Here is a 57,005-nt window from a genome sequence, read left to right as displayed (position 1 = left end):
GCGAGAGCGCCACGACGGTCTCGCCGTCGCTGACGCAGAACACCGAGACCTCCGGACCGTCGAGGAACTCCTCGACGACGAGGCGTCCGTCGGGCTTCGCCAGGCACGCACGGGCGTGCTCGAGCGCGACGTCCCGCGACTCGGTGACGACGACACCCTTGCCGGCGGCGAGTCCGTCGTCCTTGACGACGTGCGGCGCTCCAAGAGCGTCGAGAGCGGCCTCGACCTCGTCGACCGTCGTGCAGACATGGGCGAGAGCGGTCGGGACGTCGGCGGCGGCCATGACCTCCTTGGCGAAGGACTTGCTGCCCTCGAGCCTCGCGGCCTCGGCCGAGGGGCCGAAGACGGCGAACCCGGCCTCACGGCATACGTCGGCGACCCCGGCGACCAGAGGGGCCTCGGGGCCCACGACGACGAGGTCGACCTCGTGCTCGCGGGCCAGGGCCGCGACCGCGGCGCCGTCGAGGATGTCGACGGGCACGCAGAGCGCCGTCGCGTCGATGCCCGGGTTGCCGGGCGCGGCGATCACCGCGTCGACCTCGGGGTCGGCCGCGACGGCCTTGACGAGTGCGTGTTCACGGGCGCCGGAGCCGAGGACGAGGACCTTCACGGCGCCCAGCCTAGGGGCGGGCGAGCCGGGCGAGCAGTCCTGCCCGGACGTCGGACCACTCGTCGACGACGATCGAGTGGACGGCCGAGTCGCGCCACGACCCGTCGGCCCGGCGCACGTCGCGACGGGTGATCCCCTCGAACGTCGCGCCGAGCTTGAGGATGGCGGCGCGCGACCGTGCGTTGACGACGTCGGTCTGGATCTTGACCCGGCCGAATCCGCATGTGTCGAACGCGTGCTCAAGGAGCAGCAGCTTGCTCTCGGGGTTGACCCGCGTGCCCCACCACCGCGAGCCGTACATCGTCCAGCCGAGGTGCACGTGCTCGCGGGTCGTGTCGACGTCGCCGAGCGAGCTCGTGCCCACGATCGTGTCCGCCGGACCGAGCTCGCCGTCGGCGACGAGCCTGATCGTGTATGCCGTCCGGCCCGCCTCGCGTGCCGCGACGTAGCTGTCCACGAGCGCCTCCGTGTCGGCGACGCTCTCGTGCACCCGCGACATCATGTATCCCTGTTCGTAGCAACGGGGGTCGCCGAAGACCGCGAAGAGTCCGTGGGCGTCGGAGGGCTGCATCACGTCGAGGCGGACGGAGCGGCCGACGAGCGGCGCGCCGGTGGGCGGGACACAGGCCGGTGCGGGCATGGGATGACAGTAGACTTGATGGTTCCCGCGCCGCCCAGGCGCCCCTCAGAGCCCTTGGATGTCAGTGAGCACTTCGAACGCATCGTCCCAGCGGAGCAGCGCGCCCGGATCCCGCGGCGTCTCGCAGGTGTCGACCAAGAGCATCCCCGACGAGCTCGCCCGCGAGATCGCCGTCGAGCAGGCGCACGTCGACCGTGTGCACGAGGAGCTCGAGAAGGCCGGCGTGCGTGCTGACGTCGTGCAGGCCGAGGGCCTGGCCCGCAGCCAGTTCGGCCGGCAGGTCGAGATCGGCGACGCCGAGGGTGCCGGGCTGTTCGAGCGCGATGCCCTGATGTTCCACGCCGCCAAGCGGCGCTCGGCCCTCGACACCCAGTACGAAGGCCTCGTCTTCGGCCGCCTCGACATCGACCACGCGATGCTGCGCGCAGCGACGCCGGTCGACGCGTCCGGCAACGGGCACGCTCGGGAGGCTTCGGCCACGGGCTCCGCGAGCGGTTCCGGCGAGGACCGCGAGATCCGTTACATCGGACGCCTCGGAGTGCGTGACGACGACTACGAGCCTCTCGTCATCGACTGGCGCGCACCCGCCGCCTCGGCGTTCTACCGGGCCACCCCGGCCCAGCCGATGGGCGTGCTTCGCCGTCGCGTCCTGCGCAGCCGCGGCACGACGGTCATCGGCGTCGAGGACGACCTGATGGTACCCGAGGCCCCCGACGACCTCGTGATCGTCGGCGACGGCGCGCTGATGGCCGCCCTGACCCGGAGCCGTGGCGAGCGCATGCGCGACATCGTCGCGACCATCCAGGCCCACCAGGACGAGGCGATCCGCGCGAGCGCACGCGGCGTCACCGAGATCACCGGCGGCCCCGGCACCGGCAAGACCGTCGTGGCCCTGCACCGCGCGGCCTACCTGCTCTACTCCGACCGCCGGCGGTTCGAGTCCGGCGGCATCCTCGTCGTCGGCCCCTCCGGCGCCTACACGGCCTACATCGAGCGGGTGCTCCCGTCGCTCGGTGAGGAGAGCGTCGTGCTGCGCGCCCTCGGCGACGTGCTCGACGTCGTCGACACCGAGCGCCTCGACCCACCCGACGTCGCACGCATCAAGGGGTCGACACGCATCCGCAGCCTGCTCAGCGCTGCTGCCCGCGGCCGCGTGCCCGAGTCGCCGACCGAGCTGCGCGCCATGGTGGCGGGAAGGCCCGTGCGCCTCGAGGCGCGTGACCTCGACCGCGTGCGCGCGCAGGTGCTGCGCCAGCACCAGCGCAACACCGCCACGGTGGCGGCCCAGGCCGCGCTCGGCGAGGCGGCCTGGTCATCGCTCGGGATCACGGGCGACCGTGACGCCAAGGCCGAGTTCCTCGACAAGTGGGAGGACCACCTCGACGTCGAATCGTTCATGGAGGCGTGGTGGCCGCAGGTCGACCCGCGCGAGGTGCTCCTGTGGCTCGGCGACCCCGCGCTCGTGCGCCGGCACGCCCGGGGCAGCCTGCGCGACAACGAGATCGAGGCTCTGGCCGCGTCGTTCCGCCTGGCCCTCGAGGTCGGCTCGTGGTCGGTCGCCGACGTCGCCCTCATCGACGACGTCGCTGCGCGCCTCGGCGCGGTCCAGGAGGCCCCCAAGGAGGAGCGCGGCTTCTACGAGATCGAGGAGCTCGACGACCTCAGCCAGTACGGCGTCACGGAGGTGCAGCCGGTCCGGAGCGCCGCCCGCGACGAGGGGGCACCCGTCGTCCGCACCGAGCCCCGTGAGCGGCTGCTCGCCGGCCGGGTCGGTCGGCCCGAGGAGTACGCCCACGTGCTCGTCGACGAGGCGCAGGACCTCTCGCCGATGCAGTGGCGGATGATCGGCCGTCGTGGCCGCTACGCGTCGTGGACCGTCGTGGGCGACGCCGCCCAGGCTTCCTGGCCCGACGCCGCAGAGGCCGGCGCGGCCCGCGAGGAGGCCTTCGGCACCCAGGGCCGCCAGCTCTTCCACATGGACACGAACTACCGCAACGCCCGGGAGATCTTCGACTACGCAGCCGAGGTCGTGCGCCGGGAGGTGCCCGACGCCGACATCCCGCAGGCTGTGCGCGAGACCGGGGTGGAGCCCGTCGAGGCCCCCCTAGGGGCAGACCCACGTGCGGCCACCCGGGCCGCCGTCGACGAGCTGCTCGGCCAGGTCGAGGGCGCGATCGCGGTCATCGCCCCGGCCCGGCACGCCGCGGCGCTGGCCTCGATCGCCGAGCCGGAGGGGCGGGTGCAGGTGGTCGACCCGATGTCGACGAAGGGCCTCGAGTACGACGCCACGGTCGTCGTCGACCCCGCCGAGATCACCCGTGAGTCACCCGGCGGCGTACGCGTGCTCTACGTCGCGCTGACCCGCGCGGCACACCGGATGACCGTGCTCTCCTGAGCGGCGGGGCGGCCGGTCCTCCATGCGAGGGATGCGTCGTTTTGGGCTGGTCTTCGGTAGGTAAAGAGTTGTTCAAGGATTCCACGAACCGTCGACTGCGCCCGCGCCGAGAGGGATGATTGGTCTACCGCCAAGGCGAGCGAACCTACCCTCCCCGCCGTCTCCTCCCCCCTGAGACCCTTGGCGCACGGCGAAGTCCCGCCCCCCAATGTGGACGACGCACCGGGCGAGGGACGAGATGCAACCCCCCTGCATCTCGCCCCTCGCCCGCACCATGTTCGCGCTCCTTCGCGCTCCTTCGCGCTGCGCGCCCGCCGCTCCTACGGCCCATCCTCAGCTGTCATCGGTGCGACTCCGGCCCGAACAGCCGATCCACTCGTACACTCGCGGCTTCGCTGAGAATTGTCTGGGAGATGCCCTCTCGTTCGACAAAATCTCCTTCAAGCACTGGCAAACATTGCTCCTCCCGGCTGGTGCGAGCACCGGCCACCGACCACTGTTGCGGCAGGTCATCCGACCACCCTCGGGGGTACATCGGTAGCCAGGAGAACGCCTTGAAGAAGAGCTTCATCACGACGACGGTCGCCACCGCCGCGATCGTCGCCACCGCCCTCGCCGGCGTCGCGACGAGCGGCGCGCAAGCAGCAGGTCAGCCCGCCGGGGCCGGCAGCGTGGGTCTCCAGCGGGCCGTGGCGGCCGCCCGGGCCCACGGGAACGCCTTCGGTCTCGACGACGACCAGGTGCTCCAGAGCAAGAGCGTCACGACCGACGCAGACGGCACCACCCACGCCCGCTTCGACCGCACGTTCAAGGGCCTGCCCGTCGTCGGAGGCGACCTCGTCGTCCACACCGACAAGGCCGGCGGCTGGAAGGGCGTCAACGCGGCATCTACCGCAGTGCGTGTCGCGTCGACCACGCCGACCGTGGCAGCGGCATCCGCGGCGCAGACGGCTGCCCGCACCGCCGACTTCACCGTGAACACGTCCACGCCGACCCTCGCCGTCTACGCGATCAACGGCCCCGCGCGCCTCGTCTGGAAGACCCAGGTCGACGGCCTCGGTGCGCACCACGAGGGCGCCGGCAAGGTCGTCTTCGTGGACGCCCGCTCGGGCAACGTCGTCGACGGCTGGGCGACGGAGCAGACCGACACGGGCAGCGGGCAGAGCCTCTATCTCGGCACCGTCCCGGTCGAAGCGACCCCCTCGGGCGGCTCGTTCCAGCTCATCGACGGCACCCGCGGCGGAGCCCGCACCGAAGACGCCAACAACGCGGCGACCACGACGACGACCGGCACGCTCTACACCGACGCCGACAACGCCTGGGGCACCGGCTCCAACTCGAACCGGCAGACCGCGGCCGTCGACGCCGCCTTCGGTGTGGCGAAGACGTGGGACTTCTACAAGAACGTCTTCGGCCGCAACGGCATCAAGAACAACGGCGTCGCGGCCAGGAGCCTGGTGCACGTCGGCTCCGGCTGGGTCAACGCCTCGTGGTCCGACACGTGCTTCTGTATGCGCTACGGCGACGGCAGCGGCAGCTACACCCCGCTCGTGTCGCTCGACGTCGCCGGTCACGAGATGACCCACGGCGTCACCTCCGCGACGGCCGGACTCACCTACTCGCGTGAGTCGGGTGGTCTCAACGAGTCGACCTCGGACGTCTTCGGCACGATGGTCGAGTTCTACGCGGCGAACGCCGCAGACCAGGGCGACTACCTGATCGGCGAGAAGATCAACACCTCAGGCACGCCGCTGCGGTGGATGGACAAGCCGAGCAAGGACGGCGCGTCCGCGGACTGCTGGAGCAAGCGCGTCGGATCACTCGACGTCCACTACTCCTCCGGTGTCGGCAACCACCTGTTCTACCTCCTGTCGGAGGGCACGGGGTCGAAGGTCATCGGTGGGGTCACGCACTCGAGCACCGCCTGCAACGGCGCCACCCTCACCGGCATCGGCCATGACGCCGCTGCCGCGATCTGGTACCGCGCTCTGACGACGTACTGGACCTCGTCGACGAACTACGCCGGCGCCCGCACCGGCATGCTCTCGGCAGCGAAGGACCTCTACGGCGCCGGTAGCACGCAGTACAACGCCACCGCGGCCGCCTGGTCGGGAGTCGGCGTCAACTGACCCACGCACCCCACGATCGAGTGCCCACTTCCCCACGTCGGGAAGTGGGCACTCGACGTCGGGACGGGCGTCGGGAAGTGGGCACTCGACGTCGGGACGGGCGTCGGGAAGTGGGCACTCGACGTCGGGACGGGCGTCGGGAAGTGGGCACTCGACGAGACGTCTCCGTCGAGTGCTCAGTTCCCGACGGGGATCAGTGGCCGATGAGGGTGCGTACCCGGTCGGCGCCGACGGCGAGCAGGAGCGTGGGCAGGCGCGGGCCCGTGTCCTTGCCGACGAGCAGCCGGTAGACGAGCACGAAGAAAGCGCGCTGGGCCGCCGACAGCTCGGGGTCCTTGACCTTGGCCTCGGGGTCGATGCCTCGCTGGATCTTCGGCACGCCGTACGCGAGGTGGGTCAGCCCGTCGAGCGACCAGTGGTCGTCGAGGCCGGCGGCAAGCAGGCGCAGCGACTCCCGCTGCTGCTCGTCGAGGCTGCCGAGCAGCTCGGCGTCGGGGCTCTCGCGCACGATGGTGCGGTCCTCGGCCGGGACGTAGCCGAGCATCCACCGCTCCGCGCAGTCGAGCCGCGGGCGCAGGTCGTCGGTCGAGGCGACGGGGTTGTCGGGGTCGAGGTCCGACAGGATGCGGACTGCCTGCTCCTCGTCGCCCTGCGTGACGTCGATGACCGACGCGATGGTGCGGAACGGCATCGGGCGGGGCGTGGCAGGCAGGGGAGCTGACGCCGTGGACGTCGCCCGGAGGTGCGCGGCGAGGTCGCCGGCCTGGGCCGAACCGTCGGCGACTTTGCGGTTCAAGGCATCCCACTCGTCGTAGAGACGCTGCAGCTCGGGCCCGAAAGCGACGTCGAAGCTCTGGTTGGGCCGGCGACGCGCATAGATCCAGCGCAGCACCGGCGCCTCCATGACCTCCAGCGCGTCGGTGGGAATGGGGACACCGCCCTTGCTCGAGCTCATCTTCGCCATGCCCGCGATGCCGACGAACGCGTACATCGGGCCGACGGGGCGCTCCCAGCCGAAGATCGGCGCGAGGTCCTTGCCGACGACGAAGCTGCTGCCCGGGCTCTGGTGGTCGACGCCGGACGGCTCGAACATCACGTGCTCGTGGCCCCAGCGCATCGGCCAGTCGACCTTCCACACGAGCTTGCCGTTGGTGAACGTGTTCAGGTCGACGGTCTCGGTGTGGCCGCACTTGGTGCACTCGTAGGTCAGCGCGTGGGTGTCGTCGTCGTAGGCGGTGACGGTCGTGAAGTCGGTGCCGCACGATGAGCAGAACGGCTTGTAGGGGTAGTAGCCGGCCTTGCCCTCGCTGCCGTCGTCCTCGCTCGCGGCGCCGGAGCCGCGCTCGGCCTCGGTCGCGGCTGCCGCCTGCTCCTCGGTGAGCTTCGGCTCCTTGCCACCGCCCTTGCCGGGCTTCCCGGGCGTGCCCTTGCCGGAAGCCTTCTGGCGCGCGGCCTCGACTGCCTCGAGCGTGCGGTACTGGTCGAGAACCTTGTCGATGGCGAAGCGCTCACGCATCGCGAGCAGCACCTGGTCGCGGTAGACGCCGGCGCGGTACTGCTCGGTCTGGCTGATCTGGCGCACCTCGATGCCCGTCGCGGCCATGGCCTCGAGCAGGGGCGCCTTGAAGTGGTCGGCCCAGCTCGCGTGCGGTGAGCCAGCGGGCGCGGGCACCGCGGTCAGCGGCATACCGATGTACTGCTCCCACGAGTCGTCCACTCCTGCAAGGTTCTTCGGCACCCGACGGAAGCGGTCGAAGTCGTCCCAGCTGAGGATGTGCTCGCACGCGATGCCCCGGCGCTTGATCTCGTCGGCGACGAGGTGCGGCGTGATGAGCTCACGGAAGTTGCCGAGGTGGATGGGTCCCGACGGGCTGATGCCCGACGCGCAGACGATGGTCTCGCCGGGGTTGCGCTCCTGCGCCTCGGCGATGACGTCGTCAGCCAGGCGCGTGACCCAGTCGAGTGGGGCGACCGTTTCAGTCATGGGTTTCCTTCAGTTACAAGCGATTACGTATGCCGTCCGCCCCGTCGGGCGGCCGCGCTCAGGACGCGACGGCGGGCTTGAGCGGGAAGCGCTCGATGATCTCGTCGCGGCCCGGACCGACGCCGATGGCCGACACGCGCGCACCGATGAGCTGCTCGACGCGCAGCACGTAGGCCTGGGCGTTGGCGGGCAGCTCGTCGAAGGAGCGGCACTCGGTGATGTCCTCCCACCAGCCGTCGAGCTCCTCGTAGATCGGCGTCGCGTGGTGGAAGTCGGTCTGGTTGACGGGCATCTCGTCGTGGCGCACGCCGCCCACGTCGTAGGCGACGCAGACCGGGACCTTGTCGAGGCCGGTCAGCACGTCGAGCTTGGTGATGACGAAGTCGGTGACGCCGTTGATGCGCGTCGCGTAGCGGCCGACGACGGTGTCCATCCAGCCGCAACGGCGCGGGCGACCGGTGGTCGTGCCGTACTCGGCGCCGGTCTTGCGCAGGAACTCGCCGTTGTCGTCGTGCAGCTCGGTCGGGAACGGGCCCTCGCCGACGCGGGTCGTGTAGGCCTTGAGGATCGCGATGACCGAGTCGATGCGGGTCGGGGGCACACCCGAGCCGGTGCAGGCGCCGGCGGCGACGGCGTTGCTCGAGGTCACGTAGGGGTAGGTGCCGTGGTCGACGTCGAGCAGGGTCGCCTGCCCCGCCTCGAAGAGCACCGTGTCGCCCCGGTCGAGGGCCTGGCTCAGCACGAGGCTGGTGTCGGCGACCATGGGAGCGAGCCGGGCGGCATACGAGAGCAGCTCCTCGACGACCTCGTCGACCGCGGAGGCGCGGGTGTTGTAGATCTTCGCGAGCACCTGGTTCTTGAACTCGAGGGACGCCTCGACCTTCTGGCGCAGGATCTTCTCGTCGTAGAGGTCCTGGATGCGGATGCCGATGCGGTTCATCTTGTCGGCGTAGGTCGGGCCGATGCCGCGGCCGGTCGTGCCGATGCGCCGCTTGCCGAGGAAGCGCTCGGTCACCTTGTCGATGGTGCGGTTGTAGCTGGGGATGACGTGCGCGTTGGCGCTGACGAGCAGCTTGCTCGTGTCGACGCCGCGCGCGTCGAGCCCGTCGAGCTCCTCGAAGAGCACCGACAGGTCGATGACGACGCCGTTGCCGATGACCGGCACGCAGTTCGGGCTGAGGATGCCGGAGGGCAGCAGGTGCAGCGCGTACTTCTCGCGCTTGCCGTCCTTCTCGATGACGACGGTGTGGCCGGCGTTGTTGCCGCCGTTGAACTTGACGACGTAGTCGACGCTGCTGCCGAGCAGGTCGGTCGCCTTGCCCTTGCCTTCGTCACCCCACTGGGCTCCGACGAGCACGATCGCGGGCATCAGTCCGCCTTCCGGTTGTGGTCCTGGCCAACCGCAAGGTTATCGGTTCGTGACGCGTGCCCCGGACGCCGTCCGCCTGGCCGTAGGCCCTGTCCGTCACCTTGTGCCACTCGGTGGGCGGTGCATCACGTCCCGACTGCCTGGATCGCGTCCGGTCAGACCTTCCGGCCACGCAGCCGCGAGGGCGAGGGCGGCCCCGAACTGGGCCGGCTGGCCTTTCGCTCACGCGGCGACGAGCGCCAGCGCGGCGTCGATGCGGGCCCGGATGGCGGCCGGGTCGCGCAGGTCTGCCATGGTGACGCGCACGACGACCCATCCCAGCGAGCGGATCCGGTCCTCGCGCAGCTTCTCCTCCCAGAGAGCCTGCCGGTCGTCGTACTTCACCCGCCCGTCGAACTCGACGAGCACACGGGTCCCGCGCAGGCGCAGGTCGGCGCGGTACCCCTGGCCTCCTCGCGTCCACCCGCCGGTGCCGGGCACGACGAACTGCGGCTCGAGGTCGTGCCCGGCCAGCCGCAGCACGTGCGCGAGCAGCGTCTCGCCCGGGGACTCGTGTCGGGTGTTGCACCAGTCGCGCACCGCTCGCACCCCGGCTGCGCCGTGTCGACGCCCGAGCGCGTCCACGGCGGCGTCGAGCTCGGCCCGGGTGACCAGACCTCGCCTCAGCGCATCGTCGGCGGGGACGAGGAAGGACCGCGGGTCCCGGAGCCCGGCGGAGGCGATGGCGACCGCCGGGTGCACGGTCCCTGCCGCGGCTCGTGGCGCGAGCAACGGTGCCGCCGGTCGGTGCGGGTGGACGACGAGGTCGGGCTTGCGGTGCCGGGTGAGGTCGGGGTCGGTCAGCGCGAGGTGGACGCGCTGCAGGTCCGGTCGCCACGTCGCGATCCCGAGGCGCAGCAGGGCCGACGCGTCGGTCGCGACCGCACGCCCGTCGTACTCGGCGAGCAGCGCCTCGACGCGCAGGCGGTGCAGGTCAGCGGCGTCGCGCGGCTGGCGGGTCGCGTACCAGCCGCGGTGCAGCCGGACGATCCGCCGCTCGCGCAGGAGCCGGCGTAGGTCGGCGCGGGTCAGGCCCAGCGCCACCGCGCGGGCGGCCGGGAACACGTCGTGGTGGGCGATGAGAGCGGGGTCCATGGGCCGACTCTGCTGCGGCGCTCGCCGACGGACCATCCCCGGGCGAATGGCTGTGGACGGGGCGTGGTCCCTGGACGGGGGATGTGGACGCGGCGCGTCTCCTCGTGTGCGCGCGGTCCCTGCGTGAGTGGTGCACCACGTGCAGACGCACCGAGCGCTCACGAACGGACCGAACGCGTACCGGACCTGACCGGGGGCGGCCACCGGCCTGGGTCAGTGGGTGGTGAGCCAGTCCTCGAGGTACTCGGCGACGCCGTCCTCGCGGTGGTGCCCCGTGACCACCGAAGCGGCGTCGAGCGCGGGCTCGACCGCGTTGGACACGGCCACCGCGGTGCCGGCCACGGCGAAGGCCGAGACGTCGTTGTGGTTGTCGCCGAAGAACACCGTGTCTGAGAGGTCGACCCCGAGCTCGGCAGCGAGGGCACGCAGTCCGTCGCCCTTGGAGCACGAGGAGCTCGCGATCTCGAGGTAGGTCGGCTTCGACCGGTAGGCCACGAGCCCTGGCCGCCCCGCGACAGCAGCCTCGAGCTCGTCGACGAGCGCGGGGTCGCCCATGGCCATCACCTTGTGCGGGGGCTGCTCGTCGACGCGACCGGAACCGACGTACGCGTGCGCCGAGGTCTCGCTCGGGTCGACCGCCGTGATCGTGGCCTCGCGCTCGGTCCATTCGTCGGGTCCCCAGGCGTACCAGTCGTCACCGGCGAAGAAGCTCGCGTGAAGTCCGAGACGCGAGCAGACGGCATACGCAACCTTGGCGTCGTCGGGCGTGATGGCCACGTCGGTGACGACGGAGCGGTCGGCCCGCAGCACGAGCCCCCCGTTGTACGCGATGAGCGGGGTCGGCTCGACGCCGCAGAGCCGCTCGAGCCCCTCGAGGGACCCCGGCATGCGCGAGCTGCACAGCACGAACGCGTGCCCCTCCGACCGCACCGCCCGGATGGCGGCGACGGTGCGGTCGGAGAGGGTGCGACGGTGGTCGAGCAGCGTGCCGTCGACGTCGGAGCAGAAGAGCGTCATGCGGTGGCGGAGCCGGGCCTCAGAGACCGAGCTCGCGCGCGGCCTCGGCCGAGCTGTCGCGCAGGAACTGCGTGCAGCGGGCCTCCTCGTCGCTCTCGCCGATGGCGCGAGCAGCCCGGGCGAGCGCCGCGAGCGCCCGGAGGAAGCCGCGGTTGGGCTCGTGCGACCAGGGCACGGGCCCCTGCCCCCGCCAGCCGGACTTGCGCAGGCTGTCGAGGGCGCGGTGGTAGCCGGTGCGGGCGTACGCGTACGCCTCGACGTCGCGGTCACCGTCGGCGAGCGCGTCCTCGGCGAGGACCGCCCACGCGAGCGAGCTCGCGGGGTAGGCCGCGGCCACCTGCACGGGGTCGACGCCGGCCACGAGGTTCTCGGCGGCCGGGTCGACGGCGAGCCGCGTCTCGGGGATGCCCAGGAGGTTGTCGCTCACTGGTGCGTGCCCGCCGAGCGCAGCGCGGTGCAGGCCTCGACGATGCGCACCGCCATGGCCTCCTCGGCCGCCTTGCCCCAGGCGCGCGGGTCGTACTGCTTCTTGTTGCCGACCTCGCCGTCGACCTTGAGCACGCCGGCGTAGCCGGAGATCATCCAGTCGGCGATGCGGCGGGTGAAGGCGTACTGGGTGTCGGTGTCGACGTTCATCTTGATGACGCCGTTGTCGACGGCGGCCGAGATCTCCTCGGGAAGCGAGCCGGAGCCGCCGTGGAAGACGAGGTCGAAGGGGCGTGCGTCGTCGGACAGGCCGAGCTCCTTGGCGGCAGCCTGCTGCGCCTGCAGGAGGATCTCGGGACGCAGCTTGACGTTGCCCGGCTTGTAGACGCCGTGCACGTTGCCGAAGGTGAGGGCCGTCAGGTAGCGGCCGTTCTCACCGGCGCCGAGGGCCTTGACGGTGGCGATGGCGTCCTCGGGGGTGGAGTAGAGCTTCTCGTCGATGGCGCCCTCGACGCCGTCCTCCTCGCCGCCCACGACGCCGACCTCGATCTCGAGGATGACGTTCGCGGCCTTGGCCAGGGCGAGCAGCTCCTGCGCGATCGACAGGTTCTCGTCGAGCGGCACGGCCGAGCCGTCCCACATGTGCGACTGGAACCACGGCGTGCCGCCGGCCTTGACGCGCTCGGTCGACGCCGCGAGGAGGGGGCGCACGAAGCCGTCGAGCTTGTCCTTGGGGCAGTGGTCGGTGTGTAGCGCGATGTTGACGGGGTAGTTCTTGGCCACCTCGTGCGCGTAGGCCGCGAAGGCGAGCGAGCCGCTCACCATGTTCTTGATGCTCGGGCCGGACAGGTAGTCGGCGCCGCCGGTCGAGACCTGGATGATGCCGTCAGAGCCGGCGTCGGCGAAGCCCTTGAGCGCGGCGTTGAGCGTCTGCGAGCTCGAGACGTTGATGGCGGGGTACGCGAAGGAGCCGGCCTTCGCGCGGTCGAGCATGTCGGCATACACCTCGGGGGTGGCGATGGGCATTGCGTCTCCTGCTGGGTTGGCGTCGGGAGCTGTGCGGGTTTTCGATCCTCCGAAATCCTGCCACGTATGCCGTCGCGTGCCCACGGGTGCCCACCCACCGGTGAGCGTCCGCTCAGAGGAGGCGTCCGGCCAGCACCGCGAGGGCGCGCCGCTGCTCCCGGGCCTGCCATCCGCTGCCGTCGAGGCTGGCCCACACGACGTGGGTGCCGGCGTGCAGCAGGACGACCTCGGCCGTGCCGGCGCCGTACTCCGAACGGACGGTCCCCACGAGGGCGTTGACACCGGCCACCGTGCTCGGCGTCGCCTTCGCACAGGCCGCGAACCCGGCGTCGAGGTAGCCGAGGAGCCCTGCCGGGTCGCCCGCCGCGAGGTCGACGAGGCCGTAGGTCACGGCCTTGGTGCCGGCCGAGCTCTCGGGCGGGGCCTGGTTGCCTGCCTGCTTCGGCATCGTGAGCAGGTAGCCCTGGACGAGCCGGCGCGCCCCGCTCGCCGCGACGAACTCCTCGGGGAGCAGGCCCGTCCACGGCACGAGGCCGTCGCAGAGCGGCTCGGGCGGCAGCTCGCCGGGGCACCTGGCCCGGTCGCCCGCATCGACGCCCGGCACGACCTCCTTCGGGTCGGAGAAGGCGCTCGTCTCGGCCCCCGGGAAGACGGCGTCGAGTGGCACCCGGCCCTTCCCGGTGAGGGCTCGCGTCGTGGCGCACTGCGGCGCCGCCTCGATGAAGGTCATGCTCGGCTCGGGTTGGGCGGCAGGCGGGGCGGCAAGCGGGGCCGCCGAAGCGGGCGGGCCGTAGCCACCGACGACCGATACGGACGCCGTGGCGCCTCCCGCATCCCCGTCTGCGCCCTCGGGGGTACAGGCGCCGAGCACCGTGGCCGCCAGGCCCACGGCGGCCATGGCGGCCGCGGCGGCGCACCGCCGGGATGCCCGGGACGCCTGGGCTACCCGCGTCACGACCCTCACCTGCGTCGCCGCCTCACCTCAGAAGTCTGACAGGGAGTCAGGCTCCGGGGTCGAAGACGTAGGGCGTCGTCGTCGCGACCCGGTGGAGGCCGAGCCGGCGCAGGATGGGCTCACTGTCGGGCGACGCGTCGACGCGCACGTACTCCTTGCCGCGGTCGAGCCCCAGCTTGGCCCGGTGCAGCAGGGTCGCTCTGTAGAGCCCACGGCCGCGCCACTCGGGCAGCGTCGAGCCACCCCACAGTCCGGTGAAGCCGCTCGCGTCGTACTCGCCCCGCGCCGCGCACAGCACCGGGCCTTCGCGCGACTCCTCGACGACGACGACATCCATCGACCCTGGCCGGGCCACCCAGTCGGGGTAGAGCGACTCGGTGACCCAGGTGTGCTCCTCGCCCCAGACCGTCTCGGACATGGTGCGCATCCGGACGAAGTCCTCGAAGCCGTCGGCCGCTCGCACGACGACGCCGTCCGGCAGGTCGATGGCCTGGGCGGCGAGGGGCGCCGCCTCGCCGAGGATGAGCGCCTCGTCGTCCTCGCGGACGAACCCGGCGGCGAGGAGACGGTCTCCGAGGTCTGCGGGACCGTCGTAGTCGTACGTCTTCCACTCGACGCGCTGGCCGCGCTCGGCGAAGAAGTCGCGCACCCGGGCGATGACCGCGTCGGGGTCGTCGCCCAGGCCGTCGGGGCTCTCGACCATCGCGAAATGGCCCGCGGGGTCGAGGTCGTACTGCTTGCGCACCAGCCCGTCGAGCTCGACCGGCCGCTCGGAGGAGCCCACCGGGATGGGGCCGCGCGTCTGGTCGTGGAAGACACGCAAGAGGTCCTCGGGCGCGAGGGCGGGACCGGCCTCGGGACTGGATGGTGGATCGCTCTGGAACGAAGAGGGGTTCACACCACCAGCCAAGCATGGTCGAATCCGTCTCGTCATGCCTGTTTCTCCGCTCTCGCCCCGCGCCGCGGCAGCCCTCTCCGACGCCCGGCCCGTGCCGTTCTGGACCGACCGCCCGGAACGACCCGACCCGCGGCCCGCGCTGACCGGCGCCACGCCGCGCACCGACCTGCTCGTCGTCGGGGGCGGCTTCACCGGCCTGTGGACGGCGATCCAGGCCAAGGAGGCCGACCCGTCGCGCGACGTCGTCGTCGTCGAGGCCGGGCGCCTGGCCGACGGGGCGTCAGGTCGAAACGGCGGGTTCATGGCACCGTCACTGACGCACGGACTGGCCCAGGGCGTGGCCTGCTGGCCCGACGAGATGGCCACCCTCGACCGCCTGGCGGCCGAGAACTTCGCGGGCATCCAGCAGACGCTCTCGACGTATGCCGTCGACGCCGACTTCCACGTGCCGGGTGAGCTCACGCTCGCGCTCACCGACCACCAGCTGCCGTCCGTCCGCGAGTCCTACGACCTCCACCGCGCGCACGGCGTGCCCGTCGAGCTGCTCGACGCGGACCAGGCCCGCGCGCGAGTCGACTCGCCGAGATACCTCGCCGGCATGTACGACCCCAAGGTCGCCCTCGTCGACCCTGCACGCCTGGTCTGGGGGCTCGCCCGCGCGGCCTCGTCGCTCGGCGTCCGCATCCACGAGCACACGCGCGCAACGGGATTCGACACCGAAGGGCCCGGCGTTCGGGTGCGCCTCAACGGCGGGTCGATCCACGCCGGGCGCGTCGTGATCGGCACGAACGCCTCGCAGGGAGTGCTCCGCCGCTTCAGCGCGTGGGTGCTGCCCGTCTACGACCACGTGCTCATGACCGAGCCGCTCACGCCGGACCAGCTGGCCGCCATCGGCTGGGAGGGACGCGAGGGCCTCACCGACGCCGGCAACCAGTTCCACTACTACAGAAGGACGCTCGACAACCGGGTGCTCTTCGGCGGCTACGACGCCAACTACCACTTCCCCGGACGCATCGACCCGGCCCTCGAGCAGTCGGACGCCTCGCACGGACTGCTCGCCGACCACTTCCTCGACATCTTCCCGCAGCTGGAGGGCATCCGTTTCACCCACCGCTGGGCGGGCGTCATCGACACGACTTCGCGCTTCACGCCCGTCTTCGGGACCGCGCTCGGCGGGCGGATGGCGTACGCCGTGGGATACACCGGGCTCGGCGTCGCCTCGACCCGCTTCGGCGCGGCGGTCGCGCTCGACCTCGTCGACGGCAAGGACTCCGAGCTGACCCGTCTCGGCATGGTGCGTCGCAAGCCGATTCCCTTCCCACCAGAGCCGATCCGGTATGCCGCTGTGCGAGCCACGCGGTCATCGTTGGCTGCCGAGGACCGCACCGGACGGCGCAACCTGTGGCTCAGGACGCTGGATCGGATGGGCGTCGGCTTCGACTCCTGACCCCGTCGGAAACTGAGCACTCGACGGGGAGGGTGCCGTCGGAAACTGAGCAGTCGACGGGGAGGGTGCCCCGCCCGAACCATCGAGTGCGCATTTTTCTACGCGCCAGTCCGTCGGAAAGTGGGCACTCGACGCAGGGGGTGGTGGTGTCGGTCAGAGGGTGACGAGGTCGGTGGGGCGGGTGTTGAACCGCTCGACCCCGTCGGCGGTAACGGCGACGATGTCCTCGATGCGCGCGCCCCAGCGGCCCGTCAGGTAGACGCCCGGCTCGATGCTGAACGTCATTCCCGACTCGAGCGGCAGGTCGTTGCCCTCGACGACGTAGGGCTCCTCGTGCACGTCGAGCCCGATGCCGTGACCGGTGCGGTGGATGAAGTGCTCGGCGAGACCGGCGTCCGCGAGCACCGCCCGCGCGGCCCGGTCGACGTCCTGGCACGTCACGCCCGGACGCACCGCATCGACTGCCGCCTGCTGGGCGGCCTGCAAGGCGGCGTACGCCTCGGCGACGTCGGGCTCGCGAGGCGCCCCGACGGCATACGTCCTCGTGCTGTCGGAGTTGTAGCCCGACGCGAGCGGACCGCCGATGTCGACGACGACGAGGTCGCCCTGCTCGACGACCCGGTCGCTGACCGAGTGGTGCGGGCTCGCCCCGTTCGGGCCCGAGCCGACGATGACGAACTCGGCGAGGGCGTGGCCCTCCTCGACGATCGCGGCAGCGATGTCGGCGGCCACCTCGGCCTCGGTGCGACCCACTCGGAGCCACTCGCCGACCCGCGCATGCACCCGGTCGATGGCGGCGCCGGCGGCCCGCAGCTCGGTCAGCTCGGCATCGTCCTTGCGCATCCGCAGCTCGCGCAGTACGGGACCCGCCAGCTGCTGGTCGGACGCGCCGGCATCGCGCAGCCGCAGCAGGTGCAGTGCCGGAAAGAGGTCGCTGACGGCGACCGGTCCGGTCGGCACGCCCGCGAGCGCGAGGGCGTACGGGTCCTCTCCGTCGACCCAGGTGCGCACCTCGACGCCGAGGTCGGCGAGCGGCACGTGCCGGAGGCCGGCGTACTCGAGGGCCGGTGAGACGAAGACGGGAGCCACGGCGTCGTCGGTGGGCACGACGAGAGCGGTGAGCCGCTCGAACGACGAGCCGCCGACGCCCGTGAGGTAGCGCAGGTCCGAGCCGGGGGCGACGACGAGGGAGGCGACGCCCGCCCGGTCCGCCTCCGCCCGCAGCCGGTCGAGCCGGGACCGCATCGTCGTGACGTCGAGGGTGGAGGAGCTCACGGCCATGTGGCGACGCTACCGCTCGACCTCCGGGCCATCCCCCGGCAGGTGGAGCCGGCGATGTCGGCCGGCTGCCTAGGCTGTGCCCATGGACGGCGGCACGAGCACCCTTCGCTCCCGGGTGACGACGTGGTTCGGCGTCGACTCCGACTGGGAGCGGGTGCCGGCCGACCCCGCACGCACGCGCCGCGTCGACACGGCCGTGGCCCTGGCGCTGATGCTGTCGGGGCTGCTCGGCATCGAGCTCATCCGCAGCCTCGACGGTCTGGGAGACCCCCCGGGCCCCGCGTTCCTCCCGCACCTCGCCGTCGTCGCGGGCACCCTCCCGCTCGTGTGGCGCCGCCGCTACCCGCTCGTCGTCGCGGCGGTCTGCTCCCTGCACTTCCTCGTCGTCGGACTCACCCTGACTGCCGTTGCGATGACGATCTCGATGCAGGTCGTCTACTTCCTCGCCCTCTTCACCGGCGTGGCCTGGGCGCGGGACCGGCGGGCGATGCTCGTCGTGGTCACCGGGGTCGTCGTCGCGATGACGGTCTGGCTCGTCTGGCAGTTCGCCGTCGGCTCGGGTCTCGAAGGGCTCCTCACCGACAACGGCAAGCCCCTCCCCCGCCAGGGCCTCTTCTCGCCCCTCGTCGCGTACGTCATCTATTCCGCCGTGCTCAACTCGGTCTACTTCGGCGGGGCCATCGTCGGGGGTCAGTTCGCCTGGCGCTCGGCTCTGCAGCGCGACCGTGTCGCCGAGCAGGCGCGCACCATCACCGTCCAGGCGGACGAGCTGCAGCGCCGGGCCGTCGTCGAGGAGCGGCTCCGCATCGCACGCGAGCTGCACGACGTCGTCGCCCACCACGTCTCGGTGATCGGCATCCAGGCCGCTGCGGCTCGCCGGGTGCTTCGTCGCGACCCGGAGACGGCCGAGGGCGCGTTGCGGTCGGTCGAGACCTCCTCGCGTGACGCCGTGTCGCAGATGCGCGGGCTGCTGGGGACGCTGCGCTCGGGTGACGACGAGGCGGAAGCGAGCGCCCGCGCGCCCGAGCCCCGGCTGGCCGACGTGCCCTTCCTCGCCGGGCAGTCCGCGGCCGCGGGTCTCGACGTCGAGTGCCGCGTCGTCGAGGACTCACCGGGTGCGATTGCGACGGTGCCCGACCCGGTCGGCCTCTCGCTCTACCGCACCGTCCAGGAGGCGCTGTCCAACGTACGCCGACACTCGACTGCCTCTGCCGCAACGGTTTTCGTGCGCGTCGACCGTCGGGCCGAACCGGGCTTCGCCCACGGCTACGCCGAGGTGGAGGTGCTCGACGCCGGCAGCCCGAGGTCGGGCACGTCGGGCACGGGGCTCGGTCTGCTCGGTGTGCGCGAGCGGCTCTCGACCCACGGGGGTGTCAGCGAGATCGGGCCTCGCGTCACCGGCGGCTACCGCGTGCGAGTGCGTATGCCGCTGCCCGAGGAGCCGTCGTGACCCGCATCCTGCTCGTCGACGACCAGAAGCTGGTCCGCTCGGGCTTCGCCCTCATTCTCTCGGTCGAGCCCGACCTCGAGGTCGTCGGTGAGGCGAGCGACGGCGCGGAGGCGGTGCGGTTGACCCGGCAGCTGCGCCCGGACATCGTGCTCATGGACGTGCAGATGCCGGAGATGGACGGCATCGAGGCGACCCGCCACATCGTGGCCGACGACCTCGCGAAGGTCGTCATCCTCACGACGTTCGACCGCGACGACTACGTCTACGCCGGCCTGTCGGCGGGAGCGAGCGGCTTCCTGCTCAAGAACGCCGACGCCGACCACCTCGTCGAGGCGGTGCGCGCGGTCGCCGACGGCCACGCGCTACTGGCGCCGGAGGTGACCCGGCGGGTCATCGCGCGGATGACCGCAGGGGCTGGGGCTACTCGATCGAACGCCACGGGAGCGTCGCAGCCCGCTGGCGCCAGGCACCCGGTGGCTGACCGGCTCGACACGCTCACCCCGCGCGAGCTCGAGGTGCTGGGCCTCGTCGGCCGCGGCCTGTCCAACGCCGAGATCGCCGCGCGCCTCTTCGTCGGCGAGGCCACGGTCAAGACCCACCTGTCGAACGTCTTCAGCAAGCTCCACCTGCGCGACCGGGTGCAGGCGGTCGTGCTGGCCTACGAGGCGGGGCTCATCCTCCCGGGGGATCCGGAGGGTCAACCGTCCGGCTGATCCGGCGGTGACGGCCCCGTGACTAGCGTTGTCGTCATGATGCAGCGCGATCGACGGGACCACGAGGAACGAGTCACGACAACGACATCCACGGTTGCGGGCGTGGCCTCGGCAGACATCGAGGTGCGTCACCTGACCCGGAGCTTCGGGGACGTGCGCGCCGTCGACGACGTCAGCTTCACCGTCGGGGCCGGCCTGCTCACCGGTTTCGTCGGCGGCAACGGCGCGGGCAAGACCACGACGATGCGCATGGTCATGGGCGTGCTCTCCCCCTCCGGTGGAGAGGTGGTCTGGGACGGGCGTCCCATCACGGCGCTCGACCGGCGTTCCTTCGGCTACATGCCCGAGGAGCGCGGTCTCTACCCCAAGCAGCCGGTGCTCGACCAGCTCGTCTACCTCGGGCGGCTGCGCGGGATGGGCGCCGGGTCCGCCCGCCATTCGGTCACCGCCCACCTCGAGCGCCTCGGGCTCGCCGACCGGGCCCGTGACCACGTCGAGAAGCTCTCGCTGGGCAACCAGCAGCGCGTGCAGATCATCGCCGCCCTCATGGGTCGACCCTCGGCGCTCGTGCTCGACGAGCCGTTCAGCGGTCTGGACCCGGCGGCGGTCGACAGCATGGCCGACCTGCTGCGCGAGCACACCGCCCGCGGTGTGCCCGTGCTCTTCTCCTCGCACCAGCTCGACCTCGTCGAGCGCCTCTGCGAACGCCTCGTCGTGCTGGCTCGCGGCCGGGTGGTCGCGGCGGGCACGCCCGACGACCTGCGCAGCCACTCGGTGCTGCGGCACCGGCTCGTCCTCTCGGGCGATGCGGGGTGGGTGCGCGGCATCGCCGGCGTCCACGCCGTCGACGTCGAGGGCCACACCGCGCTGCTCGAGGTCGTCGAGCCCGCAGCCGAGCGACGGCTTCTCGAGGAGGCGCTGCGCCGCGGCGACGTGCACGAGTTCTCCCCCCAGCGGCCGAGCCTGGCCCAGATCTACCGTGAGGTGACGGCATGACCACGACCCAGCACCGCTCGGCGCCCGATGTGCACGGGACCGGAGCAGGCCACGACTCGCCCCGCACCGAGCGTCCCTGGCTCATCGTGGCGCTGCGCGAGATCGTCGTGCGGCTGACCAACCGTGCCTTCCTCGTCTCGACCCTGGTGACGCTCGTGTTCATCGCCGGCTACGGCGCCTTCTCGGTGTGGCAGTCCGGCCGCACGACCACGTGGACCGTGGCCGTCGCCGACAGCGAGGCGACGCGTCTTGTCGGGCAGGCGGCCACGTCAGCCCGGGCCGACGACGACAAGGTCGTCATCCAGCCACGAACCGTGAGTGGCGAGGCCGCGGCGAGGACGCTGGTCGAGGCGGGCGACGCCGACGCCTGGCTGCACCAGAACCCCTCCGGCGGTTGGACGCTCACGTCGGCAGACGACGCCGACTCGGCCCTCCTCACCCCTCTCGAGACCGCCGTGCGCACCGACGCGCTCACGACCAACGCGGCCGCGGCCGGCACGACCGTCGCGGCCCTGGAGCGGGGGGCGACGCTCGCCACCAACCAGTTCGACGGGCAGCAGGGCAACGGCGGGTTCGTCAAGGGAGCCACGTTCGCCTTCGCCCTGCTCTTCTTCATGGCGGCGATGATGTTCGGCCAGCAGATCGCGGCCAGCGTCGTCGAGGAGAAGCAGTCGCGCCTCGTCGAGATCCTCGTGACCGCCATCCCGTTGCGCGCCCTGCTCGCCGGCAAGATCGTGGGCAACTCGGTGATCGCGCTCGGGCAGGTGCTCCTGTTCGCCGGGGTGGGTCTCGTCGCGGTGTCGTTCACCGACATGGCCAAGCTGCTGCCGACCCTGTCGACCGCCGTCATCTGGTTCGTGCTCTTCTTCGCCGTCGGGTTCTTCGCCCTGGCCTGCCTCTTCGCGGTGGCCGGCGCCCTCGCCTCCCGCACCGAGGACCTCCAGTCGACGACGGCGCCGATGACGACCATCCTGATGCTCGTCTACGTGCTGAGCTTCGGGCTCGGTGGCACCGCCCTCAAGGTCGCCTCGTTCATCCCGGTCGCCTCGGTCGTCTCGATGCCGGGCCGCATCCTGGCCGGTGACGCCGCCTGGTGGGAGCCGCCGCTGGCGCTGGTCCTGATGGCCGGGTTCTCGGTGGCGACCATCGTGCTGAGCGAGCGGATCTACCGACGGTCGCTCCTGCAGACCCGGGGCCGGGTGTCGTGGAAGCAGGCACTCACCGCGTCGGACTGACGCGCGCAGCGCGACCTGCGAGCCGAATTGCACTGGATGCCGGGTTTGTCCGCCAACGGTTGTGCCCTCCTTACGACGTGCCGACGCACTCCAGACCGGTCCTTGCCGACTCCTGACCAAGAAACGCAGCGGACGCCCTTGGATCGGCCTAGCGTTGAGGGGCCCGGTGAGTGCTGGGTCATGAAGGACGTCGCGGCGGTCGCTCCCTCCGTTTGCGACGAGCGGGCCCCGGCCGCCGGATGCGTCGGGGCCTGCTCATGTCCGGCCCGGCTCAGGAGGCCGGTCGCACCGGCACCGGCTGGGGCGGCGGCGGTCCGACGTAGCGCGCCGCCGGGCGGATGATCTTCGGGTCGCGGCGCTGCTCGAGCACGTTGGCGGTCCAGCCGACGACGCGCGCCACGCAGAAGGTCGGCGTGAACATCGACGGGTCGAGCCCGGCGAGCCTCATCACGACGCCGGCGTAGAACTCGACGTTCGCGTGCAGCTCACGGCCGGGCTTGAGCTCGGCGAGCGCCGCCTCCACGGCATCCTCGACCCCGACGGCGAGGTCGACGAGCGGGTCGTCCCAGCCGCGGGCGATGGTCTTGAGCATCTCGGAGCGTGGGTCGCGGGTGCGGTAGACGGCATGGCCGAAGCCCATGATCCGGTCGCCCGCCTCGACGTGACGGCGCACCCACGCGTCGGCCCGGTCGAGCGTGGCGATCTCGTCGAGCGCCTCCAGGGCCCGGCTCGGGGCCCCGCCGTGCTTCGGACCCGAGAACGAGCCGATGGCGCCGACGAGACAGGCCGCCAGGTCGGCTCCGGTGCTCGCGATGACCCGTGCCGTGAACGTCGAGGCATTGAAGCCGTGGTCCATCGTCGCGACGAGGTACTGCTCGACGGCCCGGACGTCGCGCGCTGAGGGCTGTTCGCCGCTCACCATCCGGAGGTAGTCCTCGGTGTGCCCGAGCGACGGGTCGGCCGCGACGGGCTCGAGGCCGTGGTGCAGCCGGTGGGCGGCGGCGAGGATCGTCGGGGTCACCGCCGCCGCGGCCATGGCGGCGGCCGTCCTCTCGTCCTCGCCGCTGTCGTAGAGGGTGCGGAGCCCGGCAACCCCACCCCACGCGGAAAGCGCCGTGCGCAGCACCTGGAGCGAGTCGGTGGTCGTGGCACAGATCGCCGGCAGCAGCTCGGCCAGGCCCGTGGGCATCACACGCAGACGGCCGATCTCCGCCCTGAAGGCGCCGAGCTCGTCGTCCGTCGGCAGGTGGCCATGGAAGAGCAGGTGCCAGGCCTCCTCGACGCCGACCTGCGCGGCGAGCTCGACCGCGGAGTACTGGCGGTAGTGGAAGAAGCCCTCGTCGCCGCGGACGTCGCCGAGCTCGGTGTCGGTGACGACGACCTTGGCGAGCCCCTTCGGGACGGTGATGAAGTCGGTGGTGGTGGACATGGTGTGCTCCTCTCGGGTTCACTCGTCACTGTCCGACATGTTGATCAACATCGTCAATGTTGATCGCATCGACCGTTGACCAGATCAACCCGGAGGATCCCGTGACGCCGACAGCAGACCCGGTCGGTCCTTGGATCACGACCACCGAGGCCGCGCAGCGGCTCGGCGTCAAGCGGGCCACGCTCTACGCGTACGTGAGCCGTGGGGTGCTCCGCAGCGAGCGGCGCCCCGGGCAGCAGGAGAGCCTCTTCGACCGTGCACAGATCGACGCGATGGCGTCCGCGACAAGGGCTCCCGGCGGCCCGCCACCGGTGCTGCGCTTCCGGAGCATCGCGACGGCGGTCAGCAGCCAGGTCGACGGTGACCTCCACTACCGCGGCACCCCGCTCTCCGACGTGGTCGCGCTCGGGTCGTTCGACGAGGCCGCGACGGTCGTACTCGGTTCGTCTGCGGCACAACCGGTTTCGCGAGAACACGCCGCGCCGCCGTCCTTCGACCTGGGCGCGCTCCCGCTCGAACGACGGATGCCGGTCGCCGTGCAGCTGCTCGCGGCCGCCGATCCGTTCGTATCGGACACCGACCCCGGGCGCGTATGCCGCTCGGCCCTGTCGACCGTGCGCGGCGCCGTCGCACTCGTCGCCGGTCGCCCGACCCCGCCCAGCCCGTCGGCCGACCTCGCTCCCCTCGCGCTCGAGGCTCTCGGCGGGTCACCGACGTCCGCAGGTGACGTCGCGGTGCTCCGCGTCCTGCTCGTCTCACTCCTGGACCACGGGCTGACCGCCTCCACCGTCGCGGCACGGGTCGCGGCGTCGACCCGTGCGGGGTTGCACGACTGCCTGTCGGCGGCCTACGCGGCGATGGCCGGACCCCTCCACGGGGCCGCGCCCGTCGCTGCCCACGCACTGCTCGCCGACGGCGCCGACCCCGTCGGGCTCGTGGCGCGCTCGCTCCGCCAGCACGGGAGCGTGCCGGGCTTCGGCCACTTCCTCTACCCGGACGGCGACCCCCGCGCCGACGTCGTGCTCGAGGCGCTGTGGCGGCGACGGGGCACCACCCGACTGCGGCGCCGGGTCGAGGCCGTGGCCCAGGTCATGGCCGAGCGCACCGGGCAGCTGCCGAACATCGACCTGGCGAGTGCGGCGGTGCTGCACGCACTGCGTCTGCCTGCCGAGTCGGGCGAGGTCGTCTTCCAGATGGCGCGTTCGGTCGGGGTCGCGGCGCACGTCGTCGAGGAGTACGCCGAGGAGCCGTTGCGCTGGCGCGGCCGCGACCCGCAGGGGTGAGCGGCCACTGCGCGGCTAGACCTGCTGGTCGAGCACGTGCTGGTCGAAGACGTGGCGCCGCACCCAGGCGTGCATCGCCACGGCGGCCGCGGCACCGGCGTTGATCGAGCGCGTCGACCCGAACTGCTCGATGTGCAGCACCGCCTCGCACTCGGCGCGCATCGGCTCGGAGAGCCCCGGGCCCTCCTGGCCGAACACGAGCACGCAGCCGCGCGGCAGGTCGAAGGTCTCGAGCGGCACCGAGCCGGGAAGGTTGTCCACGCCCAGCAGGACCAGGCCCTGCGCCCGCGCGCAGTCCGCGAGCGCCGCGGCGTCTGCGTGGTGGTGCTCGTGCTGGTAGCGGTCGGTGACCATGGCTCCGCGTCGGTTCCACCGCCGCTTTCCGACGATGTGGAAGGCCGCCGCCCCCATCGCGTTGGCGGTGCGGATGACCGACCCGATGTTGAAGTCGTGGCCCCAGTTCTCGACGGCGACATGGAAGTCGTGACGCTTCGTGTCGAGGTCGGCGACGATCGCCTCGTGGCGCCAGTAGCGGTAGGCGTCCACGACGTTGCGGCGGTCGCCCTGCTCGAGCAGCTCGGGGTCCCAGTGGTCGCCCTCCGGCCACGGCCCGACCCAGGGGCCGACACCGATCTCGTGCATGACGGATCCTCCGGAGGGCGGGGCGGCGGGACCAGCAGAGTCTACGAAGGTGCGGGTCAGGAGGAGGACGGCGCCACCCTCTCCACGACCCCGTCGTCGTGGCCGGGCTTCCGCGGCCCTCCTCCTGCGCTCCCACAGCCATCGTCGGTCGGCCGGCCCGCGGAAGGAAGGCGCGGCCGCGCATCGATATGCCTTCGAGACCCCGACCACGACCAGCAGGGACCCCAGAACCCGCCGAGATCCGCCCGGGACCACGGGTGCGGCACAGCAACGATTCAGGCGCTGCCGGGGAGACGGCATACCCTGTGACGCATGCACGCACTCGCCGCCCTGCCGGCCGCCGTCCAGGCCCTAGGCCCCCAGTGGATGGACCCCCTCTACTTGCTCGAGCGGTACCAGGGGGCGTTCTTCGTGATCGCCCTGGTCATCGTCTTCGTCGAGTGCGGGCTGCTCTTCCCGATCCTGCCCGGCGACTCGCTGCTCTTCGCCATCGGGCTCTTCATCGCGACGGGCAAGGTCGACCTCAACCTCGGGCTCGCCATGGCGGCGCTGACCGTTGCAGCGTTCCTCGGCAACGTGGTGGGCTACGAGATCGGTCGGGCCGTCGGGAGACCCCTCTACAAACGGCAGGGCCGGTTCATCAACACGGCCAACTTCGACAAGACGAACGCGTTCTTCGACCGGTACGGCAACCGCGCCCTCGTGCTCGGACGCTTTGTGCCCATCGTCCGCACCTTCATCACCGTCGTCGCGGGTGTGGGCCGCATGCACCGCCAGCGCTTCTTCGGCTGGAGCGCCGTCGGGGCCGTCGCGTGGGTCGTGAGCGTGACACTCCTCGGCTTCTTCCTGGGCCAGGCCTTCCCGAGCCTCACGAAGAACATCGAGTACGCCATCCTGCTGATCGTCCTCGTGTCGTTGCTGCCGATGATCTACGAGTTCCTCAAGCACCGCCGCGAGGCCAAGGCCGTCGCCGTCGAGATGGGTGAGGCGCCGAGCGACCGCACCCACCGCGCCCCAGAGGCCGACCGCAGGCCCTGACACAGCCTGTTCCGGCGAAGTCCGGACGCCCCGTCGTCCTCGGAGCACACTGGGTCCGAGGGGCGGCTGGGCGGACGGAGGCGTCATGGACACGGAGACCGCGGGCTCGCAGCCCGGCACGACTGACCTCGGCGAGATGTACCACCGCAGCGTCCAGTGGTGGGCGCGACAGGTGTCGGCCGTCGCCGACGACCAGTGGGACCTGCCGACCCCGTGCAGCGAGTGGAGCGTGCGCGACCTCGTCAACCATGTCGTCGGCGAGGACCTCTGGACCTCGCCGCTCATGCGCGGGCACACCATCGCCGACGTCGGCAGTCGGCTCGACGGCGACCTGCTCGGCGACGACCCGCGCGCCACGGCGGCCTCGGCCGCCACGGAGGCCCAGGGGATCGTCGACGAGACGCTCCACACCCACGGCACCGTGCAGCTGTCCTACGGCGAGGAGTCGATGGACGAGTACGTGCGCCAGCTGCTCGCCGACCACCTCGTGCACGGTTGGGACCTCGCGGTCGCGACCGGGCGCGAGCGCACCCTCGAGCCCGACCTGCTCTCGTCGGTGGCGTCCTGGTTCGACGCCACGGAGGAGGCCTACCGCTCGGGTGGGGCGATCGCGGCGCGCGGCGAGCTGACCGGCGACCCGCAGGCCGACCTGCTCGCCCGCTTCGGCCGCGACGCCGGCTGGGGGCCGAGCCACGCCGGTTTCGCCCGGTTCAACGCGGCGTTCGGCCGGGGTGACGTCGACGCGATCATGGCCTGCATGACCGAGGACTGCGTCTTCGAGGCGACGGGCCCGGCACCGGACGGCCAGCGGCACGAAGGAGCCGCCGCCGTGCGCGCCGTCTGGGAGCAGCTGTTCGGCAGCACTCCCGACCCGCGCTTCACCGAGGAGGAGTCGTTCGTCACGGGCAGCCGGGCCGTGCTGCGCTGGCGGTTCGACTGGGGAGGCGAGCACCCCGGGCACGTACGCGGCATCGACGCCATGCGCCTTCGTGACGGCAAGGTCTGCGAGAAGCTCTCGTACGTCAAGGGCTGAGCTGGTCGCGCCCCGCTGGGCGCGGCGCGGCCGACGGTCAGGCGTTGGGCGTGGTCGGCGGGTTGGGGACGCCCGAGTCGGTGGTCGGGTCGGGCTGGGCCGCACCGGGGGCCTGGGCCTGGGGCAGCGCGCCGGGCGCCGCGCCGGGTGCGGTCGACGGGCCGCCGACGGCGCCGGGCTGGGTCGACGGGGACACGGCCGGGGAGCCCCCCGACGGGGCGTTGTCACCGAACGAGATGCTCGGCACGACGGCTTCGGTGGCGGGGGTCTCGAAGTACTCGGCCCGCTTCACGCCGGCCATGTTGGCGACGATGTTGGACGGCACCGACTCGACCTTGGTGTTGAGCTCGCGCACGAGGGCGTTGTAGTAACGGCGCGAGCTGGCGATGCGATCCTCGGTGCTGGTCAGCTCGGACTGCAGCGCGAGGAAGTTCTGGTTGGCCTTGAGGTCGGGGTAGGCCTCGGCGACGGCCATGAGGCGACCGAGCGCCTGGCTCAGCTGGCCCTCGGCCTGGGCCGCGGCGGCTGGGGTCGACGTGCCCGACATCGCGGCGGACCGGGCCTGCATGACCTCCTCGAGGGTGCCCCGCTCGTGCGAGGCGTAGCCCTTGACCGTCTCGACGAGGTTGGGGATGAGGTCGTGACGGCGCTTCAGCTCGACGTCGATCTGCCGCCAGCCCTCCTCGACCTTGTTGCGCAGGCCGATGAGGCCGTTGTACATGACGACGCCCACCACGGCGAGGAGCACGACGAGGCCGAGCAGGATCCAGACGATGATCATGGGTTCTCCCGTGAGAGGCGGTCAGTGAGTCGCTCGCTCCGATCCTAGTGCGGGCGGGTGGCGCCGCAGCGGGGTGAGGCCGCGCCGCCGGTGCGACGCCGCCACTGCCCAACGGGTTCCGGACCGCCGCTGTCGGCAGGCCGCCGTAGCGTGATCGCATGACGACGCTGCGGTTCACGGCCGACCTCTGGCGGTGGGAGGCGCAGACCGGCTGGTTCTTCGTGACCGTGGGTGGGGACGCCTCGGCCCGCATCCGTGAGGTGCCGCGGCCGCCACGTGGCTTCGGCTCGGTGCGGGTGCGGGCGACGGTCGGTGGCACGACGTGGACGACGTCCGTCTTCCCCGACGCGACGCGGGGCGCGTACGTCCTGCCCGTCAAGAAGGCGGTGCGCCGAGCGGAGGGCCTCGACGAGGGTGACCCGGCCGACGTCGTGCTCGAGGTGCTCGAGTGAGCGGTGGGGCCGGCGGTCGACCGGACCCGGCCCGCAACCGGGTCACGCCGCTCGGTGACGTCGTCGCCGCTCCCGGCAGGGGCACCCTGATGGGCAACCGGGGGCGGCTGCACGACGGCGCGGGCAGCCGCGACGTGCGTCGGCACCACGTCGGCCGGGCATGGATCACGTGCGTGCTCGACTTCCGCGGCCGTCGGGCAGCCCAGTGGCACCCGCACCACTACACGCCGCTCTTCTTCCTCGACGAGCCGCTCGCCCTCGCCGCCGGTCACCGGCCCTGTGCCGAGTGCCGACGGGCTGAGTTCACCCGTTTCCGCGACCTCGTCGCGCGTGCCGAAGGTCGTGACCACCTGTCGGCGCCCGACCTCGACCGGCTGCTCCACGCCGAACGCTGGGACCCGGCGACGCGCACCCGGCGGCTGCACGCGTACGCGTGGAGCGACCTGCCCGACGGCACCTTCGTCGTCGTCGGGGCGTCACACCCGCAGCCCGCGCTGGTCGTCGGCGACCGCCTGCGCGTGTGGCAGCCCGACAACACGTATGCCGTCACGCAGGTGGCGCGGCCCAGCGCGGGCACGGCCTCGGTCGTCACTCCCCCGTCGAGCCTCGCGGCCCTGCGGGCCGGCTACGCCAGCCCGAGCTCCTCGAGCGAGAAGGCGTAGCGGTAGTCCACCCCGGCCTCGGCGGTGATCTTCTCGCCGGCGCCCGTGGCACGATCGGCGATCGTCGCCACCGCGACGACCTCGGCGCCGTCCTCGCGCGCGGCCTCGACGGCGGCGAGCGGTGAGGCGCCGGTGGTGGTGGTGTCCTCGACGACGAGCACCTTGCGACCCTTGATGGACGGGCCCTCGATGCGCTGCTGGAGCCCGTGGGCCTTGCCCGCCTTGCGCACGACGAAGGCGTCGAGGCGCTCACCGGCGGCCGCCGCAGCGTGCAACATGGAGGTCGCCACCGGGTCGGCCCCGAGCGTGAGGCCACCGACGGCGGCATACGTGAGGTCCTTGGTCAGGTCTCGCATGACGACACCGACGAGCGGCGCGGCCTCGGCATCGAGCGAGATGCGACGCAGGTCGACGTAGTAGTCGGCCTCCTTGCCGGAGCTGAGGGTGACGCGACCGTGGACGATCGCCTTGTCCTTGATGATCTCGAGCAGGCGGGCACGGGCAGCGGCGACGTCGGTCGTGTTCGTGGCGGTCACGCCCACGATGCTAGTGCGGCCCGTCGCCGGTCGGACCCAGCGGCCGGGTGCGGGCGCGCTGCGAGCGGGCCCGCTGCGCCGCCATCTGCGCGTCGAACTCGGCCCGCCAGGCGTCGCTGACGGCGATGCCCTTGCGGCGGGCCTCCTCCGTCGACAGCTCGACCGGGAAGCCGTAGGTGTCGTGCAGCACGAAGAGCTCGGCCCCGATCACACCCGACTCCCGGTAGTCCTCGAGGTGGCTGATGCCGCGGTGCAGCGTGCGGCGGAAGGCACGCTCCTCGCGCGACAGGACCGCGACGACGTCGTCGACGCGCTCGGCCACCTCTGGGTAGGCCCGCTCGTAGACCGCCGCGACGGTCGGCACGAGCAGCGGCGCGAGGTCGTCGTCGAGGCCGAGGTCGAGGGCGAAGCGCACGGCCCGGCGCACCAACCGCCGCAGCACGTAGCCGTGCGTCTTGTTGCCCGGCCGCACGCCGTCGACCACGAGGAACGTTGCGCCGCAGAGGTGGTCGGCGATGACGCGCATCGCCATCGTCTCGTCGGCGTACGCCCTCCCGGTCAGGTCCTGGAGCCGCTCGACGAGGGGCCACAACAGGCTGATGCGGAAGATGTCGCTCGAGTCGGCCGCGGCCGCCGCGATGCGCGACAGGCCGCCGCCGTAGTCGACGTTGCGGCGCGGCAGCGGCGCGAAGCCGGACTCCGTGCGGACGTACTCCATGAAGACGGAGTTGCCGAGTTCGATGAACCGGCCGCAGTCGCAGTTGTGGTGGCAGTGATCCCCGTAGGAAGGGTCGTGCTGCACATCGGGGAAGAGATAGAAGACCTCCGAGTCGGGGCCGCCCGGCTCGCCGACGGGCATGTCCTCCGGCCCACCCTCGCGGCACCACCAGTTCTTCCTGCCGTAGAAGGCGATTCGCGCACCGCCGGTGCCGACGTGCGCCGCGCGCTCCTCCGTGTCGAGCTCGACGCGGTCTGCCGTGAGACCCACCTCGGTGAAGAGGCGCTCCCAGATGGCGGCCGACTCGTCGTCCTTGGGTATGCCGTTCGCCGCGTCACCGATGAAGCACGACACGTAGAGGCGGCCGGGGTCGAGCCCGACCCGTTCGGTGAGGAAGTACCAGAACTGAGGGATCTGCTCGGCCTTGAAGTAGTCGCCGAGACTCCAGTTGCCGAGCATCTCGAAGAACGTCGTGTGGCGGTTGTCCCCCACCTCCTCGATGTCCTGCACCCGCAGGCAGGTCTGGCTGTCGGCGAGCCGGGATCCTGTCGGGTGGTCGGCGCCCAGCAGGTAGGGCAGCAGCGGCTGCATACCGCTGCCGATGAAGAGCGTCGTCGGGTCGTCCTCGGGCACGAGCCTGGCGCGTGGCAGCACGACGTGCCCGCCCTCGGCCATGAACTCGAGAAAGGCCCGGCGGATCTCGTCGGCGTCCATCGGGCGGCGGGCGGTCATGGCCGTGGCCCCCGCTCGCCGCCGAGACCGGCACGGGCGAGGTCGCGCAGCGTCGCACCGGGCAGGTAGGCGGCGGTGAGGGCGAGCCCGATGCGTGGCAGGGCGGCCTCGTCGGCGAAGACGAGGTGGAGCGGCTCGTGTCGCGGCTGGAACTTGCGCTTGAAGCTCTCGAGGGAGCGGAAGCCGTAGAGCGGCTCGAGGGCCTCCCCGAGCTGGTCGAGGAGGCGCTCGAGGGCGGCCCGCTCGCTCGTGCCGTCGCCGGAGTGGGCCAGCGGTGCGCCCGACAGGGAGACCAGGGAGGCGCCGGCCTCCTTGAACGACAGGCAGGCGCTCGCGATGAGGAACTCGGTGACCGGCCGGAAGCCGTCGGGCAGCCGACGCATCATGTCGAGCGTCCAGCCGCGCACCTCGCCGCCGGCGGCGTGCACCGGCAGCCACGACGTGACGCCGTGCACGGTGTGGTCACGGTCGACCGCGAGCCCGACGACCGTGGCGGGGTCGAGCGCCTCGTCGACGCCCCCGAGGGTGAAGCCCATCTCGGGCAGCCCCTTGTCCGAAACCCACAGCTCGGAGATGGCGCGCACCTGGGTCACGACGCCACGAGGCATCTCGGCCAGGCGGCCCTCACGGTAGGTGATGCCTTCCTTGCCGGCCCGGTTGAGCGCCGTGCGCACGTCCTGCCACGGCTTGCCCCGGAACTCGAGCGTCGCGAGGTCGATGACCGCCTCCTCGGCGACGGGGACCACGCGTCGGCCGGTGGCCCTCCCCCACTCGGCCACCTCGCGCGAGACGGAGAAGAAGCAGACCTTGTGACCGTGCGTCTCCTGCTCGTCGACGAAGGCCTGCAGGGCCGCGGCCCGGGTCGCCTGGTCTGCTGCAACCGGGTCACCCAGCGCGACGGCCATGCCGCGGTGCACCTGGAAGGCGACGTAGGCGAGGGGGCGTCCCGAGGCGTCGCGGAGGACGTGCCAGTGGTTGTCGGGCCACGTCCCCATCCACGACGTCGTCGTGCCGCCGTGCTTCTCGAGCAGCGCGACCGCGGTGTCGCGGTCGCTGGCTCCGGCCGCGAGGGTGGCGCGCCGATGACGGGCCGACCGCGCCTGGAAGGCCGACCGGCCCGCGACAAGCACTGCGAGCTGGACGAGCGAGAGGAGCGCCGCGACCGCCAGCCCGGGCACCGACGAGACGACCTGCCCGCTCGGGTCGAGCTGGTCGGGCGCCGCGACCTCGAGGCCCAGGACGAGCAGGCCGCCGACGACCGCGATCGTGGTGAGGCCGCAAGCGACCTGCCACGTGCGACGGGAGCCCTTGCTGAGCCCCCACGCCAGGGCGACCGAGATCGCCGCGTTGACCCAGACGGTGGCGGCATCGGAGTCGTCGGTGGTGGCTCCGAGCGGACCGTTCGAGGGAGTGAAGTAGAGGACGGCGTTGATCGCGGCCGACACGAGGAAGATCGTCGACGAGACCACCCTCCACTCGTGCCGGGTCAGCCGCAGCGGCCGCAGCCGGGGACGGGAGCCGAGCAGGACCGGGCCGAGGGCGAGCCCGAACGCGATGGCGAGGAAGTGCTCGACGTCCCACAGCAGTCCCACGTAGAGCAGCGCGATGCCGCCGTAGAGCACGAGGACGAGCCTCAACCTCCCGCGCCAGGGGGGCGTGAGGGTCGCCGACGCGGCGGCCACGGCACCGAGCGCCCCCGCGCTGAAGCCGACGTCGAGGGTCAACGACAGGCGCCGTGCCCAGTCCCAGTCGACGGTGCGGAAGACGAGCAGGAAGAGGGAGGCGCCCAGCACCCCGACCAGGTGGCAGCCGATGGCCGCCACGACGGTGCGTCGCGTGCCGAGCCGCCACTCGGACCAGCCGAGGAGCAGCAGGGCGCCGCCGGCGACGGGAAGGTACTGCGCCGGCACCAACGCGAAGAAGGCGCCGGTGACAGGCGTCCAGACGCGCCCCTGCTCGAGGGCCGGCAGCCCGTAGGCGACAGCCTGGAACAGCGACCGGTCCTGCAACGGCTGCCAGAGCGAGCGGGTGAGCACGCCGAGCACGAGCATGGTCGCGACGACGACGACCGCGAACGGCACCCGTCGGGCGATGTCGCCCAGTGACCGTGGTGGCCTTCGTCCCGCGGCGGTGGGCACCTGCTGCACTGCCATGCCGCCCCTCCGATGGTCACGATGCCGCCCGGTCACCCAAGGCTAGCGAGCAGGACCCGGCCTCCGGGGGGGTCTGAGGCCACGCCTCAGCAACGGTCGCGGCACCACTCGCAACAGTCCCACGGCCGTCTTGTACTGCCAGCCGGGCACCGAGACGACGCGACCCTTCGCGACGTCGGTGAGGCAGCCACTGACGAGCTTCGCGGCGTCGAGCCAGATGAAGTCGGGACCGCGCCTGCCGATGCCGGCGCGCTCCTGGAACTCGGTGTCGGTGAAGCCCGGGCAGAGCGCGGTGGCCGTGGCCCCGGTTCCGGACAGCTCGACGGCCAGGCCCTCGGTGAACACGGTGACCCAGGACTTCGCGGCGGAGTACGTGCCCGACGCGATGTAGCCGGCGACCGAGGAGACGTTGACGATCGCGCCGTGTCCGCGCTCGACCATGCCCGTGGCGCCTGCGTGCGAGAGCACGAGCACGGCACGCGTGAGCACGTCGAAGGCCGCCTCCTCCACGGCGACGGTGTTGCGCAGGAAGCGTCCCTTGAGGCCGTAGCCCGCGTTGTTGACGAGCAGGTCGACCGGGCGGCTCGGGTCGACGAGGCGGTCGGCGACCCGCTGGAGGGCGCCCCGGTCGGAGAGGTCGGCCGGCAGCACCTCGACCTCGACGGCGTGGTCGCGGCGCAGCTCGGTGGCCAGGGCCTCGAGCCGGGCGACGTCACGGGCGACGAGCACCAGGTCGTGCTGCCGGGCCGCGAGCTGGAGCGCGAACTCGCGGCCGATGCCGGCGCTGGCCCCCGTCACGAGGGCCACGGGTCGGGTGCGGGTGTGCGTCGTCGGGTCGGCAGGCATGCGGCTCACCCTAGGCACACGGGGTCGGCGCGGCGGTCTAGGGTGGCCGACTGTGCGAATCGCCACCTGGAACGTCAACTCCATCCGCTCCCGCATCGACCGGGTCGCCGCCTGGCTCGAGCGCACCGACGTCGACGTACTCGCGATCCAGGAGACCAAGGCCCGCGAGGACCAGTTCCCGTTCGACCGGTTCGAGGCCCTCGGCTACCAGGTGGCCCACCACGGCCTGAGCCACTGGAACGGCGTCGCCATCGCCTCGCGCGTCGGCATCGACGACGTGCGGGTCGGCTTCGACGGGATGCCCGGCTGGGGTGAGCCCATGGCGCCCGAGGCCCGTGCCATCGGCGCCGTCTGCGGGGGCGTACGCGTGTGGTCGCTCTACATCCCCAACGGCCGAGCGCTCGACGACCCGCACCTCGACTACAAGCTCGGCTGGCTCGACGCCCTCGCCGCCGCCGGCCGCACCTGGCTCGCCGACGACCCCGGCGCGCAGATCGCCCTGCTCGGCGACTGGAACATCGCGCCGACCGACGCAGACGTCTGGAGCGTGCCCTACTACGAGGGCCGCACCCACACCTCGCCGCGCGAGCGCGCCGCGTTCCAGGCCGTCGTCGACGCCGGCTTCAGCGACGTGGTGCGCCCCCACACCAGCGAGCCCGGCACCTTCACCTACTGGGACTACACCCAGCTGCGGTTCCAGAAGCGGCAGGGCATGCGCATCGACTTCGCTCTCTGCTCCCCCGCTCTCGCCGGCCGGGTCGTCGGGGCGGCCATCGACCGCGAGGAGCGCAAGGGCAAGGGAGCCTCCGACCACGCACCGGTCGTCTTCGAGGTCGCTGAGGGTCGCGCGTGAGGCGCCACGACCTCCGCGGCATCGTCACCCCCGACGGCGCAGTGCTGTCGGTCCACTGCTGGGCCGACCCCGACCTCGCGCCGGACGCACCCACGGTCGTGCTCGCGCACGGCTGGGCCGTCAACCACGAGAGCTGGCTCCCGGTGGTCGACGCGCTCGCGGACGAGCCGGTGCGCGTCGTGACCTGGGACCAGCGCGGGCACGGACGATCCACGATCGGCCTGCGTCGCGCCGAGATCGCCTCGGTGTCGGTGGAGCACACCGGCCGCGACCTCGACGTCGTGCTCCGAGCCGTCGTGCCCCCTGCCTCGCCCGTGGTTCTCGCCGGGCACTCGATGGGCGGCATGACGGTGATGGCCCTCGCCGAGCAGCGTCCCGACCTCTTCGGGTCCCGCGTGCGGGCCGCGCTCCTCGTCGGCACGGCCTCGTGCGGCGTCGCCCTCGGCGAGCGGGTCGGCGAGGCAGCCGTCATGCGGCTCGCAGCCCGCGGGATGCCCCTGCCGCCCGGTGGCCAGGGACGCATCCGGGCACTCGTGGGCAGCCTCTTCGGTGAGGACCCCGACCGGAGCGCGGTCGAGGCGGCGCGCGCACAGGTCGCCTCGACGAAGCTCGCGACCTTCGGTGCCTTCTACGGGGCGCTGCTCGTCACCGACCAACAGGCCGGCTGCGCGGCTCTCGGGCGGGTCCGGGTCGGGATCATCGCCGGACGGCTCGACCCCCTCATGCCGGTGGCGCGGGCTCGTGCCCTGCGCGTCGCCCTGCCGCACGCGACGTTCACCGAGCTGCCCACGGCCGGTCACATGCTGCCGTGGGAGGCGACCGACGTCGTCGCCGACGAGGTGCGTGAGCTGCTCGCCGAGCTCGAGGCCCGGCGCGCCTCCGCCTGACCGGATCGGGTGGGCGTCGTTGGCGCCCTCTGGTCACAGACCGACGAAGCGGGGACTGTCGGCGTCGCGCACCGACTCGCGCTGGTCGGGTCGGCGCACCCCGAGCGTGACGGCCACCACTGCACCGACCAGCGCGGCGATGGCGCCGCCGAGGAAGACCGTCTGCACCTGGACCACGCCGGCGCCGATGAGGGCGTCGGTGTCGAGCGGGTCGGGGAGACGCCGCACGGCGTCGTAGTAGCGGCTCAGGCCGATCGAGGTGAGCAGGGCCAGCCCGACGACCATGCCGACCATGCGAGCCACGACGACGAGCGAGCTCGCCACGCCGTGCGCGTGGGCCGGTGAGTCGGCCAGGGCCGCGTTGTTGACGGGCGCCAGGGCCAGCCCCATGCCGAGCCCGACGACGACGAGCACCACGGTGGCGGGCAAGGTGTCACCGACCGAGTCGAGGGTCCACCGCGACATCACGAGCATGCCGCCGCCCGCGAGCAGCAGCCCGGCAGCGGAGGCGGCCCCGTCGCCGAGCCGGCGCAGCGACCAGCCGCCGAGCAGCGCGCCGACCGGGACCGCGAGCAGGAACCGGACGAGCACGAGGGCGGCACCGGTCTCGTCGTAGCTGTCGGTGAGCCGGGCCAGCAGCGGCACGTCGACCACCACGGCGACGAGGGCGGCACCGACGAGGAGGCTGACCGCGAGGGAGCGAAGGCCCCGGCCCCCGACGACACCGCGCGGCACGATCGGGTCGGCAGCGGTGCGGTGCCACCAGGCGAGGACGACGAGGGCGAGCGCCCCTACCGGCAGCAGGGTGTAGCCGAGCGGGCCGACGACCTCCTTCTCGGGGTCGGACGACGCGAACGTGAGCACGAGGCTGCCCAGGGCCACGGCGACGAGGAGCGCCCCGAAGAGGTCGGCCCGGCGCAGCACCGCCCACCAGCGCGGCGCGGTGAGCACGGCCACCACGACGAGAAGGCCGAGGCCGGTGACCCCGATCGGCGTCAGCACCCGCGACGCGCCCACGAACGGGACGAACGGCCCGCCGAGAGCGACGTCGGTGACGAGTGACTCGGGCGCCGCGAGAGCCAGCCCCGTCACGCCGAGCCCCAGCACCGCCAGCGCCGCGGCCACCACCGTGCGGGCCCTCTCGAGCCCGCCCCGGCCACGCCCAGACCCCTCCTCCGCGGCCGGCGGCGAGGGCTCGCGTGCCCCGAGGAGGTGGATGACGGCATACAGGATGAGGGCGGCGGCGACGTTGAGCCAGAAGATCGCCCGCCATCCCGACCACGCGAGCACGACCGCGCCGACCACGGGCCCGAGCACCGAGCCGAGCTCCTGCACCGCCCCCACGACGCCGAGGGGGGTGCCCCGCCGGTCGGCGGCCCACAGGTCGGCCACGAGCGCGAGCGTGGCGGGCACGAGCCCGCCGCCCCCGATGCCCTGGAGCACCCGACCGGTGACGAGCACGGGCATCTCCACCGCGAGCGCCGTGACCGCCGAGCCGATGACGAACACGACCAGACAGCCGAGCAGGATGCGGCGACGGTCGAGCAGGTCGGAGAGCCGGCCGATGAGGGGCAGCACCGCGATGTAGCCGAGCAGGAAGCCGGAGATGATCGGCGTCGCGCGCTGGAGGGCGTCGATGCCGATGCCGACCCCGGCCATCATGTCGGTCAGCGCGAGGACGACGACGTAGGTGTCGGCCCCCGCGAGGGCCACGGCAGCGGACGCTGCCGAGAGGAGGGCGAGCCGGTGGGTGCCGGCGGGCTGCGTCACCGCGTCAGGGCTTGGTGATCGTGACGGGCTGGCCGTACTGGTCGAGCGTGAGGGTGTAGGTCGACGAGGAGCCAGCGCCGAAGAACGGGCCCGCGATGGCGACCTGGCGCAGCTCCTGGGAGTCGGTGAGGCCGTAGGTGGCCGTGAACGACCCCGTGCTGTCACCGATGAGGAAGAGGTCGGTCACGGCCTTGCCCGGAACCGTGCCCTTGATCGTCGTGAGCACCTCGGAGCCCTGGCGCACTTGGGCGCCCGCCGTGGGTGAGCTGGTCGCGGTGAGCAGGGTCGTGAGGCCCTTGTCGGTGGAGAAGAGAACCGCCGGGTCGGGCAGGTTGAACTGCTTCGGGTCGATCTCGTTGGTGCCGGGGATGAGCGGCAGCTTCGCGTAGACCTTGCCGTCGACCGAGGTGATGTCGGCGTCGGCCTGGATGCCCTTGAGCGTCACCTTGAAGGTGCCCTTGAACGCCGGCGGGTGCTTGCCCCAGCCGTCGGCCGAGACGACGCCGCTGGCGCCCTGCGGCACGTTGGCGCTGGCGAGTTTCAGGTGCACGGAGGGCGCGGCGTCGACCTTGGCCTTGGCGGCCGCGAGGCGCTGGGCCGGCGAGAGCTGGGTCTGCCCCGGCGCGGCGTCGCCCCCGTTGCTCGAGCAGGACGCCACGGTGACGGCGCAGAGCGCCGAGAGGACGGCGGCGGCGAGCTTTCCCGTGGTGCGCATGGGGGTCAGGCTAACCGAGGGCCCCGGCCCGTTCTCGGACCGACGGGCGAATGTGGGTATGGCTAGGGTCGGGGACGTTCACGGCGGGAGAACCCCGCCCCTTGCCGAAGGAGCACCACCCATGGCCCTGCTCGGAGTCATCCTGCTGCTGGCGGGCGCCGGAGCCGGCGTCGTCGCCTACCTGGCGACCCGCGCGTCAGCCGGTGCCGTCACGGTCACGGCCTTCGGGTTCTCACGTGATGCCTCGCCGATCGAGCTCGTGCTCTACGGCGCGGTCGCCGTGCTGCTCTTCGCGCTCGGCTGGGCCCTGCTGTCGGCCTCGGCACGTCGGCGGGCGCGGCTGCGCCGCGAAGAGCGTGCCTCGGCACGCATCGGCGAGGTCGAGGAGAGCGCCGAGACCGCTCGTCTCGAGCACGAGCGCCGCTTCGAGGAGGCCGGTCTGCGCGACGACGACCTGCGCCGCCGCGAGAGCGAGCTGGCCGCACGCCACGAGGGCCTCGACACGCGTGAGGCGGAGCTCGCACGCCGTGAGGCGGAGTGGCGCGAGCGCGAGGGTCCGTCTCGTGCCGACGTCGTGACCGGCCGCGCCCAGGGCAGCGTCGCGGACGGCACGGCCTCCTGGGCCGATGACGACCGCGCGAACCACGGGGCGGACCGCGTCGACGGGACGGATCGTGCCGACGCGGCCGACCGGGCCGACGAGCGCGCGCACCGCGACTCCACCGCGTGACGGGCCACACGGCATACGTCTTCGACCTGGACGGTGTCGTGCGCGACTTCGCGCCGGGCGACCCCAGCGCGGCCATCGAGGCCGCGCTGGGCCTGCCCACGGGCCACGTCGCGGCCACCGCGTTCCACAGCGACCTGCTGACGCCGACGATCACCGGGCGTCAGACGTTCGACGACTGGTATGCCGCCATCTGCGCCGCGCTCGAGGACGCCACGCCCGAGCCGCATCGGGTGCGCGAGCACATGGAGCGGTGGCGGGCCAACCGGGGAACCGTCATCGACGAGACCGTCGAGCGGCTCGGGGAGCTGCGGTCGGCGGGGCACCGCACCTACGTCTTCACCAACGGCACCGACAACGTGCCCGCCGAGCTCGAGCTGCTCGGGCTGGCGAGGCTCTTCGACGGGCTGCTCAACACCGCTGACTTCGGCGTCGCCAAACCTGACCCGCTCGCGTATGCCGCCGCCCACCGCGCGATCGAGGGTGACCTCGGGCGCGGGCTGGCCCGCGACGAGGTGTGGTTCACCGACGACCGCGCGGAGAACGTCGTGGCGGCTCGCGAGTTCGGTTGGGACGCAGAGGTGTTCAGCCGAGCGTGAGCTGCTCGCCGGCGTCGTCGACTCCGACGGTGACGGTCGAACCGTCGCGCACGTCGCCTGAGAGCAGTCCTCTCGCGAGCCGGTCGCCGATCTCGCGCTGCACGAGCCGCCGCAGTGGCCGGGCACCGTAGGCGGGGTCGTAGCCCCGCTCGGCGAGCCACCGGCGGGCGGCGTTGGTCACTTCGAGGGTGATCCGGCGGTCGGACAGCCGCGTCCCGAAGGCGCGCACCTGCAGGTCGACGATGTGGGCGAGGTCGTCGCGGCTCAGGGCGTCGAAGACGACGACCTCGTCGAGTCGGTTGAGGAACTCGGGCTTGAACGCCGACCGCACGACGCCCATGACCGACTCGCGTCGGGCCTCGGGGCTCAGCGTCGGATCCGTGAGGAACTGGGAGCCGAGGTTCGAGGTGAGCACGAGGATGACGTTGCGGAAGTCGACGGTGCGGCCCTGGCCGTCGGTGAGGCGACCGTCGTCGAGCACCTGGAGCAGGATGTCGAAGGTCTCGGGGTGGGCCTTCTCGACCTCGTCGAGCAGGATGACCGAGTAGGGCCGACGGCGTACGGCCTCGGTGAGCTGGCCGCCCTCCTCGTAGCCGACGTAGCCGGGAGGGGCGCCGATGAGGCGCGCGACCGAGTGGCGCTCGGAGTACTCCGACATGTCGATGCGCACCATGGCGCGCTCGTCGTCGAAGAGGAAGTCGGCGAGGCTCTTGGCGAGCTCGGTCTTGCCGACGCCGGTCGGGCCGAGGAACAGGAAGCTGCCGGTGGGCCGGTCGGGGTCGGACACGCCCGCCCGGGTGCGACGGACGGCGTCGGACACGGCGCGCACGGCGTCGGCCTGTCCGATGAGCCGGGCGCCGATGTGCTGCTCCATGTGCAGCAGCTTCTCGGACTCGCCCTCCAGGAGCCGTCCGGCGGGGATGCCGGTCCAGGCCGAGATGACGTCGGCGATGTCGTCGGCGCCGACCTCCTCCTTGACCATCGGCCCCTCGTCGGAGGCCGTGGCCGCGGCCTCGCGCTCCTGGGCCGAGGCGAGCTCCTTCTCGAGCGTCGGGATGTCGCCGTAGAGGATCTTCGAGGCAGCACCGAGGTCGCCCTCGCGCTGCAGGCGGTCGGCCTGGGTGCGCAGGTCGTCGACGCGGGCCTTGAGGTCACCGACGGCGTTGAGGCCCGACTTCTCGGCCTCCCACCGCGCGTTGAGGGCGGCGAGCTCCTCGCTGCGGTCGGCGAGGTCCTTGCGCAGGCGCTCGAGGCGCTCGCGCGAGGCGGGGTCGGTCTCCTGCTCGAGCGCGAACTCCTCCATCTTGAGGCGGTCGACGGCGCGGCGCAGCTCGTCGATCTCGACGGGGCTCGAGTCGATCTCCATGCGCAGGCGCGACGCGGCCTCGTCGATCAGGTCGATGGCCTTGTCGGGCAGCTGGCGGCCCAAGATGTAGCGGTCGGAGAGGCTGGCCGCCGCCACGAGGGCCGAGTCGGCGATGGTCACCTTGTGGTGGGCCTCGTAGCGCTCCTTGAGACCGCGGAGGATGGCGATGGTGTCCTCGACCGACGGCTCGCCGACGAAGACCTGCTGGAAGCGGCGCTCGAGCGCGGCGTCCTTCTCGATGTGCTTGCGGTACTCGTCGAGCGTCGTCGCGCCGACGAGACGCAGCTCGCCGCGGGCGAGCATCGGCTTCAGCATGTTGCCGGCGTCCATGGCGCCCTCGCCGCCGGCGCCCGCGCCGACGACGGTGTGGATCTCGTCGATGAACGTGACGATCTGCCCGTCACTGCCCTGGATCTCCTCGAGCACGGCCTTGAGCCGCTCCTCGAACTCGCCGCGGTACTTCGCGCCGGCGAGCATCGAGCCGAGGTCGAGGCTGTAGAGCGTCTTGTCGCGCAGGCTCTCGGGCACGTCGCCCTCGACGATGCGCTGGGCGAGGCCCTCGACGACGGCGGTCTTGCCGACGCCGGGCTCGCCGATGAGCACGGGGTTGTTCTTCGTGCGGCGGCTCAGCACCTGCACGACGCGCCGGATCTCGGCGTCGCGGCCGATGACGGGGTCGAGCTTGCCGTCGCGCGCGCGGGCGGTGAGGTCGGTGCCGTACTTCGCGAGCGCCTCGAAGGTGCCCTCGGGGTTGTCGGAGGTGACGGGGCGACCGCCGCGCAGGTCGGGGATGGCCTTCTCGATGGCGTCGGCGTCGAGTCCGAACGCACCCGTGCGCGCGAGGGCGAGCAGCAGGTGGTCGGTGGAGACGTAGGAGTCGCCCATCGACGTCATGTACTGCTGCGCCTGCTGGATCGCTCGAAGGGACGCCGGCGAGAGCTGCGGCTGCTGGGCGACGCCGCTCACCTGGGGCAGGGAGGACATCGCTCGCTCGGCCGCGGCGGTCGCGGCGGCGACGCTCGAGCCGCCCGCCGTCAACAGGGCGGGGGTCGTCGTGCCGCTCTGGGCTGCCAACGCGAGCAGCAGGTGAGCCGGCTCGATGTTCGGGTGGTGCTTGCCGGTCGCGGTGGTCGCGGCCTGGGCGAAGGCCTCCTGAGCCTTGTTGGTCAGCTGTAGGTCCATGCGTTCTCCTCGTGCGGGGTGGGGATCACTGGAGACAACCGGTGGCAAGTTGAGTGTATTCCGCTCAACTCCGTGCGCGCCACGCCGGTCCTGTATGCCGTCACGCGCGCCCGCACGCTGCTGACCTTACGCTCGGCACCATGGACTCCGCCCGCCTCGTGACAGAGCTGACCAAGGCCCGGTTCCGCTCGACCCAGCTCCGCCAGGGCTACGACGTCGTCCAGGTCGACAGGTTCATCGACGAGCTCGTCGCTGCCCTGCGGGCCGGCGCCTCCCCGGCGGGGCTCGCGTCTCGGGTGCGCGACGTGCGGTTCACGACCACGTCGCTCCAGCGCGGCTACGACATGGCGGACGTCGACGCCACCCTCGAGTCGCTGGCCGCGACCCTCGAGGGTGGCGACCCGAATGGCGCAGCCACCCACCGGAGGCCCCCGACGGCCGACGCGCAGCAGAGGTCTGGCCGGCCCCTCGCCGCCGACGCCGCCCGACCGGGCCTCCTGGCGCGGGTGCTCGCGGCGGTGCGGGGCGACCAGCCCCTGCGCTGACCGAACGGGCGCTTCGGCACGGTCAGACGACTTCGTCCGGTTCCGAACCACTCTCGATGACGCGTTGGGCCACCTCGCGCAGCTTGACGTTGTTGTCCTGCGACGCGCGTCGCAGGATGTCGAAGGCCTCCCCGGACAGGACGCGGTGGCGCTCGATGAGGATGCCCATCGCCTGCCCGACGAGACGATGGCTCTCGACCGCCCGCTCGAGGTTCGCCTCGCTCGCGCGGAAGCGGTCGACCGTGACGATGCGGTCGACGGCCTGCACGAGGGAGTGCAGCAGCAGCTCGGCGAAGGTGAGGTCGACGGCGCTCGGCAGCTCTGTCACGTCGATGGACACGCAGACGCGGCACAGCGCGTGCTCGCCGCTCGACACCAGCACGACGTCGCTGTCGTCCGAACTGCCGGCGTCGAGCGCGGCCCGGATCGTCGGTGGCAGCGCCGACGGCGGCACGGGACCCGAGGCACCGGCATACAGGTCGTGCTGGCTCGTGGTCACGCGCAGCACCGCCTCCCCAGAGAGCACCTCGCCGATGGAGGCAGCCGCGACGGACAGGGCGTCCTCGAGGTCCTCGGAGCGGACCAGCCGGCGGGCCGCCTCGGTGATGCGCTCGGCGCCGGCACGACCTGCGCTCGAGCCGCCGGCGGACGGCGTCGCGGGGTGCAGGGCGCTCACGGGGGCCTCCAGGGTATGCGTGGGAGAGGCCCGCGAACTTGGAGGCAGGCACAGTCTTGCATCAGCTCGCGTCGGCTCCAAAACGCGACACGGCCCGATCAGGCCGTGGCACAAGGGCGTACGGCGACCGGGCCGCGTGACTGGTGAGGCGGAGGGTCAGGCGGAGTCGGGGTCCTGACCGCTCTCGACGACGCGGGCGGCGATCTCGCGCAGCTTGATGTTGCGGTTGAGCGAGGCCTGCCGGAGCATCTCGAACGCCTGCTTGGCCGTGATGCGGTGGCGCTCGATCAGCACGCCGACCGCGTGGCCGATGAGCCGGTGGCTCTCGATGGCCTGCTCGAGCTGGTGCTCCTTCTCCGACCGCTGCCGACGGCTGACGACCCGGTCGACCGCCTGGCCCAGGGTCTGGGCGAGCAGGTCGCCGACGATCAGCTCGTCGCTGCCGACGATGCGTGGCTCGTCGAACTGCACCCACGCGCGGCACTCGGACTCCTGTGAGGTCGGCAGGAGCAGCAGGCCCTCACGCTTGTCACCGACGAGGGCGTCGTGGCCGTGCGGACCCGACTCGAGACCCGCGCGGACGGCGTGGTCGAGCTCGGACGGCTGGACCCGACCTCGAGGTGACAGCACCACGACGGCGCCCTTGTCGTCGGCCACCCGCAGGGTCACCTCACCGTCGAAGAGCACGGTGAAACCGGTGACGGCGGTGGCCAGGGCCTGGTCGAGGCTCTCTGCAGAGGCGAGGTCGACAGCGACCCGACCGGCGAGCTCGCGGCGCATCCGGGCCTCGCGCTCGCGGGTCTCGTCGCGGGCCACCCCGAGCACGAAGCCGGCGTGGTCGGGCGTCTCGGGAACGCTTGCCGCTCGCGTGTGGACCCAGGCCTCGCCGCCACCGCGCCTGCGGATGCGGTAGTGCTCGTCGAGGAACGCCTGGCCGGTCTGCAGCAGCTCGACCCGACGTGCATGCGCCTCGTGCTCGACGGGAGCCTCGGCGGCCGGGAGCCACCACGGGTAGGGCGGCGTCAACGGGCCGTCGGCCAGTGACCATCCGTAGTCGCGCGTGAAGGCGTCGTTGAGCTCGACGACGGTGCCCTCGGCATCGGCGACGAGGAGCGGCTCCTGGATGGCACCGATGATGGCGCGCAGCCAGGCGGCATCGCGCGAGCGTGACCGTGAGCGAACGAGGTTGGCGGCCAGTCGGGCCCGCAGCTCGGCGGGGTCGAAGGGCTTGACGACGTAGTCGTCGGCGCCCATGGTCAGCCCGATCGTGCTGGCCTCGACTCCGGCGCGGGCCGAGAGCAGGACGACCGGCAGGTCACGCAGCGCGGGGTCGTCGCGGATCTCGCGCACGAGGGTCAGTCCGTCCATGCGCGGCATCATGACGTCGGCGAGCACGATCGCGGGTCGAGAGGCCCGCATCTGTGCCAGGGCCTCGACTCCGTCACGCGCCGTCACGACGTCGTAGTCGTCGCGAAGGTGCCGGGTGACGTGCTGGCGCATGTCCGGGTTGTCCTCGACCACGAGGAGGGTCGGTCGGCCGGCGGAGGCAAGGTCACCGACACGGCCCACCTGCTCGGGCTGCTCGGGCTGCTCGGGCTGCTGTGGCTGCTCGGGCTGCCCGGTCTCCTCGTCCGAACCTCGCACGTCCCACGCCGCCGCCTCACTGATGAAGGACTCGGCCGGTCGAGGTGTGATCGAGGGCCGGACCGCCGACCGCAACGGGACGGCCCCCCACGGCAGGCGGACGGTGAACGTGCTCCCCCGTCCCTCCTCGCTGACCAACGTGATCGTGCCACCGAGCAGGCCGACCAGCTGACGCACGATGGACAGCCCGATGCCGGCCCCCTCGCGGGACCTGCGGTTGTCACGGCCGGCGAGCTGCCGGAAGCGGTCGAAGACGTGCTCGCGATCCTTCTCCGCGATGCCGATGCCGGTGTCGCTGACCGACACCTCGTATCCGTCGCTGCGAGCTGCAAGGCGAAGGTCGATGCGTCCGTTCGGGGTGAACTTCATGGCGTTGGACAGCAGGTTGAGCACGATGCGCTCGAACATGTCGACGTCGACGTGTGCCTCACGGCCCAGGTCGTCGCACTCCACGCCGAGCTCCAGGCCGACGCGTTCGATGGCTGGACGGAAGTTGGCGGCGATGCCGTTCGCCAGCGACGCGACGTCCGCGGAGACCCAGTGTGGCTCCACGGCACCGGCCTCGACCCGCGTCAGGTCGAGGATGCGGTCGACGAGTCCGGTCAGGCGGTCGGTGTTGCGCGCGATCATCTCGAAGCGCCGTCGCTGCTCGGCATCCAGGCCGTCGGAGGCAAGCGCGTCGTGGACGGGCCCGGCGATGAGTGCCAGCGGAGTGCGGAGCTCATGGCTGACGTTGGCGAAGAAGTCGGACTTCGCCACGTCGAGCTCGGCGAGCGCCTCTGCACGCTGGCGGTCCTCCTTGCGCCGGCGCACGCCGCTGAGGGCCGTGCCCACGTGCGAGGCACACAGCTCGGCGTACGTCTGCATCGACGCGTCCCAGGGCCGCCGAGGGTTCTCGGCGAGGCGCAGCAGCGCGGTGGGACGGGTGGCTCCGGGCTCGACCACGGGCACCGCCCGAACGGCGGAGACCCCCTCGACCTCGACGTCGTCGACGTCGTCGGGCTCGTCGGAGCTCCCGGCGGGCGACGAGCCGAGCTGCTCGTCCTCGAGCCACACCAGGTCGGCCGCGACATGGTCGGCCTGCTGCTTGCAGAGCACTTCGAGGGCGCGGGCGCGCACCTGCTCACGGTCTTCGGGGAGTCGGCCGCTGGTGAGCGATTCGAAGAGCTCCACGGCAGCCGAGGCGCGGCGCACCGCGAGCACCTTGTCGGTGGTCTCGACGGCCACGTTGAGGATGCCGGCGACCGCGCCGTCTGCGTCGTGGATGGCGCCGTAGGACCACGTGAAATAGGCCTCCTCGAGGAAGCCGTGGCGGTCGACGACGAGCAGCTCGTCCTCGACCCAGGTCGCGGGGCCGCCCGAGAGGACGCCGTCGAACATGGGGCCGATGACGTCCCACACCTCCGGCCACACGTCGGCGACCGGTCGGCCCAGCGCGGCCGGGTGCTTGCTCCGGCCCAGGATGGAGCGGTAGCCGTCATTGTAGACCATGGCGAGCTCGGGCCCCCAGCACACGAGCATGGGGAACCCCGACGACAGACAGATGTCGACGATGGAACGCAGGTTGGGAGGCCAGGTCTCGACCGGCCCCAGCGTCGTGGCCGACCAGTCGGTGCGCGCGAAGAGCTCCTGCATCTCGATCGAGCGTGCAGAAGGGGTGGCGAGATCGGCCCGCGGGACACCAGCAGGGGCGTCACCGTCGAGGTGATGAGGGGTCACACGACCTCCGGAACAAGGAACACGCAACTGCCTCCGGCGGCATCCAGCGGTAACGACACCCCGTTTGCTCGAGGCTGGCACAGTGTTGCACACGGCACCGTCATCGCGGCGGGCTCGGGACCCGGCCGGGGCCGGACGGTGCCGGCTCGTGGTCGGGCCTGCTCAGCGCTCGGGGCGCCAGACCACCAGCGCCTGCGACGCCGGGGTGCGCGGCGGCCGCTGCCCAGGACGGACGGCCACGACCTCGCCCCTGGGCCCGACGGCGAAGACGCGGGCGCCCGAGGCGCCGGCCGCGAGCGCCGCCCGGGTCGCGGTCACCTCTGCGGTGAGCTCCTCGACCCGGGACTGCAGCGCGGACACGTGGTTCTCGAGGTCGAGGATCCGCTGGATGCCGGCCAGCGATACGCCCTCGTGCGAGAGCCGCTGGACCTCGCGCAGCAGGGCGACGTCGCGCGTGCTGTAGCGCCGGCCGCCGCCGCGGGTGCGTGACGGCGAGACGAGCCCGAGCCGGTCGTACTGGCGCAGGGTCTGCGCGTGCATGCCGGCCAGCTCGGCCGCGACGGAGATGACGAAGACGGGTGCGTCGTCGTCGTGCCCACCGGGCCTCGCGCTCCTGCGAGCCATCCTCGCCACCTCCTCCGCAGTCGTCAGTCGTCAGTCGTCGCTCACGGTCACCCGTGGCGTATGCCGTCAGGCGCGGGCGCGTTCGAACAGCTCGGCCCGTGGGTCGTGGCCGCTCTCGGCCGCGGCCATCTTCTCGACGGCCTCACGGGCCTCGTCGGTGAGCCGCTGCGGCACGACGACCTGCACCTTGGCGAGCAGGTCACCGGTCTGGTCGCCGCGCTTGACGCCGCGCCCCTTGAGTCGCAGCACGCGGCCGCTCGGGGTGCCGGCGGCCACCTTGACCTTCACCTGGCCGCCGTCGAGCGTCGGCACCGCCACGGTCGCCCCGAGGGCGGCCTCGGCGAACGTGACCGGCAGGTCGATGGTCAGGTTGTCGCCGTCGCGACCGAACACGGGGTGCTTGTCGACGGCCACCGTGAGGATCAGGTCGCCGGCCGGAGCGCCCGGGTCGCCCTGGCGCCCCTTGCCGCGCAGCCGGATCCGCTGGCCGTCCTTGACGCCGGCGGGGATGCGGGCGTTGACACGGCCGAGGTCAGGAGAGCTGAGCGAGACGGTCGAACCCTCGACCGCGTCGCGGAAGCCGATGCGCGTGCTGGCCTGCACGTCGGCGCCGGGGCGAGGCCCGGCAGGGGCACCGTAGCCGCCGTAGCCCGCACCGGGCGCGCCCGCTCCACCGAACATCTGCCCGAGGATGTCCTCGATGTTCGGCTGGCCGCCGGCACCGCCGGTGTTGAAGCGCACGCGCTGACCGCCGGGACCACCCGGACCGCCGAACGCGGAGAAGATGTCCTCGAAGCCGGCGCCACCGCCGCCGGGGCCACCCGCCGTGAAGCGGGCGCCGCCGTGCGACATGGCACGGATGGCGTCGTACTCGCGGCGCTGCTCGGGGTCGGACAGGACGGCATACGCCTCGCCGATCTCCTTGAAGCGCTCCTCCGCCTTCACGTCACCGACGTTGTGGTCGGGGTGCATCGTGCGGGCGAGCTTGCGGTAGGTCTTCTTGATCGTCGCCGCGTCGGCGTCCTGGGGCACGCCGAGGATGCCGTAGAAGTCCTTCTCGAACCAGTCCTGGCTAGCCATGGCGCACCTCCTTGGTCACGGTGGGATTCACCCTGCTCCCATCATCGGGTATGCCGCCGGGCTGCGCGTGCAGCCCGGCGGCGGACGTCTCAGGCCGGGTCGGCAACCGACACCCGCGCGGCACGGACGAGCCGGTCACCGATGCGGTAGCCCGGCTGGAGCACCTGGACGACGGTGGTGCCCGTCGCACCCTCGGGCAGCTCGGCCTCGACGTGCATGAGGGCCTCGTGCACCTTCGGGTCGAACTCCTGCCCGGCCTCGCCGAGGCGCTCGACGCCGTAACGGCCGAGCGTCGCCTCGAGCTTGTCGGCGATCGCCGCGAACGGCCCCCCGGAGAGGTCGCCGGCCTGCCGGGCCATGTGGATGTCGTCGAGCACCGGCAGCAGCGACTCGACGACGCTGCCGACGGCCGAGTGGCGGATGACCTCGCGGTCGCGGTCGACGCGCTTCTTGTAGTTGACGTACTCGGCCTGCAGCCGCTGCAGGTCGGCCAGCAACGTCGCGGCCATGGTGTCCTCCTCGGCGAGGGCGACACCTTCGGACTCGGCCGACGCGGCGGAACGGCCTGGGGCGTGGTCGTACTCGTCCTCGCCGCCGGGCTCCGACGACGCGCCCGGGCCTCCCTCGTAGTACGTGTGATGGCGCTTGTCGCCGGCCGACGCGTGCTCCTGCTCAGAACCAGCAGGGCGCGTGCCGGGCGCCGGGGCGCCGGCAGCGTCACCGCTGCCGGCACCCTGCGCACCCGTGGCGGTCACGTCGGGCTGTTCGCCCGTCGCGCCCTTGCCCGCGGGCCCGGTTGACTCGGTCACTTGGCTTCCTTGGCCTCGTCGTCGTCGACGACCTCGGCGTCGACGACGTCGTCGTCCTCGGCACCGGCGGACGCACCCGCCGAACCGCCGGCGTGCGAACCGTCCTGCGCGTCAGCGGAACCCGCTGCGCCGGCGTTCGCCTGAGCCTGCTCGGACGCGTAGACCGCCTGGCCCATGGCCTGCGACTTCGTGTTGAGCTCCTCGACCTTGGCCTTGATGTCGTCGGCACTGGCCTCGGAACCCTCGGCGATCGCGGCCTTGAGGTCGGCGAGCGACTCCTCGACCGGCGTCTTGACGTCGGCGGGGACCTTGTCGCCCGACTCCTTGAGGAAGGACTCGGTCGAGAAGACGAGCTGCTCGGCCTGGTTGCGGACCTCGGCCTCCTCGCGACGCTTCTTGTCCTCGTCGGCGTGCGCCTCGGCGTCCTTGACCATCTTGTCGATCTCTTCCTTCGACAGGGCCGAGCCGCCGGTGATCGTCATCTTCTGCTCCTTGCCGGTGCCCTGGTCCTTGGCACTGACGTTGACGATGCCGTTGGCGTCGATGTCGAAGGTGACCTCGATCTTCGGCACGCCACGCGGGGCCGGCGCGATGCCGGTCAGCTCGAAGGTGCCGAGCGACTTGTTGTGCTGGGCGATCTCGCGCTCACCCTGGAAGACCTGGATGAGGACCGACGGCTGGTTGTCGTCGGCGGTGCTGAAGATCTCGGAGCGCTTCGTCGGGATGGCGGTGTTGCGCTCGATGAGCTTGGTGAACAGTCCACCCTTGGTCTCGATGCCGAGCGAGAGCGGCGTGACGTCGATGAGCAAGACGTCCTTGCGCTCACCCTTGAGGACCCCGGCCTGCAGGCTGGCGCCCATGGCGACGACCTCGTCGGGGTTGACGCCCTTGTTGGGTGCCTTGCCGCCGGTCAGCTCGGTGACGAGGTTCGTGACGGCCGGCATACGGGTGGAACCGCCGACGAGCACGACGTGGTCGATGTCGGCCACCTTGATGCCGGCGTCCTCGATGACCTTGTGGAACGGCGCCTTGGTGCGGTCGAGGAGCGACTTCGTCATCTGCTCGAACTGCGCGCGGGTGAGGTTCTCGTCGAGGTGGATCGGGCCCTCGGGCGTCATCGAGATGTACTGCGCCGAGATGTTGGTGCTCGTCGCGGTGGAGAGCTCCTTCTTGGCGCGCTCGGCCTCGTCGCGGAGGCGCTGCATCGCGATCTTGTCCTTGGAGAGGTCCTGGCCCGTCTTGTTCTTGACCTGGGTGATGAGGTGCTGGACGACGACGTCGTCCCAGTCGTCACCACCGAGGTGGTTGTCACCGTTGGTGGCGCGCACCTGGATCGTGGCGAAGCCGTCCTCGGCGTCCTTGCCGACCTCGAGGAGGGACACGTCGAACGTGCCGCCACCGAGGTCGAAGACGAGGATGAGCTCGTCCTCCTTGCCCTTGTCGAGGCCGTAGGCCAGCGCCGCCGCGGTCGGCTCGTTGACGATGCGCAGCACGTTGAGGCCCGCGATCTCACCGGCCTCCTTGGTGGCCTGGCGCTCGGCGTCGTCGAAGTAGGCGGGCACGGTGATGACGGCGTCGGTCACGGTCTCGCCGAGGTAGGACTCGGCGTCGCGCTTGAGCTTCTGGAGGATGCGGGCGCTGATCTCCTGCGCCGTGTAGGTCTTGCCGTCGATCTCGGGCGACTTCCAGTCGGTGCCCATGTGGCGCTTGACGGAGCGGATCGTCCGGTCGACGTTGGTGACGGCCTGGCGCTTGGCGACCTCGCCGACGAGCACCTCGCCGTTCTTGGAGAACGCGACGACGGACGGCGTCGTGCGCCCGCCCTCGGCGTTCGCGATGATGCTCGGCTCGCCGCCCTCGAGGACGGAGACGGCCGAGTTGGTGGTACCGAGGTCGATGCCGACGGCGCGTGCCATGGGTGACTCCTTGATGGTCTGGGTGGATCCGGTGTTTGCCGGTCCGGGGCGACTGCCCGCGAACCGGCCCTCGCTCAATGTGCTCCGACCGGGCCGTGATTGTCAAAGCCGGACTCGCAAATCTTGCGCTCACCAGACTCAACTCTTGGTTCGGGACGATTGTTCCCGACCGTGGCCTCTCGGCACGCACAGTCGCGGTCGCTACGGTCGAGACCGGAGGTGCCTCATGGCGACAGGCAGGAGCCGGACCGCCCTTGTCGCGGCGGCCCTCGGGCTGAGTCTGGTCGCGGCGTGCTCGACCGACGTCCCGGCTGCGCCGGGCACACGAGCCGGCAGCAGCACTGCGGCTCAGTCGTCCACCTCCTCGAGCCCGACCACCTCCACGCCACCGGCCGGAACGACCTCGACGGGCAGCCCGAGCAGCCCCGCGAGGTCGACGAGCGCGGCGACAGCGACGCGCCCTGCCGCGCCGGCGAGTCCGGCCGTGCCGTCGAGGCCGGGGCGCCCCATCGGGACCGCAACGGTCGTGCGCACCGTCGCCACCGGCATCGACGTGCCGTGGGGGCTGGCGCAGCTGCCGGACGGGTCGGTGCTCGTCTCGGCCCGCGACAGCTCCCAGATCTCACGGCTCGACGTGGCCGCGGGTCGCCTCACCCGTGTGGGCACCGTGCCCGGCGTGGTCTCCAACGTGGCCCAGCAGGGCGAGGCGGGCCTGCTCGGCATCGCCGTGTCGCCGGGCTTCACCCGCGACCGCCTCGTGTACGCGTACTACTCCACGTCCCGCGACAACCGCGTCGCGGCGATCCCGTGGGACCCGTCCGCGCCCGCCGGCCGCCAGCTCGGCACCCCCCGAGTGCTCGTCAGCGGGATCCCGCACAACGTGCACCACAACGGCGGGCGCATCGCCTTCGGTCCCGACGGCTACCTCTACGCCACCACCGGCGAGGCGCAGCAGCCATCGCTCGCCCAGGACAAGGGCTCGCTCGGCGGCAAGATCCTGAGGATGACGACCGCCGGCAGCCCCGCGCCGGGCAACCCGTTCGGCACCCTTGTCTGGTCGTACGGCCACCGCAACGTCCAGGGCATCGCCTGGGACGCGGCCGGGCGGCTCTGGGCCTCCGAGTTCGGCGACCACAGCGAGGACGAGCTCAACCTCATCCGCCCGGGCCGCAACTACGGGTGGCCGCAGACCGAAGGTCGCACGAGCCGGGCCGGCGTGACCGGTCCGGTCGCCCAGTGGGGTCCGCCGGAGGACTCGCCGAGCGGCATCGCCATCGCGCAGGGCTCGGTGTGGATGGCAGGGGACGACCGCATCCTCCTCGTGCGCGTCTCCTGACCTCCGGTTCGCTGATCCAGCTCACCTGACCCGCCGCAGCTCGAAGGCGTCGCGCAGGTGCGTGAGGTCTGCGGCCGGGACGTGCTCTCGTGCAAGGGCGTACGTCTCGTCGACCAAGCCGGCGAGTGCGCGGACCGCGTCGTGCGGCGGCGCGACGAGGAGCCCGCGGATGCGCGCTGCCAGGTGGTCGGGGCGGTGCGGCAGCAACGACTGCTCCCAGTCGAGCCACTTGTGGAACGGGTGCGGCATCCACACCCGGTTCAGCCGAACAGCGCGTCGAGCACGCCCTGCACCCCGTCGAGCAGGTCGCGGTGCAGCAGCAGCACGTCGTCGCGCGCCGCGAGCATCTCCAGCCGTTCGCGGCTGCGCAGGTCGAGGCCCTGCTCGACCATCGCCACCGCGAGCGCCTCGGGATAGTCGGTGCAGCGTGACCGCCACGCGTCGATGACGGAGTCGCCATGCAGAGGTATGCCGTCGCGCAGGGCGGTGACCCGCACCTGCAGCTCGGCGTCGGTGTCGCCCGCGAGCGCCCGGTCGACGTATGCGTCGATGGTGGTCATGACGAAGCCGCTGACGTCGATCTTCACCCCGTCGACGAGCAGGCCGTCGGCCCACTCGTGCTCGTCCTCCTCGGCGTAGACGCGGTCGAAGCCGGCTCCTTCGACGGCCGCCTCGCGATCTGCCACGGACGGTGGGGAGGTCCAGTAGACGTCGAGCTCGATGTCGGACGACGCGTCGGCGAGCCCCCGGGCGACCGACCCGGCGACGAGTGCTGCCGCGACGCGGTCGTTGGCGGCATACGACCGAACTGCCTTGTGCGCTGTGGCGACCCGGCGCGCCACCTCATCCGCGTGCTGCGCCGCGGTCATGACCGGACGGCCGCCGGGAGCCGAACGCTCGACACCTTCGTCAGGACGGGGTGCGCGTCGTCACCGTCACGCACCTCACCGCCGCGCCAGACGATCGAGAGGTCGCGGCCCTGAACGGTCAGCTCGGCGAGGCAGTTGTCGAACCACGGGCCGTCGGTGACCCGCCACGGATATGCGGGGTCGGGCACGTGCTTCGAGTGGCCCGCCACGAACCGCATCGGCCGCACGAGGCCGCGGGCGAAGAGCGACATCATGACGCGCACGCCGCGCGGCATCGGGTTGCGGATCGGCGAGCAGACCGCCTGCACGATGCGTGACCGGGCACCGTGGCGGGCCTTGGCGTCGACGACCTCGGCGACGTAGGAGTTGTGCACGTCGCCCGACAGGAAGACGACCGTCGCCGGCGCCTTGCCGCGCTCGCCTCGCGCCACCTCCATCACCGACTCGAAGACCTCGACGAAGCCGTCGTTGAAGGCGGCCCAGTGCTCGAGGTCGATCGACTGCCGGGCCTTCTCACCGACCTCTGCGACGAGCCGGCCGTGGGTGCCCATGGCCAGCACCTCGTCGATGGCCTCGAAGTCGTGCAGGCCGGGCGGCAGCATGAACGGCAGGGAGGTGCCGATGAGCAGGTGCTCGACGTCGCCGGTGAGCTGCTCGTCGAACCACCGCATCTCGTCGGCGTCGAGCATCGACCGGTGGTGCGGCTCGAGCACCCGCGCGGCCCGCGAGTCGACCACGACGAGTCGGCTGTCGCCGAGGTCGCGACTGAAGCTCCACCGGTAGACCTCGGGGTGGCGGTCGGAGCGGCGGGCGAGGTCGAAGACGGCGTCGGTGAGGTCGAGCTCGGGACCGCCGTCGCCGGAGCCCCCCGCTGCCGCAAGGACCTTCGCGTAGATCTCGTCGTCGGCGAGCTGGCCCGGGGAAAGGTTTCCGATGTGCTGGTAGACCCAGTACGACGTGAGCCCGCCCATCAGCCGCTCGTGCCACCACGCCGTCCGGTTGATCTCCTCGTGCCAGGTCCACGAGGTGTTCCAGTCGTCGCGGATGTCGTGGTCGTCGAAGATCATGCAGCTCGGCACCGTGGACAGCAGCCAGCGGTTCGCGTCGTCGTTCCAGGCGAGCCAGTAGAGGTGGGCGTACTCCTCGTAGTCCTTGATCTCCTCGCCCGGCGGCTGCTCGACGTCGCGCCGGCTCGCGATGAACTCGCGCATCGCGTCGGACGTCTCGTCGGCGTAGACCTGGTCACCGAGGAAGGCCACGAGGTCGGGCCACTCCTCCTCGCCGCGGGACAGTGCGAGGGCGAGGGTGCGCAGCGCGTCCACGCCGTTCGTGCGGTGGCCCTCTCGGTCGTGCGGCACGCTCGTGCGGCACGAGCCGAAGAGCAGCCGCGTCGGACGGGAACGGTCGATGGTGCGGATGCGCGACGGCGGGAAGGCACTGTCGGGCTCGGGCCACGCGAGGGCGCCGTCGACGGTCACCGTGTAGTCCCAGCTGCCGCCCGGCACGAGGCCGTCGACGACGACGAGCGCGTAGTGGTGGCCCTTGACCGAGAAGGTGGGCGCGCTCCACGAGCGGCCGTCGGCCTCGACGGCGACCCGACCCGCCTGCGCTGTCTCGACCCACACCGTCGCGTCGGTCTCGCCGACGTAGCGCAGCATGGGGCCGAGGACGAGGGGGTGCTCTTGGTCGGTCATACCCAAGACTTACTGCACCGGGGCCGGCGAGTGGGACGAATCGCCTGTCAGGTCGCTGTGCGGCCGCCCAGGTGCGCGTCGAGGAAGTCCGACGTTCGCTGCCACGCGTCGGCGGCCACCTCCGCGTTGTACCTCGACGGCGACGCGTCGTTGAAGAAGGCGTGCCCGACGCCGTGGTAGACCCGCGCCGTGAAGTCGACCCCGGCGTCCGCCATCCGCCCCTCCAACTCGGGCACCCCGTCGGTGATCCCGCGGTCGTCCTCCCCGTAGAAGGCGAGCACCGGGCACGCGATCGTCGAGGGGTCGGCGTGCTCGGGGAACGTGCCGTAGAAGGGCACGGCCGCCTTGAGCCGGCGGTCGGCGGCGGCGAGGGCGAAGGCGTACGTGCCGCCGAAGCAGAAGCCGACGACGGCGACCCTGCCCTCGACGCCCGGCTCGGCCACGAGGGAGTCGACGACCGCCGTCAGGGCCGGCACCGCCCAGGCCGCGAACTCCGGCTGCCGAGCGGGTGTCGTGGCCGCGCGCAGCTGCGGCTGGACCTCGAGACGCTCCTCCTCGGTGCCTCGCGCCACGAGGTCGAACAGGCGGCTCCCGACGTCGGGTGTCAGCCCGACGTGACGCAGCAGGTCGGGCGCGACGGCGACGTAGCCCTGCGCGGCGACGCGGTCGGCGACGTCCTTGACGTGGTCTGTCAGGCCCCAGATCTCCTGGATGACGACGACGGCCCCGCGCGGCTCGCCGGGCGGGTCGGCGCAGTAGGCGGTGAGGTCGTGGTCGGGGAAGTCGGTCATCGTGCCCATGGCACAGTCCTACTCCCTCACGCAGTGTCGTGGCAGCGACGCATCTCGCCGCTGCCCGCGCGCGGGTGTGAGGATGGCGCCGTGCCCGAACATCCGCCTGCCGTGACCCGTGCGATCGCGCACGTGGCGCGGCACGCGAGCGGGCCGGCCCTGGACCCTGACCTGCGCGTCACGCTGAACTTCCACCCCGACCGGCTCGTCGGCGGGGCGACGGTCCTCGCGGCGATGGCGCGCGACGGGGTCTACCGCTCCCAGTTCGAGACCGGCACGAGCAACGGCGGGCTCACCGCCCACCCCGGCGGCGACCGGTGGGTGTGGGAGAGCCGGATCTTCGGCGGCGCCTACGACAGCGCCGACGCCTCCCTGAGGCCGAAGTACGGCGCGCTCGACCGGCACCGCTCCCCTGTCGGCGCGGCCCCCCGTTTCGGCTCGGCGCACCTGCGCCTCGCGCCGCACACCCTCGCCGCCACGACGTTCTGCTTTCCCGACAGCGTGTTCGGGCCCGAGCACTTCGGGGTGTCGACCGCGTACGCGTTGAGCGAGCTCGCCGACGCCCGGCCGGCCCTGTTTCAAGGGGAAGCCGAACCCGATCCGCTCGACGACTACGTCGAGGCCCACGTGCACGGGGTCGTCGACCTCGCGACGGATGTCGAGGCCCTGGTGCTCGACCCGTCCTTCCGCGGCACCGAGGTCGAGGACGACGCACACCGCCTGGGCGTGCCGGTCGAGTGGCACGGGGGCTGGGTGCTGGCGCTCGACGAGCTGCGCGCCCACCCCGACTACCGCGGCCCCGAGTTCGTCGAGCTCGGCGAGGCGATCGCGGTCGGCGGGGCGCTGACGCCCCGTGTCGTCGGCGAGGCCGCGCGGACCGGCTTGCACGACCCACAGCACCTCAAGCGGGTCTGGCACCTCGTCGCGCGCTACGGCCTCCCCGCCTGATCCCCGGCTCCCCCCACCAACGAGTGCCCACTTTCCGACGTCGAGAACTGAGCACTCGACCGGGCGGAAAGTCGAGTGCCCACTTTCCGACGCTTGGGTTCATGGGGTGGGTGCAACACCCTGACCTGAGGTGGGGTTGCGGTGAGGGTTGGCAGCAGAGGCAGTTCAGGGTTGAGCGTGGCGACACGCTCGCTGTTCTGGGCGGGTGTGCGCGCGGGTTTGACCACGGGTGAGGCGGCCGAGCG

General features: G+C 72.0%; 51 protein-coding genes (1 of these 51 running past the window's edge). 19 read left to right on the top strand and 32 right to left on the bottom strand.

Features of this window, described 5'->3' with window-relative positions; genetic code table 11:
* Positions 1-610: the start of a phosphoribosylamine--glycine ligase gene (purD, locus tag AC1DE0_RS17675; protein WP_478103162.1), read on the bottom strand. The gene continues 668 nt to the left of window position 1, outside the view; the window shows 610 of its 1,278 coding nt (coding positions 1-610); it begins with the start codon at positions 608-610; its stop codon lies beyond the left edge, outside the window.
* Between the two features lie 10 nt (positions 611-620).
* Positions 621-1,250, bottom strand: a complete 630-nt coding sequence (locus AC1DE0_RS17670) for a GNAT family N-acetyltransferase (RefSeq protein ID WP_478103158.1) — start codon at positions 1,248-1,250, stop codon at positions 621-623.
* A gap of 58 nt (positions 1,251-1,308) precedes the next feature.
* Between AC1DE0_RS17670 and AC1DE0_RS17665 the strand changes: the two genes are divergently transcribed.
* Together AC1DE0_RS17665 and AC1DE0_RS17660 are read left to right on the top strand one after the other, a co-directional pair.
* Positions 1,309-3,645, top strand: coding sequence for a HelD family protein (locus AC1DE0_RS17665; RefSeq protein ID WP_478103155.1), 2,337 nt, complete (start codon positions 1,309-1,311; stop codon positions 3,643-3,645).
* 554 nt (positions 3,646-4,199) lie between these two features.
* Positions 4,200-5,774 (top strand): M4 family metallopeptidase, encoded by a 1,575-nt coding sequence (locus AC1DE0_RS17660; RefSeq protein ID WP_478103153.1) that lies wholly within the window; start codon positions 4,200-4,202, stop codon positions 5,772-5,774.
* 193 nt (positions 5,775-5,967) lie between these two features.
* Here the strand turns inward: AC1DE0_RS17660 and lysS are convergent, their stop codons facing one another.
* The 8 genes from lysS to AC1DE0_RS17620 all read right to left on the bottom strand — a co-directional run bounded on the left by lysS (position 5,968) and on the right by AC1DE0_RS17620 (position 14,583).
* Positions 5,968-7,758, bottom strand: a complete 1,791-nt coding sequence (gene lysS, locus AC1DE0_RS17655; RefSeq protein ID WP_478103150.1) for a lysine--tRNA ligase — start codon at positions 7,756-7,758, stop codon at positions 5,968-5,970.
* Positions 7,759-7,816: 58 nt separating this feature from the next.
* On the bottom strand, positions 7,817-9,127 hold the full coding sequence (locus AC1DE0_RS17650) for an adenylosuccinate synthase (protein WP_478103144.1): 1,311 nt from the start codon (positions 9,125-9,127) through the stop codon (positions 7,817-7,819).
* A 222-nt stretch (positions 9,128-9,349) separates the two neighbouring features.
* Complete coding sequence (locus AC1DE0_RS17645; RefSeq protein ID WP_478103139.1) at positions 9,350-10,261, bottom strand: hypothetical protein; 912 nt, start codon at positions 10,259-10,261, stop codon at positions 9,350-9,352.
* Between the two features lie 213 nt (positions 10,262-10,474).
* Positions 10,475-11,278: a Cof-type HAD-IIB family hydrolase gene (locus tag AC1DE0_RS17640; RefSeq protein ID WP_478103135.1), complete on the bottom strand. Its 804-nt coding sequence runs from the start codon at positions 11,276-11,278 to the stop codon at positions 10,475-10,477.
* Positions 11,279-11,297: 19 nt separating this feature from the next.
* A complete protein-coding gene (locus AC1DE0_RS17635) occupies positions 11,298-11,705 on the bottom strand; it encodes a DUF3151 domain-containing protein (protein ID WP_478103130.1) in 408 nt (135 codons plus the stop codon).
* Complete coding sequence (gene fbaA / locus AC1DE0_RS17630) at positions 11,702-12,730, bottom strand: class II fructose-bisphosphate aldolase (protein ID WP_478103129.1); 1,029 nt, start codon at positions 12,728-12,730, stop codon at positions 11,702-11,704. The genes AC1DE0_RS17635 and fbaA overlap by 4 nt, the downstream gene beginning before the upstream one ends.
* Before the next feature lie 112 nt (positions 12,731-12,842).
* Positions 12,843-13,685: a hypothetical protein gene (locus tag AC1DE0_RS17625; protein WP_478103125.1), complete on the bottom strand. Its 843-nt coding sequence runs from the start codon at positions 13,683-13,685 to the stop codon at positions 12,843-12,845.
* 46 nt (positions 13,686-13,731) lie between these two features.
* A complete protein-coding gene (locus AC1DE0_RS17620; RefSeq protein WP_478103121.1) occupies positions 13,732-14,583 on the bottom strand; it encodes a GNAT family N-acetyltransferase in 852 nt (283 codons plus the stop codon).
* Between the two features lie 34 nt (positions 14,584-14,617).
* Between AC1DE0_RS17620 and AC1DE0_RS17615 the strand changes: the two genes are divergently transcribed.
* On the top strand, positions 14,618-16,030 hold the full coding sequence (locus tag AC1DE0_RS17615) for an NAD(P)/FAD-dependent oxidoreductase (RefSeq protein WP_478103119.1): 1,413 nt from the start codon (positions 14,618-14,620) through the stop codon (positions 16,028-16,030).
* A gap of 153 nt (positions 16,031-16,183) precedes the next feature.
* On the opposite strand, the gene AC1DE0_RS17610 is transcribed toward AC1DE0_RS17615, so the two are convergent.
* Positions 16,184-17,311: a M24 family metallopeptidase gene (locus tag AC1DE0_RS17610; protein ID WP_478103116.1), complete on the bottom strand. Its 1,128-nt coding sequence runs from the start codon at positions 17,309-17,311 to the stop codon at positions 16,184-16,186.
* 82 nt (positions 17,312-17,393) lie between these two features.
* On the opposite strand from AC1DE0_RS17610, the gene AC1DE0_RS17605 reads away from it, so the two are divergent.
* The 4 genes from AC1DE0_RS17605 to AC1DE0_RS17590 all read left to right on the top strand — a co-directional run bounded on the left by AC1DE0_RS17605 (position 17,394) and on the right by AC1DE0_RS17590 (position 21,705).
* Complete coding sequence (locus AC1DE0_RS17605; RefSeq protein WP_478103113.1) at positions 17,394-18,761, top strand: sensor histidine kinase; 1,368 nt, start codon at positions 17,394-17,396, stop codon at positions 18,759-18,761.
* Complete coding sequence (locus tag AC1DE0_RS17600) at positions 18,758-19,474, top strand: response regulator (RefSeq protein WP_478103110.1); 717 nt, start codon at positions 18,758-18,760, stop codon at positions 19,472-19,474. Before AC1DE0_RS17605 ends, AC1DE0_RS17600 begins: the two co-directional genes overlap by 4 nt.
* 102 nt (positions 19,475-19,576) lie before the next feature.
* Positions 19,577-20,470 (top strand): ABC transporter ATP-binding protein, encoded by an 894-nt coding sequence (locus AC1DE0_RS17595; RefSeq protein WP_478103106.1) that lies wholly within the window; start codon positions 19,577-19,579, stop codon positions 20,468-20,470.
* On the top strand, positions 20,467-21,705 hold the full coding sequence (locus tag AC1DE0_RS17590; protein ID WP_478103102.1) for an ABC transporter permease: 1,239 nt from the start codon (positions 20,467-20,469) through the stop codon (positions 21,703-21,705). The genes AC1DE0_RS17595 and AC1DE0_RS17590 overlap by 4 nt, the downstream gene beginning before the upstream one ends.
* A 271-nt stretch (positions 21,706-21,976) precedes the next feature.
* Here the strand turns inward: AC1DE0_RS17590 and AC1DE0_RS17585 are convergent, their stop codons facing one another.
* The gene (locus AC1DE0_RS17585; protein WP_478103097.1) at positions 21,977-23,134 is read right to left on the bottom strand and encodes a citrate/2-methylcitrate synthase; all 1,158 of its coding nucleotides are present in this window, start codon (positions 23,132-23,134) and stop codon (positions 21,977-21,979) included.
* A 101-nt stretch (positions 23,135-23,235) separates the two neighbouring features.
* Between AC1DE0_RS17585 and AC1DE0_RS17580 the strand changes: the two genes are divergently transcribed.
* Positions 23,236-24,417, top strand: a complete 1,182-nt coding sequence (locus tag AC1DE0_RS17580; RefSeq protein WP_478103093.1) for a citrate/2-methylcitrate synthase — start codon at positions 23,236-23,238, stop codon at positions 24,415-24,417.
* A gap of 15 nt (positions 24,418-24,432) precedes the next feature.
* Here the strand turns inward: AC1DE0_RS17580 and AC1DE0_RS17575 are convergent, their stop codons facing one another.
* A complete protein-coding gene (locus AC1DE0_RS17575; RefSeq protein ID WP_478103089.1) occupies positions 24,433-25,059 on the bottom strand; it encodes a TrmH family RNA methyltransferase in 627 nt (208 codons plus the stop codon).
* A 312-nt stretch (positions 25,060-25,371) separates the two neighbouring features.
* On the opposite strand from AC1DE0_RS17575, the gene AC1DE0_RS17570 reads away from it, so the two are divergent.
* The gene (locus AC1DE0_RS17570) at positions 25,372-26,097 is read left to right on the top strand and encodes a DedA family protein (protein WP_478103084.1); all 726 of its coding nucleotides are present in this window, start codon (positions 25,372-25,374) and stop codon (positions 26,095-26,097) included.
* Between the two features lie 85 nt (positions 26,098-26,182).
* Positions 26,183-27,130, top strand: a complete 948-nt coding sequence (locus AC1DE0_RS17565; protein WP_478103079.1) for a TIGR03086 family metal-binding protein — start codon at positions 26,183-26,185, stop codon at positions 27,128-27,130.
* Positions 27,131-27,167: 37 nt separating this feature from the next.
* On the opposite strand, the gene AC1DE0_RS17560 is transcribed toward AC1DE0_RS17565, so the two are convergent.
* Entirely contained in the window at positions 27,168-27,911 is a 744-nt protein-coding gene (locus AC1DE0_RS17560) for a LemA family protein (RefSeq protein ID WP_478103075.1), read from the bottom strand.
* A 158-nt stretch (positions 27,912-28,069) separates the two neighbouring features.
* On the opposite strand from AC1DE0_RS17560, the gene AC1DE0_RS17555 reads away from it, so the two are divergent.
* Both AC1DE0_RS17555 and AC1DE0_RS17550 read left to right on the top strand, forming a co-directional pair.
* Positions 28,070-28,363, top strand: coding sequence for a DUF1905 domain-containing protein (locus tag AC1DE0_RS17555; RefSeq protein ID WP_478103071.1), 294 nt, complete (start codon positions 28,070-28,072; stop codon positions 28,361-28,363).
* Complete coding sequence (locus tag AC1DE0_RS17550) at positions 28,360-29,025, top strand: hypothetical protein (protein WP_478103067.1); 666 nt, start codon at positions 28,360-28,362, stop codon at positions 29,023-29,025. Before AC1DE0_RS17555 ends, AC1DE0_RS17550 begins: the two co-directional genes overlap by 4 nt.
* Here AC1DE0_RS17550 and pyrE read toward each other — a convergent pair.
* Genes pyrE through AC1DE0_RS17530 form a run of 4 tightly spaced genes read right to left on the bottom strand, consistent with a single transcriptional unit; the run spans position 28,989 to position 34,010 of the window.
* Positions 28,989-29,561, bottom strand: a complete 573-nt coding sequence (pyrE, locus tag AC1DE0_RS17545; RefSeq protein WP_478103064.1) for an orotate phosphoribosyltransferase — start codon at positions 29,559-29,561, stop codon at positions 28,989-28,991. The two genes, AC1DE0_RS17550 and pyrE, sit on opposite strands and share 37 nt — an antisense overlap.
* 10 nt (positions 29,562-29,571) lie before the next feature.
* On the bottom strand, positions 29,572-31,011 hold the full coding sequence (locus AC1DE0_RS17540; protein WP_478103062.1) for an alanine--tRNA ligase-related protein: 1,440 nt from the start codon (positions 31,009-31,011) through the stop codon (positions 29,572-29,574).
* Positions 31,008-33,164, bottom strand: coding sequence for a bifunctional lysylphosphatidylglycerol flippase/synthetase MprF (locus AC1DE0_RS17535; RefSeq protein WP_478103058.1), 2,157 nt, complete (start codon positions 33,162-33,164; stop codon positions 31,008-31,010). Before AC1DE0_RS17535 ends, AC1DE0_RS17540 begins: the two co-directional genes overlap by 4 nt.
* 42 nt (positions 33,165-33,206) lie before the next feature.
* A complete protein-coding gene (locus tag AC1DE0_RS17530; protein ID WP_478103055.1) occupies positions 33,207-34,010 on the bottom strand; it encodes an SDR family NAD(P)-dependent oxidoreductase in 804 nt (267 codons plus the stop codon).
* 52 nt (positions 34,011-34,062) lie between these two features.
* On the opposite strand from AC1DE0_RS17530, the gene AC1DE0_RS17525 reads away from it, so the two are divergent.
* On the top strand, positions 34,063-34,863 hold the full coding sequence (locus AC1DE0_RS17525; protein ID WP_478103052.1) for an exodeoxyribonuclease III: 801 nt from the start codon (positions 34,063-34,065) through the stop codon (positions 34,861-34,863).
* Positions 34,860-35,750 carry an alpha/beta fold hydrolase gene (locus AC1DE0_RS17520; protein ID WP_478103047.1) on the top strand — a complete coding sequence of 297 codons (891 nt, stop codon included), beginning with the start codon at positions 34,860-34,862 and terminating at the stop codon, positions 35,748-35,750. The genes AC1DE0_RS17525 and AC1DE0_RS17520 overlap by 4 nt, the downstream gene beginning before the upstream one ends.
* A gap of 33 nt (positions 35,751-35,783) precedes the next feature.
* Here the strand turns inward: AC1DE0_RS17520 and AC1DE0_RS17515 are convergent, their stop codons facing one another.
* On the bottom strand, positions 35,784-37,520 hold the full coding sequence (locus tag AC1DE0_RS17515; protein ID WP_478103044.1) for an MFS transporter: 1,737 nt from the start codon (positions 37,518-37,520) through the stop codon (positions 35,784-35,786).
* Positions 37,521-37,524: 4 nt separating this feature from the next.
* A complete protein-coding gene (locus AC1DE0_RS17510) occupies positions 37,525-38,235 on the bottom strand; it encodes an LppX_LprAFG lipoprotein (protein ID WP_478103041.1) in 711 nt (236 codons plus the stop codon).
* Positions 38,236-38,356: 121 nt separating this feature from the next.
* Between AC1DE0_RS17510 and AC1DE0_RS17505 the strand changes: the two genes are divergently transcribed.
* Both AC1DE0_RS17505 and AC1DE0_RS17500 read left to right on the top strand, forming a co-directional pair.
* Positions 38,357-38,965: a hypothetical protein gene (locus tag AC1DE0_RS17505; protein WP_478103039.1), complete on the top strand. Its 609-nt coding sequence runs from the start codon at positions 38,357-38,359 to the stop codon at positions 38,963-38,965.
* Positions 38,962-39,561, top strand: a complete 600-nt coding sequence (locus AC1DE0_RS17500; protein WP_478103037.1) for an HAD family hydrolase — start codon at positions 38,962-38,964, stop codon at positions 39,559-39,561. Before AC1DE0_RS17505 ends, AC1DE0_RS17500 begins: the two co-directional genes overlap by 4 nt.
* On the opposite strand, the gene clpB is transcribed toward AC1DE0_RS17500, so the two are convergent.
* Positions 39,548-42,109, bottom strand: coding sequence for an ATP-dependent chaperone ClpB (gene clpB / locus AC1DE0_RS17495; RefSeq protein ID WP_478103033.1), 2,562 nt, complete (start codon positions 42,107-42,109; stop codon positions 39,548-39,550). The two genes, AC1DE0_RS17500 and clpB, sit on opposite strands and share 14 nt — an antisense overlap.
* 140 nt (positions 42,110-42,249) lie before the next feature.
* On the opposite strand from clpB, the gene AC1DE0_RS17490 reads away from it, so the two are divergent.
* On the top strand, positions 42,250-42,654 hold the full coding sequence (locus tag AC1DE0_RS17490) for a DivIVA domain-containing protein (protein WP_478103029.1): 405 nt from the start codon (positions 42,250-42,252) through the stop codon (positions 42,652-42,654).
* Positions 42,655-42,676: 22 nt separating this feature from the next.
* Here the strand turns inward: AC1DE0_RS17490 and AC1DE0_RS17485 are convergent, their stop codons facing one another.
* The 7 genes from AC1DE0_RS17485 to AC1DE0_RS17455 form a co-directional block, all read right to left on the bottom strand.
* Positions 42,677-43,330 carry an ANTAR domain-containing protein gene (locus tag AC1DE0_RS17485; RefSeq protein ID WP_478103025.1) on the bottom strand — a complete coding sequence of 218 codons (654 nt, stop codon included), beginning with the start codon at positions 43,328-43,330 and terminating at the stop codon, positions 42,677-42,679.
* 156 nt (positions 43,331-43,486) lie between these two features.
* On the bottom strand, positions 43,487-46,693 hold the full coding sequence (locus tag AC1DE0_RS17480) for an ATP-binding protein (protein ID WP_478103022.1): 3,207 nt from the start codon (positions 46,691-46,693) through the stop codon (positions 43,487-43,489).
* Between the two features lie 162 nt (positions 46,694-46,855).
* Positions 46,856-47,317, bottom strand: a complete 462-nt coding sequence (locus AC1DE0_RS17475) for a heat shock protein transcriptional repressor HspR (protein WP_478103018.1) — start codon at positions 47,315-47,317, stop codon at positions 46,856-46,858.
* A 66-nt stretch (positions 47,318-47,383) separates the two neighbouring features.
* Complete coding sequence (locus AC1DE0_RS17470) at positions 47,384-48,397, bottom strand: DnaJ C-terminal domain-containing protein (RefSeq protein ID WP_478103015.1); 1,014 nt, start codon at positions 48,395-48,397, stop codon at positions 47,384-47,386.
* An 89-nt stretch (positions 48,398-48,486) separates the two neighbouring features.
* Complete coding sequence (locus AC1DE0_RS17465) at positions 48,487-49,206, bottom strand: nucleotide exchange factor GrpE (protein WP_478103013.1); 720 nt, start codon at positions 49,204-49,206, stop codon at positions 48,487-48,489.
* Positions 49,203-51,122, bottom strand: coding sequence for a molecular chaperone DnaK (gene dnaK / locus AC1DE0_RS17460; RefSeq protein WP_478103009.1), 1,920 nt, complete (start codon positions 51,120-51,122; stop codon positions 49,203-49,205). Before dnaK ends, AC1DE0_RS17465 begins: the two co-directional genes overlap by 4 nt.
* 348 nt (positions 51,123-51,470) lie before the next feature.
* The gene (locus tag AC1DE0_RS17455; RefSeq protein WP_478103004.1) at positions 51,471-51,656 is read right to left on the bottom strand and encodes a hypothetical protein; all 186 of its coding nucleotides are present in this window, start codon (positions 51,654-51,656) and stop codon (positions 51,471-51,473) included.
* Here AC1DE0_RS17455 and AC1DE0_RS17450 point away from each other — a divergent pair.
* Positions 51,649-52,458: a PQQ-dependent sugar dehydrogenase gene (locus AC1DE0_RS17450; RefSeq protein ID WP_478103000.1), complete on the top strand. Its 810-nt coding sequence runs from the start codon at positions 51,649-51,651 to the stop codon at positions 52,456-52,458. The two genes, AC1DE0_RS17455 and AC1DE0_RS17450, sit on opposite strands and share 8 nt — an antisense overlap.
* Positions 52,459-52,479: 21 nt before the next feature.
* Here AC1DE0_RS17450 and AC1DE0_RS17445 read toward each other — a convergent pair whose 3' ends face one another.
* From AC1DE0_RS17445 to AC1DE0_RS17430, 4 genes are read right to left on the bottom strand one after another with little or no spacing between them, the layout of a single operon-like run.
* Complete coding sequence (locus tag AC1DE0_RS17445) at positions 52,480-52,707, bottom strand: hypothetical protein (RefSeq protein ID WP_478102996.1); 228 nt, start codon at positions 52,705-52,707, stop codon at positions 52,480-52,482.
* An 11-nt stretch (positions 52,708-52,718) separates the two neighbouring features.
* Complete coding sequence (locus AC1DE0_RS17440) at positions 52,719-53,327, bottom strand: hypothetical protein (RefSeq protein ID WP_478102992.1); 609 nt, start codon at positions 53,325-53,327, stop codon at positions 52,719-52,721.
* A complete protein-coding gene (locus AC1DE0_RS17435) occupies positions 53,324-55,021 on the bottom strand; it encodes an alkaline phosphatase D family protein (RefSeq protein ID WP_478102987.1) in 1,698 nt (565 codons plus the stop codon). The genes AC1DE0_RS17440 and AC1DE0_RS17435 overlap by 4 nt, the downstream gene beginning before the upstream one ends.
* Positions 55,022-55,068: 47 nt before the next feature.
* Positions 55,069-55,821 carry a dienelactone hydrolase family protein gene (locus tag AC1DE0_RS17430; protein ID WP_478102983.1) on the bottom strand — a complete coding sequence of 251 codons (753 nt, stop codon included), beginning with the start codon at positions 55,819-55,821 and terminating at the stop codon, positions 55,069-55,071.
* 81 nt (positions 55,822-55,902) lie between these two features.
* On the opposite strand from AC1DE0_RS17430, the gene AC1DE0_RS17425 reads away from it, so the two are divergent.
* Positions 55,903-56,760: a DUF3626 domain-containing protein gene (locus AC1DE0_RS17425; RefSeq protein ID WP_478102979.1), complete on the top strand. Its 858-nt coding sequence runs from the start codon at positions 55,903-55,905 to the stop codon at positions 56,758-56,760.
* The last annotated feature ends 245 nt before the right edge of the window (positions 56,761-57,005 follow it).

It is taken from the genome of Terrabacter sp. 05T424 (assembly GCF_056396225.1).
The sequence above is the reverse complement of the archived record's forward strand: the minus strand, read 5'-3'. Positions and strand labels throughout refer to the sequence as shown.

Bases quoted from the DNA above. Each gene is read 5' to 3' on its own strand.
- dnaK (WP_478103009.1), bottom strand. From the start codon at position 51,122: ATGGCACGCGCCGTCGGCATCGACCTCGGTACCACCAACTCGGCCGTC.
- AC1DE0_RS17615 (WP_478103119.1), top strand. From the start codon at position 14,618: ATGCCTGTTTCTCCGCTCTCGCCCCGCGCCGCGGCAGCCCTCTCCGAC.
- AC1DE0_RS17565 (WP_478103079.1), top strand. From the start codon at position 26,183: ATGGACACGGAGACCGCGGGCTCGCAGCCCGGCACGACTGACCTCGGC.
- AC1DE0_RS17665 (WP_478103155.1), top strand. From the start codon at position 1,309: ATGTCAGTGAGCACTTCGAACGCATCGTCCCAGCGGAGCAGCGCGCCC.
- AC1DE0_RS17440 (WP_478102992.1), bottom strand. From the start codon at position 53,327: ATGACCGCGGCGCAGCACGCGGATGAGGTGGCGCGCCGGGTCGCCACA.
- AC1DE0_RS17670 (WP_478103158.1), bottom strand. From the start codon at position 1,250: ATGCCCGCACCGGCCTGTGTCCCGCCCACCGGCGCGCCGCTCGTCGGC.
- AC1DE0_RS17610 (WP_478103116.1), bottom strand. From the start codon at position 17,311: ATGGCCGTGAGCTCCTCCACCCTCGACGTCACGACGATGCGGTCCCGG.
- AC1DE0_RS17640 (WP_478103135.1), bottom strand. From the start codon at position 11,278: ATGACGCTCTTCTGCTCCGACGTCGACGGCACGCTGCTCGACCACCGT.
- AC1DE0_RS17575 (WP_478103089.1), bottom strand. From the start codon at position 25,059: ATGCACGAGATCGGTGTCGGCCCCTGGGTCGGGCCGTGGCCGGAGGGC.
- AC1DE0_RS17445 (WP_478102996.1), bottom strand. From the start codon at position 52,707: ATGCCGCACCCGTTCCACAAGTGGCTCGACTGGGAGCAGTCGTTGCTG.
- AC1DE0_RS17490 (WP_478103029.1), top strand. From the start codon at position 42,250: ATGGACTCCGCCCGCCTCGTGACAGAGCTGACCAAGGCCCGGTTCCGC.
- AC1DE0_RS17650 (WP_478103144.1), bottom strand. From the start codon at position 9,127: ATGCCCGCGATCGTGCTCGTCGGAGCCCAGTGGGGTGACGAAGGCAAG.
- AC1DE0_RS17570 (WP_478103084.1), top strand. From the start codon at position 25,372: ATGCACGCACTCGCCGCCCTGCCGGCCGCCGTCCAGGCCCTAGGCCCC.
- AC1DE0_RS17510 (WP_478103041.1), bottom strand. From the start codon at position 38,235: ATGCGCACCACGGGAAAGCTCGCCGCCGCCGTCCTCTCGGCGCTCTGC.
- AC1DE0_RS17430 (WP_478102983.1), bottom strand. From the start codon at position 55,821: ATGGGCACGATGACCGACTTCCCCGACCACGACCTCACCGCCTACTGC.
- AC1DE0_RS17540 (WP_478103062.1), bottom strand. From the start codon at position 31,011: ATGACCGCCCGCCGCCCGATGGACGCCGACGAGATCCGCCGGGCCTTT.
- AC1DE0_RS17560 (WP_478103075.1), bottom strand. From the start codon at position 27,911: ATGATCATCGTCTGGATCCTGCTCGGCCTCGTCGTGCTCCTCGCCGTG.
- AC1DE0_RS17605 (WP_478103113.1), top strand. From the start codon at position 17,394: ATGGACGGCGGCACGAGCACCCTTCGCTCCCGGGTGACGACGTGGTTC.
- fbaA (WP_478103129.1), bottom strand. From the start codon at position 12,730: ATGCCCATCGCCACCCCCGAGGTGTATGCCGACATGCTCGACCGCGCG.
- AC1DE0_RS17535 (WP_478103058.1), bottom strand. From the start codon at position 33,164: ATGGCAGTGCAGCAGGTGCCCACCGCCGCGGGACGAAGGCCACCACGG.
- AC1DE0_RS17530 (WP_478103055.1), bottom strand. From the start codon at position 34,010: ATGCCTGCCGACCCGACGACGCACACCCGCACCCGACCCGTGGCCCTC.
- AC1DE0_RS17590 (WP_478103102.1), top strand. From the start codon at position 20,467: ATGACCACGACCCAGCACCGCTCGGCGCCCGATGTGCACGGGACCGGA.
- AC1DE0_RS17470 (WP_478103015.1), bottom strand. From the start codon at position 48,397: ATGGCTAGCCAGGACTGGTTCGAGAAGGACTTCTACGGCATCCTCGGC.
- AC1DE0_RS17435 (WP_478102987.1), bottom strand. From the start codon at position 55,021: ATGACCGACCAAGAGCACCCCCTCGTCCTCGGCCCCATGCTGCGCTAC.
- AC1DE0_RS17505 (WP_478103039.1), top strand. From the start codon at position 38,357: ATGGCCCTGCTCGGAGTCATCCTGCTGCTGGCGGGCGCCGGAGCCGGC.
- AC1DE0_RS17555 (WP_478103071.1), top strand. From the start codon at position 28,070: ATGACGACGCTGCGGTTCACGGCCGACCTCTGGCGGTGGGAGGCGCAG.
- lysS (WP_478103150.1), bottom strand. From the start codon at position 7,758: ATGACTGAAACGGTCGCCCCACTCGACTGGGTCACGCGCCTGGCTGAC.
- AC1DE0_RS17585 (WP_478103097.1), bottom strand. From the start codon at position 23,134: ATGTCCACCACCACCGACTTCATCACCGTCCCGAAGGGGCTCGCCAAG.
- AC1DE0_RS17475 (WP_478103018.1), bottom strand. From the start codon at position 47,317: ATGGCTCGCAGGAGCGCGAGGCCCGGTGGGCACGACGACGACGCACCC.
- clpB (WP_478103033.1), bottom strand. From the start codon at position 42,109: ATGGACCTACAGCTGACCAACAAGGCTCAGGAGGCCTTCGCCCAGGCC.
- AC1DE0_RS17645 (WP_478103139.1), bottom strand. From the start codon at position 10,261: ATGGACCCCGCTCTCATCGCCCACCACGACGTGTTCCCGGCCGCCCGC.